This is a genomic window from Klebsiella sp. Shm-1, assembly GCF_040804525.1.
In the GTDB taxonomy this organism is placed as follows: Bacteria; Pseudomonadota; Gammaproteobacteria; order Enterobacterales; family Enterobacteriaceae; genus Klebsiella; species Klebsiella pneumoniae.
This window is the reverse complement of record NZ_CP161823.1, coordinates 3,580,129-3,636,382: the sequence shown is the minus strand read 5'-3', so window position 1 is coordinate 3,636,382 and position 56,254 is coordinate 3,580,129. Positions and strand designations below refer to the sequence as shown.

General features: G+C 57.8%; 54 protein-coding genes, 7 tRNA genes, 1 other RNA gene and 1 pseudogene (2 of these 63 running past the window's edge). 43 read left to right on the top strand and 20 right to left on the bottom strand.

Annotated elements, in window-relative coordinates; genetic code table 11:
• The 3 genes from fldA to ybfF form a co-directional block, all read right to left on the bottom strand.
• A protein-coding gene (gene fldA / locus AB1E37_RS17960) for a flavodoxin FldA (RefSeq protein ID WP_002894765.1) crosses the window boundary here: on the bottom strand, positions 1-298 show its 5' portion. The gene continues 233 nt to the left of window position 1, outside the view; only the first 298 of its 531 coding nucleotides appear in the window; it begins with the start codon at positions 296-298; the stop codon falls past the left edge of the window.
• A gap of 151 nt (positions 299-449) precedes the next feature.
• A complete protein-coding gene (ybfE, locus tag AB1E37_RS17955; RefSeq protein WP_002894767.1) occupies positions 450-743 on the bottom strand; it encodes a LexA regulated protein in 294 nt (97 codons plus the stop codon).
• 133 nt (positions 744-876) lie between these two features.
• Complete coding sequence (ybfF, locus tag AB1E37_RS17950; RefSeq protein ID WP_004223669.1) at positions 877-1,650, bottom strand: esterase; 774 nt, start codon at positions 1,648-1,650, stop codon at positions 877-879.
• Between the two features lie 183 nt (positions 1,651-1,833).
• Here ybfF and seqA point away from each other — a divergent pair, with 183 nt between their 5' ends.
• The 3 genes from seqA to AB1E37_RS17935 are packed head-to-tail and all read left to right on the top strand — an operon-like array spanning position 1,834 to position 4,547.
• Positions 1,834-2,382 carry a replication initiation negative regulator SeqA gene (seqA, locus tag AB1E37_RS17945; protein ID WP_002894771.1) on the top strand — a complete coding sequence of 183 codons (549 nt, stop codon included), beginning with the start codon at positions 1,834-1,836 and terminating at the stop codon, positions 2,380-2,382.
• A gap of 32 nt (positions 2,383-2,414) precedes the next feature.
• Positions 2,415-4,055, top strand: coding sequence for a phosphoglucomutase (alpha-D-glucose-1,6-bisphosphate-dependent) (gene pgm / locus AB1E37_RS17940; RefSeq protein WP_002894773.1), 1,641 nt, complete (start codon positions 2,415-2,417; stop codon positions 4,053-4,055).
• Between the two features lie 54 nt (positions 4,056-4,109).
• Complete coding sequence (locus AB1E37_RS17935; RefSeq protein ID WP_004223677.1) at positions 4,110-4,547, top strand: hypothetical protein; 438 nt, start codon at positions 4,110-4,112, stop codon at positions 4,545-4,547.
• On the opposite strand, the gene kdpE is transcribed toward AB1E37_RS17935, so the two are convergent.
• The 6 genes from kdpE to kdpF are packed head-to-tail and all read right to left on the bottom strand — an operon-like array spanning position 4,529 to position 12,314.
• Positions 4,529-5,206 carry a two-component system response regulator KdpE gene (gene kdpE, locus AB1E37_RS17930; protein WP_004223679.1) on the bottom strand — a complete coding sequence of 226 codons (678 nt, stop codon included), beginning with the start codon at positions 5,204-5,206 and terminating at the stop codon, positions 4,529-4,531. The two genes, AB1E37_RS17935 and kdpE, sit on opposite strands and share 19 nt — an antisense overlap.
• A complete protein-coding gene (kdpD, locus tag AB1E37_RS17925; RefSeq protein ID WP_004223680.1) occupies positions 5,203-7,890 on the bottom strand; it encodes a two-component system sensor histidine kinase KdpD in 2,688 nt (895 codons plus the stop codon). The genes kdpE and kdpD overlap by 4 nt, the downstream gene beginning before the upstream one ends.
• Positions 7,891-8,466, bottom strand: coding sequence for a potassium-transporting ATPase subunit KdpC (gene kdpC, locus AB1E37_RS17920; protein ID WP_004142248.1), 576 nt, complete (start codon positions 8,464-8,466; stop codon positions 7,891-7,893). It lies immediately after the preceding gene.
• Between the two features lie 10 nt (positions 8,467-8,476).
• The gene (kdpB, locus tag AB1E37_RS17915) at positions 8,477-10,525 is read right to left on the bottom strand and encodes a potassium-transporting ATPase subunit KdpB (RefSeq protein ID WP_004147607.1); all 2,049 of its coding nucleotides are present in this window, start codon (positions 10,523-10,525) and stop codon (positions 8,477-8,479) included.
• 20 nt (positions 10,526-10,545) lie between these two features.
• The gene (gene kdpA / locus AB1E37_RS17910; protein WP_032447419.1) at positions 10,546-12,225 is read right to left on the bottom strand and encodes a potassium-transporting ATPase subunit KdpA; all 1,680 of its coding nucleotides are present in this window, start codon (positions 12,223-12,225) and stop codon (positions 10,546-10,548) included.
• Positions 12,225-12,314: a K(+)-transporting ATPase subunit F gene (gene kdpF, locus AB1E37_RS17905; protein ID WP_020323459.1), complete on the bottom strand. Its 90-nt coding sequence runs from the start codon at positions 12,312-12,314 to the stop codon at positions 12,225-12,227. Before kdpF ends, kdpA begins: the two co-directional genes overlap by 1 nt.
• A 306-nt stretch (positions 12,315-12,620) precedes the next feature.
• Between kdpF and AB1E37_RS17900 the strand changes: the two genes are divergently transcribed.
• Both AB1E37_RS17900 and phrB read left to right on the top strand, forming a co-directional pair.
• A complete protein-coding gene (locus AB1E37_RS17900) occupies positions 12,621-12,830 on the top strand; it encodes a DUF2517 family protein (RefSeq protein ID WP_004142243.1) in 210 nt (69 codons plus the stop codon).
• 183 nt (positions 12,831-13,013) lie between these two features.
• Entirely contained in the window at positions 13,014-14,456 is a 1,443-nt protein-coding gene (gene phrB, locus AB1E37_RS17895) for a deoxyribodipyrimidine photo-lyase (RefSeq protein WP_004152225.1), read from the top strand.
• Here phrB and dtpD read toward each other — a convergent pair.
• Positions 14,428-15,670 (bottom strand): annotated as a pseudogene (gene dtpD, locus AB1E37_RS17890) (dipeptide permease DtpD). The gene phrB and the pseudogene dtpD overlap by 29 nt on opposite strands.
• 267 nt (positions 15,671-15,937) lie before the next feature.
• On the opposite strand from dtpD, the gene AB1E37_RS17885 reads away from it, so the two are divergent.
• From AB1E37_RS17885 to nei, 8 genes are all read left to right on the top strand, one after another.
• On the top strand, positions 15,938-16,681 hold the full coding sequence (locus tag AB1E37_RS17885) for a type 2 GTP cyclohydrolase I (RefSeq protein WP_004223686.1): 744 nt from the start codon (positions 15,938-15,940) through the stop codon (positions 16,679-16,681).
• Positions 16,682-16,695: 14 nt separating this feature from the next.
• Positions 16,696-17,352, top strand: a complete 657-nt coding sequence (gene pxpB / locus AB1E37_RS17880; protein ID WP_004176857.1) for a 5-oxoprolinase subunit PxpB — start codon at positions 16,696-16,698, stop codon at positions 17,350-17,352.
• Positions 17,346-18,278, top strand: coding sequence for a 5-oxoprolinase subunit PxpC (gene pxpC, locus AB1E37_RS17875; protein WP_004147614.1), 933 nt, complete (start codon positions 17,346-17,348; stop codon positions 18,276-18,278). The genes pxpB and pxpC overlap by 7 nt, the downstream gene beginning before the upstream one ends.
• Positions 18,268-19,011, top strand: coding sequence for a 5-oxoprolinase subunit PxpA (gene pxpA / locus AB1E37_RS17870; RefSeq protein ID WP_004176856.1), 744 nt, complete (start codon positions 18,268-18,270; stop codon positions 19,009-19,011). Before pxpC ends, pxpA begins: the two co-directional genes overlap by 11 nt.
• An 81-nt stretch (positions 19,012-19,092) precedes the next feature.
• Positions 19,093-19,818, top strand: a complete 726-nt coding sequence (locus tag AB1E37_RS17865; protein WP_002894928.1) for a DUF969 domain-containing protein — start codon at positions 19,093-19,095, stop codon at positions 19,816-19,818.
• Complete coding sequence (locus AB1E37_RS17860) at positions 19,815-20,810, top strand: DUF979 domain-containing protein (RefSeq protein ID WP_004223689.1); 996 nt, start codon at positions 19,815-19,817, stop codon at positions 20,808-20,810. The genes AB1E37_RS17865 and AB1E37_RS17860 overlap by 4 nt, the downstream gene beginning before the upstream one ends.
• Before the next feature lie 9 nt (positions 20,811-20,819).
• Positions 20,820-21,464, top strand: a complete 645-nt coding sequence (gene pcp, locus AB1E37_RS17855) for a pyroglutamyl-peptidase I (RefSeq protein ID WP_004223691.1) — start codon at positions 20,820-20,822, stop codon at positions 21,462-21,464.
• 15 nt (positions 21,465-21,479) lie between these two features.
• Entirely contained in the window at positions 21,480-22,271 is a 792-nt protein-coding gene (gene nei, locus AB1E37_RS17850; protein ID WP_004223693.1) for an endonuclease VIII, read from the top strand.
• 90 nt (positions 22,272-22,361) lie between these two features.
• Here the strand turns inward: nei and gltA are convergent, their stop codons facing one another.
• Positions 22,362-23,645 (bottom strand): citrate synthase, encoded by a 1,284-nt coding sequence (gene gltA, locus AB1E37_RS17845; protein WP_002894943.1) that lies wholly within the window; start codon positions 23,643-23,645, stop codon positions 22,362-22,364.
• A gap of 640 nt (positions 23,646-24,285) precedes the next feature.
• Here gltA and sdhC point away from each other — a divergent pair.
• From sdhC to AB1E37_RS17710, 27 genes are all read left to right on the top strand, one after another.
• On the top strand, positions 24,286-24,690 hold the full coding sequence (gene sdhC / locus AB1E37_RS17840; RefSeq protein ID WP_004142216.1) for a succinate dehydrogenase cytochrome b556 subunit: 405 nt from the start codon (positions 24,286-24,288) through the stop codon (positions 24,688-24,690).
• Positions 24,684-25,031, top strand: coding sequence for a succinate dehydrogenase membrane anchor subunit (gene sdhD, locus AB1E37_RS17835; RefSeq protein ID WP_002894949.1), 348 nt, complete (start codon positions 24,684-24,686; stop codon positions 25,029-25,031). Before sdhC ends, sdhD begins: the two co-directional genes overlap by 7 nt.
• Entirely contained in the window at positions 25,031-26,797 is a 1,767-nt protein-coding gene (gene sdhA / locus AB1E37_RS17830) for a succinate dehydrogenase flavoprotein subunit (RefSeq protein ID WP_004179067.1), read from the top strand. The genes sdhD and sdhA overlap by 1 nt, the downstream gene beginning before the upstream one ends.
• Positions 26,798-26,812: 15 nt before the next feature.
• Entirely contained in the window at positions 26,813-27,529 is a 717-nt protein-coding gene (gene sdhB / locus AB1E37_RS17825; protein WP_002894954.1) for a succinate dehydrogenase iron-sulfur subunit SdhB, read from the top strand.
• Positions 27,530-27,910: 381 nt separating this feature from the next.
• On the top strand, positions 27,911-30,718 hold the full coding sequence (gene sucA, locus AB1E37_RS17820; protein ID WP_004147623.1) for a 2-oxoglutarate dehydrogenase E1 component: 2,808 nt from the start codon (positions 27,911-27,913) through the stop codon (positions 30,716-30,718).
• Between the two features lie 14 nt (positions 30,719-30,732).
• Positions 30,733-31,959 (top strand): 2-oxoglutarate dehydrogenase complex dihydrolipoyllysine-residue succinyltransferase, encoded by a 1,227-nt coding sequence (gene odhB / locus AB1E37_RS17815; protein WP_004142209.1) that lies wholly within the window; start codon positions 30,733-30,735, stop codon positions 31,957-31,959.
• Between the two features lie 103 nt (positions 31,960-32,062).
• Positions 32,063-33,229, top strand: a complete 1,167-nt coding sequence (gene sucC / locus AB1E37_RS17810) for an ADP-forming succinate--CoA ligase subunit beta (protein WP_002895039.1) — start codon at positions 32,063-32,065, stop codon at positions 33,227-33,229.
• Entirely contained in the window at positions 33,229-34,098 is an 870-nt protein-coding gene (gene sucD, locus AB1E37_RS17805; RefSeq protein WP_002895043.1) for a succinate--CoA ligase subunit alpha, read from the top strand. The genes sucC and sucD overlap by 1 nt, the downstream gene beginning before the upstream one ends.
• A gap of 823 nt (positions 34,099-34,921) precedes the next feature.
• Positions 34,922-36,490, top strand: coding sequence for a cytochrome ubiquinol oxidase subunit I (gene cydA / locus AB1E37_RS17800; RefSeq protein WP_002895047.1), 1,569 nt, complete (start codon positions 34,922-34,924; stop codon positions 36,488-36,490).
• 15 nt (positions 36,491-36,505) lie between these two features.
• Entirely contained in the window at positions 36,506-37,645 is a 1,140-nt protein-coding gene (cydB, locus tag AB1E37_RS17795; protein WP_002895049.1) for a cytochrome d ubiquinol oxidase subunit II, read from the top strand.
• 15 nt (positions 37,646-37,660) lie between these two features.
• The gene (gene cydX / locus AB1E37_RS17790; RefSeq protein ID WP_002895051.1) at positions 37,661-37,777 is read left to right on the top strand and encodes a cytochrome bd-I oxidase subunit CydX; all 117 of its coding nucleotides are present in this window, start codon (positions 37,661-37,663) and stop codon (positions 37,775-37,777) included.
• The gene (gene ybgE / locus AB1E37_RS17785) at positions 37,777-38,067 is read left to right on the top strand and encodes a cyd operon protein YbgE (protein ID WP_002895053.1); all 291 of its coding nucleotides are present in this window, start codon (positions 37,777-37,779) and stop codon (positions 38,065-38,067) included. Before cydX ends, ybgE begins: the two co-directional genes overlap by 1 nt.
• 149 nt (positions 38,068-38,216) lie before the next feature.
• Positions 38,217-38,621: a tol-pal system-associated acyl-CoA thioesterase gene (gene ybgC, locus AB1E37_RS17780; protein ID WP_002895056.1), complete on the top strand. Its 405-nt coding sequence runs from the start codon at positions 38,217-38,219 to the stop codon at positions 38,619-38,621.
• Positions 38,618-39,310 carry a Tol-Pal system protein TolQ gene (gene tolQ / locus AB1E37_RS17775; RefSeq protein WP_004152221.1) on the top strand — a complete coding sequence of 231 codons (693 nt, stop codon included), beginning with the start codon at positions 38,618-38,620 and terminating at the stop codon, positions 39,308-39,310. The genes ybgC and tolQ overlap by 4 nt, the downstream gene beginning before the upstream one ends.
• Positions 39,311-39,313: 3 nt before the next feature.
• Entirely contained in the window at positions 39,314-39,742 is a 429-nt protein-coding gene (tolR, locus tag AB1E37_RS17770) for a colicin uptake protein TolR (RefSeq protein ID WP_002895061.1), read from the top strand.
• A gap of 99 nt (positions 39,743-39,841) precedes the next feature.
• The gene (gene tolA, locus AB1E37_RS17765) at positions 39,842-41,167 is read left to right on the top strand and encodes a cell envelope integrity protein TolA (RefSeq protein WP_004179068.1); all 1,326 of its coding nucleotides are present in this window, start codon (positions 39,842-39,844) and stop codon (positions 41,165-41,167) included.
• Between the two features lie 129 nt (positions 41,168-41,296).
• A complete protein-coding gene (tolB, locus tag AB1E37_RS17760; RefSeq protein ID WP_002895066.1) occupies positions 41,297-42,589 on the top strand; it encodes a Tol-Pal system beta propeller repeat protein TolB in 1,293 nt (430 codons plus the stop codon).
• Between the two features lie 34 nt (positions 42,590-42,623).
• Positions 42,624-43,148 carry a peptidoglycan-associated lipoprotein Pal gene (gene pal, locus AB1E37_RS17755; protein ID WP_002895068.1) on the top strand — a complete coding sequence of 175 codons (525 nt, stop codon included), beginning with the start codon at positions 42,624-42,626 and terminating at the stop codon, positions 43,146-43,148.
• Positions 43,149-43,157: 9 nt separating this feature from the next.
• The gene (cpoB, locus tag AB1E37_RS17750; protein ID WP_002895071.1) at positions 43,158-43,952 is read left to right on the top strand and encodes a cell division protein CpoB; all 795 of its coding nucleotides are present in this window, start codon (positions 43,158-43,160) and stop codon (positions 43,950-43,952) included.
• 161 nt (positions 43,953-44,113) lie between these two features.
• Positions 44,114-44,189 (top strand) — tRNA-Lys (locus tag AB1E37_RS17745).
• 125 nt (positions 44,190-44,314) lie between these two features.
• Positions 44,315-44,390, top strand: a tRNA-Val gene (locus tag AB1E37_RS17740).
• A 2-nt stretch (positions 44,391-44,392) separates the two neighbouring features.
• A tRNA-Lys gene (locus AB1E37_RS17735) sits at positions 44,393-44,468 on the top strand.
• Positions 44,469-44,617: 149 nt separating this feature from the next.
• A tRNA-Val gene (locus AB1E37_RS17730) sits at positions 44,618-44,693 on the top strand.
• A gap of 3 nt (positions 44,694-44,696) precedes the next feature.
• Positions 44,697-44,772 (top strand) — tRNA-Lys (locus AB1E37_RS17725).
• Between the two features lie 146 nt (positions 44,773-44,918).
• Positions 44,919-44,994 (top strand) — tRNA-Lys (locus AB1E37_RS17720).
• 133 nt (positions 44,995-45,127) lie between these two features.
• Positions 45,128-45,203, top strand: a tRNA-Lys gene (locus tag AB1E37_RS17715).
• 95 nt (positions 45,204-45,298) lie between these two features.
• A non-coding RNA gene (locus tag AB1E37_RS17710) (RtT sRNA) lies at positions 45,299-45,436 on the top strand.
• Between the two features lie 85 nt (positions 45,437-45,521).
• On the opposite strand, the gene AB1E37_RS17705 is transcribed toward AB1E37_RS17710, so the two are convergent.
• On the bottom strand, positions 45,522-45,671 hold the full coding sequence (locus AB1E37_RS17705; protein WP_032424328.1) for a hypothetical protein: 150 nt from the start codon (positions 45,669-45,671) through the stop codon (positions 45,522-45,524).
• A gap of 69 nt (positions 45,672-45,740) precedes the next feature.
• On the opposite strand from AB1E37_RS17705, the gene nadA reads away from it, so the two are divergent.
• Complete coding sequence (nadA, locus tag AB1E37_RS17700; RefSeq protein ID WP_002895074.1) at positions 45,741-46,784, top strand: quinolinate synthase NadA; 1,044 nt, start codon at positions 45,741-45,743, stop codon at positions 46,782-46,784.
• Between the two features lie 35 nt (positions 46,785-46,819).
• Entirely contained in the window at positions 46,820-47,539 is a 720-nt protein-coding gene (pnuC, locus tag AB1E37_RS17695; RefSeq protein WP_004223702.1) for a nicotinamide riboside transporter PnuC, read from the top strand.
• Here the strand turns inward: pnuC and zitB are convergent.
• On the bottom strand, positions 47,536-48,480 hold the full coding sequence (gene zitB / locus AB1E37_RS17690) for a CDF family zinc transporter ZitB (protein WP_004147641.1): 945 nt from the start codon (positions 48,478-48,480) through the stop codon (positions 47,536-47,538). The genes pnuC and zitB overlap by 4 nt on opposite strands.
• Positions 48,481-48,597: 117 nt before the next feature.
• Positions 48,598-48,963 carry a YbgS-like family protein gene (locus AB1E37_RS17685; protein ID WP_002895084.1) on the bottom strand — a complete coding sequence of 122 codons (366 nt, stop codon included), beginning with the start codon at positions 48,961-48,963 and terminating at the stop codon, positions 48,598-48,600.
• Positions 48,964-49,278: 315 nt separating this feature from the next.
• Here AB1E37_RS17685 and aroG point away from each other — a divergent pair, with 315 nt between their 5' ends.
• Positions 49,279-50,331: a 3-deoxy-7-phosphoheptulonate synthase AroG gene (gene aroG / locus AB1E37_RS17680; protein ID WP_004223705.1), complete on the top strand. Its 1,053-nt coding sequence runs from the start codon at positions 49,279-49,281 to the stop codon at positions 50,329-50,331.
• Positions 50,332-50,404: 73 nt separating this feature from the next.
• Here aroG and gpmA read toward each other — a convergent pair whose 3' ends face one another.
• From gpmA to modF, 6 genes are all read right to left on the bottom strand, one after another.
• Positions 50,405-51,157 (bottom strand): 2,3-diphosphoglycerate-dependent phosphoglycerate mutase, encoded by a 753-nt coding sequence (gene gpmA / locus AB1E37_RS17675; RefSeq protein WP_002895089.1) that lies wholly within the window; start codon positions 51,155-51,157, stop codon positions 50,405-50,407.
• 291 nt (positions 51,158-51,448) lie between these two features.
• On the bottom strand, positions 51,449-52,492 hold the full coding sequence (gene galM, locus AB1E37_RS17670; protein ID WP_004142169.1) for a galactose-1-epimerase: 1,044 nt from the start codon (positions 52,490-52,492) through the stop codon (positions 51,449-51,451).
• Positions 52,486-53,634, bottom strand: a complete 1,149-nt coding sequence (galK, locus tag AB1E37_RS17665; protein ID WP_004179071.1) for a galactokinase — start codon at positions 53,632-53,634, stop codon at positions 52,486-52,488. The genes galM and galK overlap by 7 nt, the downstream gene beginning before the upstream one ends.
• 2 nt (positions 53,635-53,636) lie before the next feature.
• On the bottom strand, positions 53,637-54,683 hold the full coding sequence (gene galT, locus AB1E37_RS17660; RefSeq protein ID WP_004142166.1) for a galactose-1-phosphate uridylyltransferase: 1,047 nt from the start codon (positions 54,681-54,683) through the stop codon (positions 53,637-53,639).
• A 9-nt stretch (positions 54,684-54,692) separates the two neighbouring features.
• Positions 54,693-55,709, bottom strand: coding sequence for a UDP-glucose 4-epimerase GalE (galE, locus tag AB1E37_RS17655; RefSeq protein WP_002895150.1), 1,017 nt, complete (start codon positions 55,707-55,709; stop codon positions 54,693-54,695).
• A 209-nt stretch (positions 55,710-55,918) separates the two neighbouring features.
• A protein-coding gene (gene modF / locus AB1E37_RS17650; protein WP_004223711.1) for a molybdate ABC transporter ATP-binding protein ModF crosses the window boundary here: on the bottom strand, positions 55,919-56,254 show its end. It continues 1,137 nt past the right edge of the window; 336 of the gene's 1,473 nt are visible here — the last part of the coding sequence; its start codon lies beyond the right edge, outside the window; the stop codon is at positions 55,919-55,921.

Genomic DNA, 56,254 nt, shown 5'->3' with positions numbered 1-56,254 from the left:
CGCAGAAGTATTCTGCGTAATCTTCCTGGTCGCCGCAGCCGAACAGCGCCACCAGTTTGCCATTGAAGTCGATCTCTTCCAGCGTCGGGAAGAAGTCATCCCAGTCACACTGCGCTTCACCGTAGTACCAGGTCGGGATACCGAGCAGCAGGATGTCGTGGGCTTCCAGGTCTTCTTTGCTGCTTTTGGCAATGTCGTGAACATCAGCAACATCTTTACCAAGCTGCTTTTGAATCATTTTTGCAATATTTTCGGTGTTGCCGGTGTCGCTGCCAAAAAAGATGCCGATGATTGCCATGAGTAAAATAACCTCTTGAAACTTAAATGATGTGGTAGGGACGCAATGCCCATAGATAACGGCAATCATAGCAGAACAGGCAAGGGCGCGGAAACAGCAATCACGCCCGACTGCACACTCTGCTACATGAATGCGGGTTTTTCGCGGAAAGTTAGACTTTTCCCTGGCTGCGCAGGGCGGTTAACTGGGTCATCAGCATCTCTTCAATGAGATCGCTGCGGCTCATATTACGCGCTTCCGCCAGCTCGTTGAGCGCATCGACCGCATCGGCGTTGAGTTTTAACTCCACGCGCTTCAGCCCGCGAACCTTATCGCGTTTCAGCTGGTTACGTTTGTTGATGCGCAGTTGTTCATCGCGCGACAGCGGATTGGTTTTCGGTCTTCCCGGGCGACGCTCGTTTGCGAACAAATCTAATGTCGTACGGTCCGTTTGTTCTTTTGCCATGATTCTGAGTGACTTCGGGGAAACAAGCTGCCGGGCTCTAGCCGGCGCAGATAGCGCGCCATCATACATCAGGCGAACGGCTGCGCCAACGACCGCGGGCATTCTGCGGCGCGGTCGGGCATATTTTAGCCAATCAGGCGGCGATGCTCGTCAGATAGCGGCGGATGGCGCGTAACACCGCCTCGGGTTTCTCGGCATGGACCCAGTGTCCGGCGCCGGCGATGACGTGGGCCCGGGCCTGCGGGAACTGGGCCAGCAGCGCGTCGCGGTAGGCGTCGGTCACATAGGGCGAGTTGCCGCCGGGAATAAACTGCGTCGGGTGCGGCCAGGCCGGGATGGTTTCCCAGCCGACGATATGCGGATACTGGTCCCACAGCACCGGCACGTTGAAGCGCCAGTCGCCCTCGACGAATGATTTCAGCAGGAACTGAATCACGCCTTCTTCCTGCAGGTGCTCGTGCATCACCTGCGCCGCCTGCTGGCGGGTGCTGGCGGCGGATTCGCTGACGGCGCGGATAGCGGCGAAAATCTCATCATGGCGGCGAACGTGATAATCCACCGGCGCGATATCGATCGCCACCAGACCGCTGATGCGTTCAGGCGCCAGGGCGGTAAGCGCCATTACCGCTTTCCCGCCCATCGAATGGCCGATAAAGGTGGCGCGCTCGATCTGGTGCGCGTCGAGCGTATCAAGCAGATCCTGCGCCATGGCGGGGTAGGTCATCTCTGGCGACCGCGGCGACAAACCGTGGTTGCGCATATCGACCTGCACAATATCATGGTCGGCGATCAGGTCGCGGGCGAGGATGCCCAGGTTGTCCAGGCTGCCAAACAGACCGTGGACCAGCACGATCGGGGAGTGGTTGTGCGGATTCTGTGCAGATTGCGCTCGGCTATTTAATTTCATGGCAAAGTTCTTTTTTTCGCTCCGTCGGGTTAGGGTATTATGTTGGACATTCTGCCATCCGGCTGCAAGACCCAGAAGTTTTCTGAGTTTTACCGCCATCCTGGTTTGACGCTATCCGCGGTTGGGATTTGTACTTATAATCCCAACGATTTGTATTCAGAAAAGATATCGCACTGGATTAAGATGAAAACAATTGAAGTTGATGATGAACTCTATCGCTATATTGCCAGCCACACTCTGCATATCGGCGAGAGCGCATCCGACATTTTACGGCGTATGCTAAAATTTTCCGCCGTTTCCCAACCGGCTACACCGGTCAGCAAAGCCGCGCCGACGCTGGCGCCAGCGCCTGTCGCTGAGGTGAAACCCGCTAACCCGGTGAAAGATAAAGTCCGCGCCATGCGCGAGATGCTGTTATCTGATGAATACGCCGAGCAGAAGCGCGCGGTGAACCGTTTTATGCTGGTGTTGACGACCCTCTACTCCCTGGACAGTAAAGCATTTGCCGAGGCCACCGAGTCTCTGCACGGCCGCACGCGCGTTTACTTCGCGGAAGATGCGCGTACGCTGCTGAAAAGCGGTAATCAGACCAAACCGAAACAGGTTCCTGGTACACCGTGGTGGGTGATCACCAATACCAATACCGGCCGTAAATGCAGCATGATTGAGCACATCATGCAGTCGATGCAGTTCCCTGCGGAGCTGATTGAAAAGGTTTGCGGCACGATCTAGCTTTTTAACATTTGCACCAGAAGGATCAGGCAATGGCAATCGATAAACGTGCGGGGCAGCCTGCGCAACAGAGTGATTTGATTAACGTCGCCCAACTGACTGCTCAGTACTACGTGCTGAAGCCTGAAGTCGGTAATGCGGAGCATGCGGTAAAATTCGGCACCTCTGGCCATCGCGGTAGCGCGGCGCGCCACAACTTCAACGAACCGCATATCCTGGCCATCGCCCAGGCCATTGCGGAAGATCGTGCGAAAAACGGGATCACCGGTCCGTGCTATGTCGGCAAAGATACCCACGCCCTCTCCGAGCCGGCGTTTATTTCGGTGCTGGAAGTGTTAACCGCCAACGGCGTCGACGTGATCGTGCAGGAAAACAACGGCTTCACCCCGACGCCGGCGGTCTCCAACGCGATTCTGGTGCATAACAAAAAAGGCGGTCCGCTGGCGGACGGCATTGTGATCACCCCGTCACACAACCCGCCGGAAGATGGTGGTATCAAGTACAATCCGCCAAACGGCGGCCCGGCTGATACCAACGTCACCAAAGTGGTGGAAAACCGCGCCAACGAACTGCTGGCCGCGGGCCTGCAGGGCGTGAAACGCATTTCTCTGGACGCGGCGCTGGCTTCTGGCCACGTTAAAGAACAGGATCTGGTGCAGCCGTTCATTGAGGGGCTGGCGGATATCGTCGATATGGCCGCAATCCAGAAAGCCGGCCTGACGCTGGGCGTCGATCCGCTGGGCGGGTCCGGTATCGAATATTGGAAACGCATTGGCGAGCACTACAAGCTCAATCTGACCATTGTTAACGATCAGGTGGATCAGACCTTCCGCTTTATGCACCTCGATAAAGACGGCGCCATCCGCATGGATTGCTCCTCAGAGTGTGCGATGGCCGGCCTGCTGGCGCTGCGCGATAAGTTCGATCTGGCGTTTGCTAACGACCCGGATTACGACCGCCACGGGATTGTCACCCCGGCGGGGTTGATGAACCCGAACCACTACCTGGCGGTAGCGATCAACTACCTGTTCCAGCATCGTCCGCAGTGGGGCAAAGAGGTGGCGGTGGGTAAAACGCTGGTCTCCTCCGCGATGATTGACCGCGTGGTGAACGATCTGGGCCGCAAGCTGGTGGAAGTGCCGGTGGGCTTTAAGTGGTTTGTCGACGGCCTGTTCGATGGCAGCTTCGGCTTCGGCGGCGAAGAGAGCGCCGGGGCCTCCTTCCTGCGCTTCGACGGCACGCCGTGGTCCACCGATAAAGACGGCATCATCATGTGCCTGCTGGCGGCGGAAATCACCGCGGTGACCGGGAAAAACCCGCAGGAGCATTACAACGAACTGGCGGAACGCTTCGGTGCGCCGAGCTATAACCGTCTGCAGGCTTCCGCGACCTCCGCGCAGAAAGCGGCGCTGTCCAAGCTCTCTCCGGAAATGGTCAGCGCTGACACCCTGGCGGGGGATCCGATCACTGCCCGTCTGACCGCGGCGCCGGGCAACGGGGCGGCGATTGGCGGCCTCAAGGTGATGACCGACAACGGCTGGTTCGCGGCGCGTCCGTCAGGCACCGAAGACGCCTACAAGATCTACTGCGAAAGCTTCCTCGGCGAAGAGCATCGCAAGCTGATTGAAAAAGAAGCGGTAGAGATTGTCAGCGAAGTGCTGAAGAACGCTTAACAACGCACTACCATCAGGCCCCTTGCGGGCCTGATTTTTTTCGCAAGGATAGCGATGAAAATACAACGGAAGTCCCTGTTTTTGTTCTGGGCGTGGATGGATCTCTTTTTCGTCCTGCAATTCTTATGGTGGAATATTGCCCACCGCCGCCTCCCTTTTTACGACGATCTGCTGGCTTATCTCCAGCTGCTGCACACCTGGGGCTCCGCGGCGGTCTGGCTGTACCCGCTGAATGTTCTGCTGATTATCAGCATCCCGCTATCGATGATCTTTTTTTTCCGCCAGAGCCGCTATGCGCTGTGGCTGGCCTGGGGGCAGGCGCCGCTCAGGCTGCTGTTCATGCAGCCTTCGCTATCGCTGGGCCTGTGGCTGATTCAGGCTGCCGGCATCAGGCATGTAGCGATCCTGGCAGGCTTTCTGCTGCTCTCTGAAGGGCTGAAAATCGCCAGCCTCTGGTACTGCAGAGGCGGGATTCAGGGCATAAAGCGATAGCCAATCCCGGTTTCGGTCAGCAAATGCTGCGGCCGTGCCGGATCGGTCTCCAGCTTTTGTCGCAGATGACCCATATAGATCCGCAGATAGTGGCTGTGCTCCACGGCGTTAGGCCCCCACACCTGATTCAGCAGCTGACGCTGGGTAAGCACTTTGCCGGGATTATTCAACAGCGCCGCCAGCAGGCGAAACTCGATAGGCGTCAGGTGGATCTCTTCGCTGCCGCGCAGGATGCGGCGGGCGGGGATATTGACCTCCAGGTCAGCGAAGCGCACCACCGGCTCATCGGCCTGCGCCGCGCCGTGGCGACGCAGCGCGACGCGCAGGCGGGCCTGCAGCTCGCCGATGCCAAAGGGTTTACTTAAGTAGTCATCGGCGCCGGCATCCAGGGCGGCAATTTTGTCATGCTCTTCGCTACGCGCTGACAGGACGATAATCGGCATCTGGCTCCACTGACGCAGGTCGCGAATAAAATCAATGCCGTCGCCATCCGGCAGGCCGAGATCGAGGATCGCGAGGTCGGGCTTACGGGTGGCGGCTTCAATCTGCCCACGCTGCAGGGTTTCCGCTTCAAATACGCGCATGCCGTCGGCTTCCAGCGCGGTGCGCAGAAAGCGTCGGATAGCGTGTTCGTCTTCGATAATCAGAACGTTAATCACAATTCCTCAGGTAGCTCTTCCAGTTCAGGGGGCGTTTCTCCAGGCAGTGTAACACGGAATGAGGCGCCGCCCTCGGGCCGGTTGCTGGCGGAGATGGTCCCGCCGTGGACGTCGACGATGGCCTGACAGATGGCAAGGCCCAGCCCGACGCCAGGGATCGCCGACTCTTTGTTGCCGCGGGCGAATTTATCAAAGATAGTCTGTTCCTGGCCTGCCGGGATCCCAGGACCGTTATCCCATACTTCCAGCGACAGCTGCCGGGCGTCCGCCTCGGCGCGAATGCCGATGCTCGCCCGGGCGCCGGCATACTTATGGGCATTTTCCAGCAGGTTGATCAGCACCCGCTCGAACAGCGGCCCGTCGACATGCACCAGCTGGAGGGGATCGGGTAAATCCAGCTGAATATGCTGGCCGCCGAGGCTTGGCTCGAGCATGCGCAGCGCGCTGCCGACCACTTCCTCCAGCGTCAGCCACTCCTTATGCAGATTAAAGCCGCCGGACTGGATCCGCGCCATATCCAACAGGTTGTTCACCAGCCGGGTGGTGTTGAGCACATGCTGGCGGATTTCGTTGGCCTGCGGGGCATGTTTTGAACCTTCGCTGGCCAGATCGAGGGTCAGAATTTCCGCCTGGCCAAACAGCACGGTCAGCGGAGTACGCAGATCGTGCGACAGGGCGGCGAGCAGCGAGTTACGCAGGCTTTCCCGCTCGCTGGTCAGACGGGCCTGCTCTTCGCTGGCGGTCAGGGTGAGGCGCTCCAGGGCGCTGGCCACCAGCAGGGTAAAGGTCTCCAGCAGCCGCTGCTGCTCCGGGATCATCAATTGGCGCAGATTCTCCGGTTCCACCACCAGTAGTCCCCAGGTGCGGGCGGCGCTCTTCAGGGGCAAGATCTGATACGGCACGCCGGGCAGGGTATCGGTGCCGGCGCCGGCAGGTTGGCCCTTATCAAAGCTCCAGCGGGCGATGGCATCATCCCACGGGGTCAGCCCTGGCTGGTGGGTTAAGGGCAGCAGTTTTCCCTGGGCGTCCGGGAGCAGCAGCTGGCTGCGGGCCTGAAAGGTGGAGGCGATAAATCGCTCGCTGGTGGTGGCGATATCCTGCTGGCTGCGACCCACCGCCAGCGCTTTAGACATCTCATACAGATGGCGGGTACGGCGTTCACGGTAGCGCGCCACCCGCGCCTGGTAGCGTACGCCGGCGGTGAGGTTGCCGATAAGCAGGCCTACGGTGAGCATCACGCCGAAGGTGAGCAGATACTGGACATCCGACACCGCCAGCGTCCCGCGCGGGGCGACAAAAAAGAGATCGAAGCTGATGACGTTGATCACCGTCGCCAGCACCGACGGCCAGCGGCCATAGACCAGGGCGATGAGCACCACCCCCAGCAGATAGAGCATCACCAGGTTGGCGGCTTCGAAGGCCATCAACCACTGCATGGCCACCAGGGTAATGATGGCGCATAGCGCCACCGCCACCACGCAGCCCTGCAGCTGCAGGCGCCATTTCTCCAGCGCCGGACGGCTGTCGCTGGCGCGTGCGGCAAGGGGGAAGGGTTTCTCATCGAGGGCGATCACCACCAGATCGAGGTCCGGCGCATGGCGAGCCAGACGATCGGCGAAGCCGCTGCGATCCCACCAGCGGCGCTTGCTTTGGCGGCCAATGACGATTTTGCCGAGGTTATGTTCGCGGGCGTAATGGAGGACCGCTTTCTCTTCCGACGGGTCGGAGAGGGTGGCGGTTTCGGCCCCCAGCTCCTGGGCCAGACGCAGCGCGGCGAGAATAGCCCGCCGCCGGCCTTCCGGCAGCCGGTGCAGGGAAGGGGTCTCGACATACACCGCATGCCAGACGCTGCCCAGGCGGGCGGCGAGCCGGGCGGCGGCGCGCACCAGCTTTTCGCTGCCGGTGTTGTGCCCAATACAGAGTAGGATCGCATCGCGGGTGTGCCAGACTTTCTCCTGGCCCTGGCGGTCGCGCCAGGCGCGCATCTGCTCATCGACGCGGTCGGCGGTGCGGCGCAGGGCCAGCTCGCGCAGCGCAATCAGATTGCCCTTGCGGAAAAAGTTTTCGATAGCGCGCTCGGCCTGGCCGCCGATGTAGACTTTGCCCTCATTGAGCCGCTGGCGCAGATCGTCAGGGGGGAGGTCCACCAGCACCACGTCGTCCGCGGCGTCAAAGAAGGGATCGGGAACCGTCTCCCGCACCTGCACGCCGGTGATCCCGCTGACGACGTCATTCAGGCTTTCCAGATGCTGGACGTTAACGGTAGTGAAAACATCTATCCCGGCCTCCAGCAGTTCATCCACATCCTGCCAGCGCTTTGGATGGCGGGAGCCTGGCGCATTGCTGTGCGCCAGCTCATCCACCAGAATCAGCGCCGGACGGCGGGCGAGGGCGGCGTCGAGATCGAACTCATAGACGTACCGCCCGCGATGGGCAAGCCGCCGCGGCGGCAGAGTGCTCAGGCCCTGCAGCATCGCGGCGGTCTCTTTACGGCCGTGGGTCTCCGCCACGCCAATCAGAATATCCAGCCCCTGGGCGCGCAGCCGCTGCGCTTCCGCCAGCATCGCCCAGGTTTTCCCCACCCCGGCGCAGGCGCCAAAGAACACTTTAAGTTTGCCGCGATGCGGGGCGGCGGTGTGCTGCAGCAGGCGGTCAGGGTCCGGGCGCAGCGGCTCGTCACTCATTTACTTATCCTTCAGGGCATCCAGCGCCATATTGAGTTGCAGTATATTGACCACCGGCTGGCCAAGGAAGCTCAGCAGCGGGGTTTGTGTGGCCTGATTCACCAACTGGGTTACCTGCTCAACGCTCAGCTGGCGCGCTTGAGCCACCCGGGGCACCTGCCACAGCGCGGCGGCCGGAGTCAGGTTGTTATCGAGACCGCTCGCCGAGGTGGTGACCAGTTCGACCGGCACCCGCGGGTCGGCGTCCGGGTTGGCGGCGCGCAGGGCCTGCACGCGCTCGCTCACCGCTTTATCCAGCGCCGGGTTGCTGGCGGCGAGGTTGCTGCCGCCAGAGGCCATGGGATTATCCGCCGTCTCCGCGGTGGCCGACGGGCGGCCCTGGAAATAGCCTGCGGCGGTGAAGTTCTGGCCAATCAGCGCCGAGCCGCGCACTTCACCGTTCAGGCGGATCAGCGAGCCGTTGGCCTGTGAGTTAAACCACCATTGTCCCAGGCTGGTGGTAAGCAGAGGATAGACGCCGCCGGTGAGCAGCGTTAACAGAATAAATAGCACAAGTGCCGGACGAATCAATGACATAGTTTGTTCCTCACACCAGACCGCTCAGGGTCAGCAGCAGGTCGATGGCTTTAATACCGATAAAGGGCACCAGCAGACCGCCGAGGCCGTAGATCCACAGGTTGCGGCGCAGCATCGCCGAGGCGGAGAGCGGGCGATAGCTGACGCCTTTCAGGGCCAGCGGGATCAGGAAGACGATGATCAGCGCGTTGAAGATAACGGCGCTGAGGATCGCCGATGAGGGCGAATGCAGGCCCATCACGTTCAGCATGGCCAGCTGAGGATAGACCGCGGCAAACGCCGCCGGAATAATGGCGAAATATTTCGCCACGTCGTTGGCAATACTGAAGGTGGTCAGCGAGCCGCGCGTCATTAACATCTGTTTGCCGATATGGACCACCTCAATCAGCTTGGTGGGGTTGGAATCCAGGTCGACCATGTTGCCCGCTTCCTTCGCCGCCTGGGTGCCGGAGTTCATGGCCACCGCCACGTCGGCCTGAGCCAGCGCGGGCGCGTCGTTGGTGCCGTCGCCGGTCATCGCCACCAGCCGACCTTCCGATTGATACTGGCGGATCAGCGCCAGCTTGGCTTCCGGCGTCGCTTCGGCGAGGAAATCATCGACGCCGGCCTCGGCGGCGATCGCCGCGGCGGTCAGGCGGTTATCGCCGGTGATCATCACCGTTTTAATGCCCATTTTGCGCAGCTGGGCGAAACGTTCTTTGATGCCGCCTTTGACGATATCTTTGAGCGCAATAATCCCCAGCACCTTTTCCCCTTCGGCGACCACCAGCGGCGTGGCCCCCTGGCGGGCGACCTCTTCCACCTGTTTATCGACATCGGCAGGGAAGTGGCCGCCGTTGGCCTCCACGTGGCGGCGAATGGCGTCCACCGACCCTTTGCGGATCATGCGCTGATCGATATTGATGCCGCTCATCCGCGTTTGCGCGGTAAAGGGGACAAAGGTGGCGTGCAGCGACTGCAGATCGCGTTCGCGCAGATTAAAGCGCTGTTTCGCCAGCACCACGATGCTGCGCCCCTCAGGGGTTTCATCCGCCAGCGAGGAGAGCTGGGCGGCGTCGGCGAGGGTTCGCTCTTCCACGCCGCGCGCCGGCAGGAAGGCGGAGGCCTGGCGGTTGCCGAGGGTAATGGTCCCGGTTTTATCCAGCAGCAGGACATCGACGTCGCCAGCGGCTTCCACCGCGCGGCCGCTGGTGGCGATCACGTTGGCGCCGAGCATACGGCTCATCCCGGCGACGCCGATGGCCGACAGCAGCCCGCCGATGGTGGTCGGGATCAGGCACACCAGCAGGGCGACCAGTACGGTAACGCTGACCGCATTGCCGCTCCACGCCGAGAAGGGCCAGATGGTGGCGGTGGCCAGCAGGAACACCAGCGTCAGGGCGATCAGCAGGATCGTCAGGGCGATCTCGTTCGGCGTTTTACGGCGCTGGGCGCCTTCCACCATGGCGATCATCCGGTCGAGGAAGGTTTCTCCCGGGTTCACGCTGCAGCGGATCACCAGCCAGTCGGAGAGAATGCGTGTCCCGCCGGTCACCGAGGCAAAATCGCCACCGGATTCACGGATCACCGGGGCAGACTCGCCGGTAATGGCGCTTTCGTCCACCGAGGCGCCGCCTTCGATGACTTCGCCATCGCAGGGGATAATATCCCCGGCTTCCACCAGCACCACGTCGCCTTTGCGCAGGTCTTCCGCCGGCACGTGGTCGACCGGCGCGTCATGCTGCGGGGCGCGCAGTTTGCGGGCGAAGGCCGTTTTTTTCACCCCTTTCAGGCTGTTGGCCTGGGCTTTGCTGCGGCCTTCCGCCATCGCTTCGGCAAAGTTGGCGAACAGCACGGTAAACCACAGCCAGATACTGACGGCGGCGGTAAAGGTGGCGCTACCGGTCAGGGCGCCGCCAGCCATGGCGATCGCCAGCAGGGTGGTTAACAGACTGCCCACCCAGACGATAAACATCACCGGATTGCGCCATTGCACCATCGGGCTGAGTTTTTTCACGGCATCCAGCAGCGCCTGGCGCACCAGCGTCGGCTCCAGCAGGGCTAATTGTTTGCGACTCATAACAGGGTGCTCCGCATCGCTCAAAGTAAGGAAAAGTGTTCAGCCAGCGGGCCAAGCGCCAGCGCAGGAATAAAGGTCAGGGCGCCCACCAGCAGCACGGTGCCGATCAGTAAACCGATAAACAGGGCGTCGTGAGTGGCCAGGGTGCCGGGGCTGGCCGGTTGAATTTTCTTCGCCACCAGCGAGCCGGCGATGGCCATCACCGGAATGATGACGGCGAAGCGGCCGACCAGCATGCAGAACGCCAGCAGCAGGTTCCAGAACGGCGTCGCCGCACCCAGGCCAGCGAAGGCGCTGCCGTTGTTATTGGCCGCCGAGGTGACGGCGTACAGCACTTCGCTAAAGCCGTGCGGTCCAGGGTTGAACATCCCGGCGCGGCCGGCGTCGGTCATCATCGCCAGCGCCGTGCCGAGCAACACCAGCGTCGGGGTGACCAGAATGGCGAGGGCGATCATTTTCATTTCCCGGACATCGATTTTCTTCCCGAGGTACTCCGGGGTGCGGCCGACCATCAGCCCGGCGATAAATACCGCCAGCATAACGAACAGCAGCATGCCGTACAGGCCCGAGCCGACGCCGCCGAATACCACTTCGCCAATCTGCATCAGCCACATTGGCACCATGCCGCCCAGCGCGGTGAAGGAGTCATGCATGGCATTGACCGCGCCGCAGGAGGCGGCGGTGGTGATCACCGCGAACAGACTGCTGGCGAGAATACCGAAGCGACTCTCTTTTCCTTCCATATTCAGGGTGCTGTCGGCACCCAGCGTCAGCAGATGCGGATTGCCGCGGGTCTCCGCCCACATCACCACGGCGACGCAGAGGATAAAGATCAGCGTCATTGCCCACAGGATGGCGCGTCCCTGACGCCGATCGCTTACCACCTCGCCGAAGGCGAAGCACAGCGCCGCCGGGATCAGGAAGATCGCCAGCATCTGCACGAGATTGGTCAGCGCGGTCGGGTTTTCAAACGGATGGGCGGAGTTGGCATTGAAGAAACCGCCGCCGTTAGTGCCCAGCAGCTTAATCGCTTCCTGTGAGGCGACAGGCCCCATCGGCAGCAGCTGGTGCACCCCTTCGAGGGTGGTAAAGGGCTGGTAGGCCTGCAGATTCTGCGGCACGCCCTGCTGAATAAAGAACAGGGCCACCAGCAGAGAGAGCGGCAGCAGCAGCCACAGGGTAATGCGCGTCAGGTCGACCCAGGCATTGCCGAGGGTCGACATTTTCTGCCGGGCGAAGGCGCGGGTCAGGGCGAAGACCACGGCGATGCCGGTGGCGGCGGAGAGGAAATTCTGCACCGTCAGGCCGACCATCTGGCTGAGATAACTCATGGTGCTTTCGCCGGCGTAAGCCTGCCAGTTGGTATTGCTGACAAAGCTGATCGCGGTATTGAGCGCCAGATCCCATGACAGCCCCGGCAGGTGCTGCGGGTTAAACGGCAGCACGCCCTGGAGCATCAGCAGGGCAAACAGCGCCAGGCCGCCGAGGGCGTTAAACAGCAGGAGCGCCAGCAAATACTGCAGCCAGCCCATCTCTTCGGCGCGGATCCCGGCCACGCGCCACAAGACGCGCTCGACCCCGGCAAGGCCGGGAAGCGGGATATCGTTCACCATTCTCGCCAGACACATCCCCAGCGGGCGCGCCAGCACCAGCAATACCAGCAGATAGCTGGCTAATAATAAAAATCCCTGGGCAGCCATCAGAATGCCTCCGCATGTATCAAGGCATAAACCAGATAAGCCAGTAACAGGAACACCAGCCCAACGCCAGTGAGTACGCCTGCAGTCACAATCCACCTCCGGGTGTGTTTTCGATTTACCTGGAGGATAGAAATTACGGCGCAAAGATTTCGCAAAAATCCGCGGGTGCGGTGTAAAAAAAGTATAAAAATGACAAAGGCACAAATTAACTGATGGTTAGTATTAATTTAACTTTTTCGTAACTAATTTACGTGGCGAATGTAAATTAAGTATAAATACGTGCTTTTTAGTGGTCGGATGAGTAGTAAAATTACAAGCAGAGCGGTATTATTTTGCTCAGACAAACATGATTAATTTTACCGGCGCTGCTTGCCGGCCTGACAAAGGGGAGAGAAATGATGGCGTTGTACAAAGCTTATCCTGCTCATATTATTTTGCTGCGTCGTGCTTTCGCCGTCGTGGCTGGCGTCGCAGCGCTGCCGGTGATGCTGTTCTGGAAAGATCGCGCCCGCTATTACAGCTGGCTGCACCGGGTGTGGTCGAAAACCAGCGAGCAGCCGGTGTGGATGGCGCAGGCGGAGAAAGCCGCTCACGATTTCTATTAATCCTCCTGCTGCGAAGAAAATAACAAGACCGCCGGGTTGCCCCGGCGGTTTTTTTTCGCCGCTTGTCTACACTCGTTTTTATGCGCCGCCTTGGAATTGGCAGGTGCGTATTTTGCCGGAGCGCGCTATTTTTGCCGGCTTAGATCATAAGATGAGTATTGCTGACGGATAATAAGGAGTGATATGGCCACCCATCTGGTCTGGTTACGCACGGATTTACGCATTCACGATAACCTGGCGCTGGCTGCCGCCTGCCGCGATCCGCAGGCGCAGGTGCTGGCGCTGTATATCGCCACCCCGGGGCAGTGGCGTGAACATCACCTGGCGCCACGGCAGGCCGCTTTTATCGCCAGCCATTTACAGAGTCTGCATGCCGCGCTGGCGGAACGGGGCATACCGCTGTGGGTAGAAGAGGCGGACGATTTTACCGCCAGCGTCGAACGGCTGGCCGATTTTTGCCAGCAGCATCAGGTCAGTCACCTGTTCTACAACTATCAGTACGAATTCAATGAACGCCAGCGCGATGCCGCCGTTGAGAACACCTTGTGCGACGTGATTTGCCAGGGCTTTGACGACAGCGTCCTGTTGCCGCCCGGCAGCGTACTGACCGGTGGCGGCGAAATGTATAAAGTCTTCACCCCGTTTAAAAATGCGTTTATTCGCCGTCTGCGGGACGGGCTGCCGGCGTGCGTGGCGGCCCCGAAGCCGCGCCAGGCGCCTGCCCGCCAGGCGCCGCCGCTGCCTGAGCTTAACTACCCGCAAACGCCGTTTGACGGGCTGCTGTTTGCCGCGGATGAAAAAACGGCGCTGGCGCGTCTGCGCGCGTTTTGTCAGCAAGCGGCGGCGGATTACGAGGGGCAGCGCGACTTCCCGGCCGTGGAAGGGACCAGTCGCCTGTCGCCCTGCCTGGCCATCGGCGTGCTGTCCCCCCGCCAGTGCCTGCATCGTCTGCTGACGGAACATCCCGCCGCGCTGGACGGCGGAGCCGGCGCCACCTGGCTTAACGAGCTGATCTGGCGCGAGTTTTACCGCCATCTGATGGTCTACTATCCGAAGCTCTGTAAAGGGCGGCCATTTACTGCCTGGACAGATAAGGTCGCCTGGCGCGCAGAGGAGGCCTCCCTACAGGCCTGGCAGCGCGGGGAGACCGGTTTTCCAATTGTTGATGCCGCCATGCGCCAGCTTAACGCCACCGGCTGGATGCATAACCGGTTGCGCATGATTGTCGCCAGCTTCCTGACCAAAGATTTGCGCCTCGACTGGCGGGCGGGCGAGCGCTATTTCATGAGCCAGCTGATTGATGGCGACCTGGCGGCGAATAACGGCGGCTGGCAGTGGGCGGCTTCAACGGGCACCGACGCCGCGCCCTATTTCCGCATATTTAATCCCACCACCCAGGGCGAAAAGTTTGATAAACAGGGGGTGTTTATACGTCGCTGGCTGCCGGAGCTGGCAAAGGTGCCGGAGAAGGCCCTGCATCAGCCGTGGGCGTGGGCGGATAAACAAGGGATCACGCTGGATTATTCGCGCCCGATAGTTGATCACAAGCAGGCGCGGCAGGAGACGCTGGCGGCCTGGGAGGCCGCCAGAAAAGGAATTACTCCACCGCCAGACGGCGGGTCCTGACTTTCAGCGAATGATACAGCCAGATGACCAGCACCACGCCGACGCAGGCCAGCGCGCCCCAGGTGATCTGGCTGAAGACGGTAATGTAGGCGTCAATGGAGTAGTTCACCGCTCCGGCGGCGTCGAATGACGCCTGCGAGGCCGGCGCTCATCAGGCCCAGACCGAGGGCAAATTTCCCCCAGATGCGCACGGTGCGATTGCCGTTCACGCTCTCTTTCACCAGCCACGCCAGCACCATCCCGCAGAGCATCACCGCGAAGGCGTTGATTGACTGGAACATAGCGGTAGGGACTTCGTAGCTCATGATATGGCGGTTAACGAAGCGGTCAATATACAGGCTGATGGAGCTCCCGCCCTGTTGGGCGAAGGCCCAGAACAGCAGGCTGAAGGCGGTCAGGACGACGATCAGGCGCAGATCCTTGCGCTGTTTATCGGTTTCGGCGCGCAGGTAGATCCGCGCCAGTACCGCGAGGCCAATGGCCGTGGCCACGATCAGGGCATACACCGACCACTCCTGCCAGAACAGTACCGCAATCAGCAGCGGGGCGGTAACCAGCAACACCAGCAGCCAGCCCCAGTTTGGCAGCAGGAAGCGGCGCGCGCACAGCGCCTGGCGGTTGACGCCAGCGGTATGCTGGAAATGACGGTTGCCGCAGAGGAAAATCACCAGCCCCGCGACCATGCCGATGGCCGCCAGGGCAAAGCCCATCGCCCAGCTATACTCCTCCTGTACGTAGCCGCAGGCGATCGGCGCGATAATCGAGCCGATATTGCCGGCGGCATACATCAGCGAAAAGCCGCCATCGCGACGCGGATCGGCGGGTTCGTACAGCTCGCCCAGCAGACAGCTGACGTTGGATTTAAACAACCCGTAGCCGCAGACGATGATCGCCAGCGACAGGTACAGGAAAACCGGAGCGGTTTCGCTGGCCCCGAGCACCAGATGGCCAATGGCCATCAGCAGCGCGCCGAGCATGACCGCCATCCGGTTGCCTAACAGCTTATCGGCCAGATAGCCGCCGAGGATCGGCGTCACATAAACCAGCGAACAGTAGGCGCTGAACAGGGCGTAGGCATGGTTATCGTCATATTTGAGCTGATTGGTGAGATAGAGGATCAGCAGGGCGCGCATGCCGTAAAAGCTAAAGTACTCCCAGATTTGCAGCGCCACGACGTAGTAGATCGCCCGCGGCTGCGATGATGTTGTCTGCATATGAAGTGTGTTTCCTGGCGTAAAGCGAAAGTCGATCGTTCTGCATGAATAGCGATTTATCAGTCATATTCATGGCTTGAGGGGCTTTCTGATTATTTAATATGCTTTATTAGTGCATAAATATACACTAATGCGCGGCGGGATGAATAGACAAATTGCGGGATTCGTTAAAAAGTCATGGTCAGTGACGGTAGCGGACTATCGACGACCCGAATGGATATGGTTATGTTATGCCTTTGTATAACCTGATTATCTGCTGGAGTGGCGATGAAAAATAGCGAACTGGAACAACTGATTAACGACAAGCTCAATAGTGCGGCCATCAGTGACTTCGCCCCTAACGGTCTGCAGGTGGAAGGACGCGAAACGGTGCACAAGATCGTCACCGGAGTGACGGCCTGCCAGGCACTGCTGGATGAGGCCGTCCGTCTGCAGGCGGATGCGGTGATTGTTCATCACGGCTATTTCTGGAAAAACGAATCGCCAGTGATCCGCGGCATGAAGCGCCGTCGCCTGAAAACCCTGCTGGCCAACGATATCAATCTCTACGGTTGGCACCTGCCGCTGGATGCCCATCCGGAGCTGGGCAATAACGCGCAGCTGGCGCATCTGCTGGGGATTAACGTGCTCGGCGAAATCGAACCGCTGGTGCCGTGGGGCGAGCTGTCGATGCCGGTTTCCGGCCTCGAACTGGCCTCGTGGATCGAAGCGCGACTGGGGCGTAAGCCGCTGTGGTGCGGCGATACCGGGCCGGACACCGTCAGCCGCGTCGCCTGGTGTACCGGCGGCGGCCAGAGCTTTATCGACGCCGCGTCGCGCTTTGGCGTGGACGCCTTTATCACCGGCGAAGTGTCGGAACAAACTATTCACTCTGCCCGCGAGCAGGGCCTGCATTTTTATGCCGCCGGCCACCACGCCACCGAGCGGGGCGGCATTCGCGCCCTCAGCGAATGGCTGACGGAAACGACCGATCTGGATGTTACCTTTATTGATATTCCTAACCCTGCCTGACGGGAGAGAAGAAAGTGCAGCGAGCGCGTTGTTATCTGTTAGGTGAAACGGCGGTGGTCCTGGAGCTTGAGCCTCCGGTGACCCTGGAGAGCCAAAAACGTATCTGGGGCCTGACGCAGCGGTTGACCGATCGCGAAGAGGTGGTTGAAGTGATCCCGGGGATGAACAACATCACCGTTGTGCTGCGTCGTCCGCAGGAGATGGCGTGGGAGGCGATTGACAAGCTGCAGCGCTGGTGGGAAGAGAGCGATGCGCTGGAGCCGGAATCCCGTGAGATAAGTATCCCGGTTATCTACGGCGGCGAGGCGGGACCAGATCTTGGCGACGTCGCGCGCCATAGCGGTTTGAGCGAAAAGCAGGTGGTCGAACTGCACTCTTCGGTGGAGTATATGGTGTGGTTTCTGGGTTTCCAGCCGGGGTTTCCGTATTTTGGCGGCCTGCCGGAGCAGCTGGCGATGCCGCGTCGCGCCGAGCCGCGCGTACTGGTACCGGCGGGATCCGTCGGTATCGGCGGATCGCAAACCGGTATTTATCCGCTGGCGACGCCGGGCGGCTGGCAGCTGCTGGGGCGCACGCCGCTGGCATTATTCGATCCAAAACGTGAAGAGCCGGTGCTGCTGCGTTCCGGCGATCGCGTGCGCTTTGTGCCGCAGAAGGAGGGGGTATGTTGAAATTTATCCGCGCCGGCATGTATACCTCGGTACAGGATGGCGGCCGGGAAGGCCAGCGCCAGTGGGGGATTAGCCGCTGCGGCGCGCTGGATAAACCGGCGATGACCATTGCCAATCTGCTGGTGGGCAATGCGCCGGAGGCGGCGGCGCTGGAAATTACGCTGGGTCAGATCGATGTGCAGTTTACCCGCCACTGCTGGTTCGCGTTGACCGGCGCCGCCTGTGAAGCGACGCTCGACGGCGCGCCGGTTTGGTTGGGCTGGCGAATGGAGGCGAAGGCCGGGCAGCGGCTGGTGCTGAAAAATCCTCAGCATGGGATCCGCAGCTATCTGGCGGTCGCGGGCGGTATTGATGTCCCTGAAGTTTTAGGTTCCCGCTCTACCGATCTGAAAGTCGGTATCGGCGGAATCGAAGGGCGCCGGTTGCAGGATGGCGATCAAGTGAAGATTGGGAAATCGTCCCGCCGCTTTAGCGCCTCGCGCGGCGTTAAACAGCTGCCGATAGGCAATATTATTCGCGCGCTGCCGGGGCCGGAGTATCACGAATTCGACAGCGTGTCGCAGGAGTCTTTCTGGCGCTCGCCGTGGAAGCTGAGTCCGCAGAGCAACCGTATGGGCTACCGCCTGCAGGGGCAGCCGCTCAGGCGCACAACCGACCGGGAAATGCTCTCTCATGGCCTGCTGCCCGGCGTGGTACAGGTACCGCATAACGGCCAGCCGATTGTGTTGATGAACGATGCGCAAACCACCGGCGGCTATCCGCGTATAGCCTGCATTATTGAAGCCGATATGTACCAACTGGCGCAAATTCCGCTAGGTCAGCCGATCCATTTCGTCCCCTGTTCGCTGGAGGAAGCGCTAAAAGCGCGCGCCGACCAGCAGCGCTACCTTGAACAACTGGCCTGGAGATTAAGCGATGAAAATTGATTTAAATGCCGACCTCGGCGAAGGCTGCGCCAGCGATAGCGCGCTGCTGCAGCTGGTCTCTTCCGCCAATATCGCCTGCGGCTTTCACGCCGGCGATGCGGTTCTCATGCAGCAATGCGTGCGCGAGGCGCTGAAAAACGGCGTCGCTATTGGCGCACACCCGAGCTTCCCGGACCGGGAAAATTTCGGTCGAACCGCGATGCAGTTACCGCCAGAGACGGTCTACGCCCAGGTGCTGTACCAAATTGGCGCGCTGGCGGCAATCGTACACGCCCAGGGGGGCGAGCTGCGGCACGTCAAACCGCATGGCATGTTGTACAACCAGGCGGCGAAAGAGCCGCCTTTGGCCGACGCTATCGCCCGTGCGGTGCGCGATGCCGACGCCGACCTGGTGCTGGTTGGGCTGGCGGGCAGCGAGCTTATCCGCGCCGGACAGCATTATCAGTTGACGACGCGCCAGGAAGTCTTCGCCGATCGCGGCTATCAGGCCGACGGCAGCCTGGTGCCGCGCAGCCAACCGGGCGCGCTGATTGAGAGCGAAGAGCAGGCGCTGGCGCAAACGCTGGAAATGGTGCAGCACAATCGGGTGCGCAGCCTGAGCGGCGAATGGGCGCATGTTAAGGCGGAAACGGTCTGCCTGCATGGCGATGGCGCTCACGCGCTCGATTTCGCCCGGCGCTTGCGCGCCGCGTTTGCCGGGCGGAATATCGACGTCAGCGCGGACCTCGAGTAATAGTCCGCCTAAGTTATTAATAATAATTAAATCAAATAATTAACAACACTCACAATACTCACAACTGAACAGGACGTTATTATGCAAGAGGCGATATCCCTCTGGCCGCTAATCGGCATTGCCGTGATTGTGGTCGGTTTTGTATTACGCTTTAACCCGGTGCTGGTGGTGATTATCTCCGGGATCGTCACCGGCGTGGCGGCGCATATGCCAATAGCCACTATTCTGGAGAAACTGGGCGAGGGCTTCCTGAATACCCGTAATCTGCCGTTTATTCTGCTGCTGCCGCTGGCGGTGATCGGGCTGCTGGAGCGCCATGGTCTGAAAGAGCGGGCGCAGGCGTGGATCGCGAAGATCCATAGCGCGACCGCCGGACGTCTGCTGATCGTCTATCTGTTTGTGCGCGAAGCCACCGCCGCTCTGGGGTTGACCAGCCTCGGCGGACATCCGCAAATGGTGCGCCCGCTGCTGGCGCCGATGGCGGAGGGGGCGGCGGAAAAGCGCTTTGGCCCGCTGCCGGGCAATGTACGCTACCGCCTGCGCGCGATGTCGGCGGCGACCGATAACGTCGGGCTGTTCTTCGGCGAAGATATTTTTGTCGCCTTCGGCGCGATCATCTTCATGCACAACTTTATGCTGGAGTCGGGTGGGATCCAGACAGAACCGTTGCATATTGCCCTGTGGGGGATCCCGACGGCGATCTGCGCCTTTCTGATCCACGCCGCGCGCCTGTGGCGACTCGATCGCCATCTCCAGCGCGAGCTGGACCGGATAAACGCCGGACAGGCGAAAGGCGGTGCGGCATGAATTTCCAGCAAACCTATTTATACTGGCTGGCCGGCGCGGTACTGCTGGTCGTGGCTATCATGTCCTGGCGCGACAAAAGCAATCCGCGACGTCTGACAACCGGTCTGTTCTGGGGCCTGTACGGGCTGGTGTTCTTGCTCGGCGACTGGACATATCAACTGGTGGGCGATAAGCGTACGGTGAATATCGCTGTCGGCGGGGTGGTGGTCATCCTGGCGCTGATCGCCGGTTTTGGCGGCGTGCGCCTCGGCAGCTACCATCAGCGTACCCAGGAAGAGAAAACCGCCAGCGCGAAACGCCTCGGCAACAAACTTTTCTTTCCGGCGCTGGCGATTCCGGTCGTCACCGTCATTGGCGTACTGCTGTTTAACAATCTTCCCTCATGGCAGGTGGCGCTCTTCGGACCGGGCAACCACGCGACGCTGATTACTCTGTTCTCGATGACTGTCGGTACGCTGATTGGCCTGGCGATGGCGATTCGTATGACGCATGAAACGGTGGCGCAGCCAATGCAGGAAGCGCGCCGTTTGCTTGATTCCGTCGGCTGGGCCTTTATCCTGCCGCAAATCCTCGCGGTGCTGGGGCTGCTGTTTACCGCAGCGGGCGTCGGAACCAGCATTTCATGGCTGACCGAGCACTATCTGGCGGTCGATAACCGCTTTATCGCCGTGGCTGTGTATGCCATCGGCATGGCGGTGCTGACAATGGTGATGGGCAACGCCTTTGCCGCTTTCCCGATTGTGACCGCCGGAGTTGGCATTCCGATTTTAGTCCTGCAGCACGGCGGCAATCCGGCGGTAATGGCGGCGATTGGTATGTTTTCCGGCTACTGCGGCACGCTGATGACGCCGATGGCGGCGAACTTCAATATTGTGCCGGCGGCGCTGCTGGAACTGCCGGATAAAAACGCGGTGATTAAAGCCCAGATACCGACCGGTATCCTGCTGCTTATCGTCAATGTATTCTTACTCTATTTCCTGATGTTCCTGTAAGGAGGGATGATGGCTGGCGTATTGATTACCGGTTTTGAGCCGTTCGGCGGCGAAACGGTTAACCCTTCATGGGAAGTGGTTAAGCAGCTGGATGGCATGATTATTCGCGGACAGCAGGTGGTGGCTAAACAGTTACCCTGCGTATTCGGCGAAGCGCTGACGGTGCTGAAGGCGGCGCTGGAAACCTATCAACCGCGGCTGACGATTGCCGTCGGACAGGCCGGCGGCCGTGTCGATATTACCGTCGAACGTGTAGCAATCAATGTCGATGATGCGCGGATCCCCGACAATAAAGGCCAGCAACCGATCGATGAGCCGATCGTCGCTAATGGCCCTGCGGCCTGCTTCAGTACGCTACCGATCAAAGCGATCGTTAGCGCGCTGCGCCAGCAGGGGATCCCGGCCTCGGTGTCGCAAACCGCGGGCACCTTCGTCTGCAATCACGTGATGTATGGTTTGCTGCATCAGCTGCAGGGAAAAAGCGGGCAGAAGGGCGGTTTTATCCATATTCCGTATCTGCCTGAACAGGCGGCGGCCCACCCCGGCGAGGCGAGTATGTCGGTCGCGACGGTACGCGAGGCGCTGGAAACGGCGATTGCCGTCGCCCTTGAACAGGATGACGATGTCAAAATTGGCGGCGGCGCCACCCATTAACAGAAGGATGACAGTATGCCGGAAGGTCCGGAGATCCGCCGTGCGGCGGATAAACTGGAGGCGGCAATCAAAGGCGAACCCTTAACCAACGTCTGGTTCGCCTTTCCTCAGTTGCAACCCTATCAAACTCAGCTAACTGGTCAGCGGGTGACCCATATCGCCACCCGCGGCAAGGCCCTGTTAACCCACTTCTCCGGCGGATTGACCCTGTATAGCCATAACCAGCTGTACGGCGTCTGGCGTGTGGTGGATGCCGGCGTTGAGCCGCAATCGAACCGCGTACTGCGCGTCAGGCTGCAGACCGCCAGCAAGGCGATTTTGCTCTACAGCGCGTCGGACATTGATATCCTCACGGCGGAGCAGGTTGCCAACCATCCGTTCTTGCTGCGCGTCGGACCGGACGTGCTGGACATGACGTTAACCGCGGAGCAGGTGAAAGCGCGGCTGCTGTCGGCCAAATTCCGCAATCGTCAGTTTTCCGGCCTGCTGCTGGATCAGGCTTTTCTTGCCGGGCTCGGAAACTATCTGCGGGTGGAAATTCTCTGGCAGGTGGGATTAAGCGGGAAGCGTAAAGCCGCTGAACTGAGCGACAGTCAGCTGGATGCGCTGGCGCACGCGCTGCTCGATATCCCGCGGCTGTCCTATCGTACTCGCGGTCTGGTGGATGACAACAAGCATCATGGCGCGCTGTTTCGCTTTAAGGTCTTCCATCGCGATGGGGAAAGGTGCGAACGCTGTGGGGGAATCATTGAGAAGACGACGCTCTCCTCGCGTCCATTTTACTGGTGTCCAGGATGCCAGCATTAAGCCGGCTGGTGGGCGATTTCAGCATGAAGCGCGTTATCAGGCATAAAAAAACGCGCCAGCAGGCGCGTTTTTATGATCCGGACAGTGAGATTAACGCTTAATGTCGGACTGGAAATCGCGTTTGGCGTAGCCGGTATACAGCTGACGCGGACGGGCGATCTTCATGCCATCGCTGTGCATTTCGTTCCAGTGCGCAATCCAGCCCACGGTACGCGCCATGGCGAAGATAACGGTAAACATTGAGGACGGAATACCCATCGCTTTCAGGATGATACCGGAGTAGAAGTCGACGTTCGGATACAGTTTCTTCTCGATGAAGTACGGGTCGTTCAGCGCGATATGCTCCAGCTCCATGGCCACCTGCAGCAGGTCGTCTTTGGTGCCCAGCTCTTTCAGCACTTCATGGCAGGTTTCACGCATCACGGTGGCGCGCGGATCGTAGTTTTTGTAAACACGATGGCCGAAGCCCATCAGGCGGAAAGAGTCATTCTTGTCTTTCGCACGACGAACAAATTCCGGAATGTGCTCAACGGAGCTGATCTCTTCCAGCATTTTCAGCGCCGCTTCGTTGGCGCCACCGTGTGCCGGTCCCCACAGGGAGGCGATGCCCGCAGCGATACAGGCGAACGGGTTAGCGCCGGAGGAGCCCGCGGTACGTACCGTGGAGGTCGACGCGTTCTGCTCGTGATCGGCGTGCAGGATCAGAATACGATCCATCGCGCGCTCCAGCACCGGATTGACTTCATACTCTTCGCACGGTGTCGCAAACATCATGCGCAGGAAGTTGCCGGCGTAGGAGAGGTCGTTGCGCGGATAAACAAACGGCTGGCCGATAGAATATTTGTAACACATGGCTGCCATGGTTGGCATTTTGGACAGCAGACGGTAGGCGGCAATCTCGCGGTGACGCGGGTTATTCACGTCGAGGGAATCATGATAGAACGCCGCCAGCGCGCCAGTGATCCCGCACATCACCGCCATCGGGTGGGAATCGCGACGGAACGCGTGGAACAGACGGGTGATCTGCTCATGAATCATGGTGTGGCGGGTGACGGTAGTTTTGAATTCGTCATATTCGGCCTGAGTCGGCTTTTCGCCGTACAGCAGGATATAACAGACTTCAAGATAATTAGATTCGGTCGCTAACTGGTCGATCGGGAAGCCGCGGTGCAGCAGGATCCCCTCGTCACCATCGATAAACGTAATTTTAGATTCACAAGAAGCCGTTGATGTGAAACCTGGGTCAAAGGTAAATACGCCTTTTGAACCAAGACTACGAATATCAATAACATCCTGACCGAGCGTGCCTTTTAGCACATCCAGTTCAATAGCAGTGTCACCACCCAGGGTGATTTTTGCTTTAGCATCAGACATTTATGGTCTCCTTAGCGCCTTTATTGCTTAAGACTGCCGGGTGGTGGATTTGCTTTCGGCCCGCGCCTGCATACGTTACCAGTTTGTTATGTTGCACACAGCTCTGCGTCAGCGAAAAGGGCAGGGTACAGAGCAACGGCGCTTGATGGCACGTCCTTCAGGGCTGCGGTGAAACAACAGCAAATCAGCGTTTTAGCAGTCCGAATATTAAAACCTATATACCACTAATAACTGTCCTGATTACATCGGTCAATACTGACACACTGTTACATAACTTATTCTCAGGTGAAAGAGTGACCCCATAACTTTTGAGCATTATTGCATTTAACTGGTAATGGTTGTAACAAGAATGTTTAATATTTGTCAAATCAGGTGATTAAAAATTAAAAAAATGTTGGTATCGTGACCTTGATCACTGTTCCGGAGAAAACCCAACAAACTATATGTAGGTTAATTGTAATGATTTTGTGAACGGCCTATACTGCGGCCAGGTCTCCGGAACACCCTGCAATCCCGAGCCACCCAGCGTTGTTTAGTGATGTTTTAATGCCTGAAAAGACGTTTTAACATGACTTCTGGTTATAGAAAGGACGCTGTCTGACCCGCAAGCAGACCGGAGGAAGGAAACAATAAGAACAGCATGTGGGCGTTATTCATGGTAAGAAATGTAAAAAAACAAAGACCTGTCAATCTGGATCTACAAACGATACGGTTCCCAATCACGGCGATAGCGTCCATTCTCCATCGCGTTTCCGGTGTCATCACCTTCGTGGCGGTCGGAATTCTGCTTTGGCTGCTGGGCACCAGCCTTTCCTCCCCAGAAGGTTTTCTGACGGCGGCCTCCATCATGGATAGCTTCTTTGTGAAGTTCATCATGTGGGGCATTCTCACCGCGCTGGCCTATCACGTCGTTGTCGGTATTCGCCATCTGATGATGGACTTTGGCTACCTTGACGAAACCCTCGAAGCAGGGAAACGTTCCGCCAAAATTTCTTTTGTTATTACTGTCGTGCTTTCACTTCTCGCAGGAGTCCTCGTATGGTAAGCAACGCCTCAGCACTGGGACGCAACGGCGTACATGACTTTATCCTGGTCCGTGCTACCGCCATCGTTCTGACCCTCTACATCATCTACATGGTTGGCTTCTTCGCCACCACCGGTGAAATCTCATGGGAAGTGTGGACCGGATTCTTTGCCTCCGGCTTCACTAAAGTCTTCACTCTGCTGGCTCTCGTTTCCATTCTCATCCATGCCTGGATCGGGATGTGGCAGGTGTTAACAGACTACGTTAAACCACTGGCTCTGCGCCTGGTTCTGCAACTGGCTATCGTTGTGGCGCTGGTGGCTTACGTTCTTTATGGATTTGTTGTGGTGTGGGGTGTGTAATGAAATTGCCAGTCAGAGAGTTTGATGCTGTTGTCATCGGTGCCGGCGGCGCAGGTATGCGCGCGGCGCTGCAAATTTCCCAGAGCGGACAGACCTGTGCACTGCTCTCCAAAGTGTTCCCTACCCGTTCCCATACCGTATCCGCGCAGGGTGGCATCACCGTCGCGCTCGGTAACTCCCATGAAGATAACTGGGAATGGCATATGTACGACACTGTAAAAGGGTCGGACTATATCGGCGACCAGGACGCCATCGAATACATGTGTAAGACCGGCCCGGAAGCGATTCTTGAGCTGGAGCACATGGGACTGCCGTTCTCTCGTCTTGACGATGGCCGTATTTATCAGCGCCCGTTTGGCGGCCAGTCGAAGAACTTCGGCGGCGAACAGGCGGCGCGTACCGCGGCGGCGGCTGACCGTACCGGTCACGCCCTGCTGCACACTCTGTATCAGCAGAACCTGAAAAACCACACCACTATCTTCTCCGAATGGTACGCCCTCGATCTGGTGAAAAACCAGGACGGCGCGGTAGTCGGTTGTACCGCCCTGTGCATCGAGACCGGCGAAGTGGTCTACTTTAAAGCCCGCGCCACCGTGCTGGCGACCGGCGGCGCAGGCCGTATCTATCAGTCCACCACCAACGCCCACATCAATACGGGTGACGGCGTCGGGATGGCCATCCGCGCCGGCGTGCCGGTGCAGGATATGGAAATGTGGCAGTTCCACCCGACCGGTATCGCCGGGGCTGGAGTTCTGGTTACCGAAGGTTGCCGCGGCGAAGGCGGTTACCTGCTGAACAAACACGGCGAACGCTTTATGGAGCGTTATGCCCCGAACGCTAAAGACCTTGCGGGCCGTGACGTGGTGGCGCGTTCCATCATGATCGAAATCCGCGAAGGCCGCGGTTGCGACGGTCCGTGGGGCCCGCACGCGAAACTGAAACTGGATCACCTCGGTAAAGAGGTTCTGGAATCTCGTCTGCCGGGTATCCTTGAACTTTCCCGTACCTTTGCCCACGTCGATCCGGTGAAAGAGCCGATCCCGGTTATCCCAACCTGTCACTACATGATGGGCGGTATCCCGACCAAAGTCACCGGCCAGGCGTTGACCGTGAATGAGAAGGGCGAAGACGTGGTGATCCCGGGCCTGTTCGCGGTAGGCGAAATCGCCTGCGTATCGGTCCACGGCGCCAACCGTCTGGGCGGCAACTCGCTGCTCGACCTGGTGGTCTTCGGCCGCGCGGCGGGCCTGCATCTGCAGGAATCCATTGCCGAGCAGGGCACGCTGCGCGACGCTAGCGAATCCGATATCGAAGGCTCGCTGGATCGCCTCAACCGCTGGAACAACACCCGCTCTGGTGAAGATCCGGTGGCGATTCGTAAAGCGCTGCAGGAATGTATGCAGCATAACTTCTCGGTGTTCCGCGAAGGCGATGCGATGCACAAAGGTCTGGAGCAACTGAAAGTGATCCGCGAGCGCCTGAAAAACGCCCGTCTCGACGATACCTCCAGCGAGTTCAACACCCAGCGCGTTGAGTGCCTGGAGCTGGATAACCTGATGGAAACCGCCTACGCGACCGCCGTATCCGCTAACTTCCGTACCGAGAGCCGTGGCGCCCACAGCCGCTTCGACTTCCCGGATCGTGATGATGAAAACTGGCTGTGCCATTCCCTGTACCTGCCAGAGTCGGAATCCATGACGCGTCGTAGCGTCAATATGGAACCGAAACTGCGTCCGGCATTCCCGCCGAAGATTCGTACTTACTAATGCGGAGACAGGAAAATGAAACTCGAGTTTTCAATTTATCGCTATAACCCGGATGTTGACGACGCTCCGCACATGCAGGATTACACCCTTGAAGCGGAAGAAGGTCGCGACATGATGCTGCTGGATGCGCTGATCCAGCTGAAAGAAAAAGATCCGTCGCTGTCGTTCCGCCGCTCCTGCCGTGAAGGGGTCTGCGGGTCCGATGGTCTGAACATGAACGGGAAAAACGGTTTGGCGTGCATCACGCCAATCTCCGCGCTGAATCAGCCGGGCAAGAAGATTGTTATCCGTCCGCTGCCAGGATTACCGGTTATCCGTGATTTGGTGGTGGACATGGGGCAATTCTATGCACAATATGAGAAGATTAAGCCTTACTTGTTGAATAATGGGCAAAATCCTCCGGCTCGTGAGCATCTGCAGATGCCTGAGCAGCGTGAGAAACTCGACGGGCTGTACGAGTGTATTCTGTGCGCCTGCTGTTCGACCTCGTGCCCGTCGTTCTGGTGGAACCCGGACAAGTTCATCGGCCCGGCTGGCCTGCTGGCCGCGTATCGCTTCCTGATCGACAGTCGCGATACCGAAACCAGCGAGCGCCTGGACGGCCTGAGCGATGCTTTCAGCGTATTCCGCTGTCACAGCATTATGAACTGCGTCAGTGTGTGTCCGAAGGGGCTGAACCCGACGCGCGCCATCGGCCATATTAAGTCGATGCTGCTGCAGCGCAGCGCGTAAGCAACACGGTCTGTCCCGGATGGCGCTAGCGCTTATCCGGGCTACCAAAGCAGTAGCCCCGGCAAGCGTTAGCGCCGCCGGGGGATATAGCAGGAAATCTTTAAAAACCGCCACAAGATGTACCAGTAATCGAGGCGTTCAGTGCGAGGTAAGGCGGCAACTGAGCGCATCCCCGGGAGCATAGTGAACTATGTGACCGGGGTAAGCGAAGGCAGCCAACGCAACCGCAGCCTGAACGCTGAAGATTAATGGCAGTTTTTAAAGGTTCCTTAGCGGATAGAAACCACAACTCGTCCGCAACAAGTGAACCCCGGCACGTGCACTCGGTGTGCGTGGTAGTTTCTACGGCGAAATAAGCATATGAATGCTTAAGGGATCACGATGCAGAACGGCGCAATGAAAGCCTGGCTGGACTCTTCTTACCTCTCTGGTTCGAACCAGAGCTGGATAGAACAGCTCTATGAAGACTTCTTAACCGATCCTGACTCTGTTGACGCCAACTGGCGTTCAATGTTCCAGCAGTTACCTGGCACCGGAGTTAAACCGGATCAATTTCATTCCAAAACGCGTGATTATTTCCGTCGACTGGCGAAGGATGCCTCACGTTACACTTCTTCGATTTCCGACCCAGACACCAATGTGAAGCAGGTTAAAGTCCTGCAGCTCATCAACGCATACCGTTTCCGTGGCCACCAGCATGCGAATCTCGATCCGCTGGGGCTGTGGAAGCAAGAGAGAGTGGCGGATCTCGATCCGGCCTACCACGATCTGACCGAGGCCGATTTCCAGGAAAGCTATAACGTAGGTTCATTTGCCATCGGTAAAGACACGATGAAGCTGGGCGAGCTGATTGCCGCCCTCAAGCAAACCTACTGCGGCTCCATCGGCGCGGAATACATGCATATCACCTCTACCGAAGAAAAACGCTGGATCCAGCAGCGCATTGAATCGGTAGCTGGCAAAGCGAGCTTTACCGCGGAAGAGAAAAAACGCTTCCTCAGCGAACTGACCGCCGCGGAAGGTCTGGAGCGCTACCTCGGCGCCAAATTCCCGGGGGCGAAGCGCTTCTCGCTGGAGGGTGGCGACGCCCTGATCCCGATGCTCAAAGAGATGATCCGCCATGCAGGCAAAAGCGGCACCCGCGAAGTGGTGCTGGGCATGGCGCACCGCGGCCGTCTGAACGTGCTGGTCAACGTGCTGGGTAAAAAACCGCAGGACCTGTTCGACGAGTTCGCGGGCAAACATAAAGAACACCTCGGCACCGGCGACGTGAAGTACCACATGGGCTTCTCTTCCGATATGGAAACCGAAGGCGGTCTGGTGCACCTGGCGCTGGCGTTTAACCCGTCGCACCTCGAGATCGTCAGCCCGGTGGTTATCGGTTCCGTACGCGCCCGTCTGGATCGTCTGGACGAGCCAAGCAGCAACAAAGTTCTGCCTATTACCATCCACGGCGACGCCGCCGTCACCGGCCAGGGCGTGGTTCAGGAAACTCTGAACATGTCCAAAGCCCGCGGTTACGAAGTGGGCGGTACCGTGCGCATCGTTATCAACAACCAGGTGGGCTTCACGACCTCTAACCCGCTGGATGCGCGCTCAACGCCGTACTGCACCGACATCGGTAAAATGGTGCAGGCGCCGATTTTCCACGTCAATGCGGACGATCCGGAAGCGGTCGCCTTCGTCACCCGTCTGGCGCTTGATTTCCGCAATACCTTTAAACGCGATGTCTTCATTGACCTGGTGTGCTACCGCCGTCACGGCCACAACGAAGCCGATGAGCCGAGCGCAACCCAGCCGCTGATGTATCAGAAGATCAAAAAGCATCCGACTCCGCGCAAAATCTATGCTGACAAGCTGGAGCAGGAGAAGGTGGCGACTCTGGAAGATGCGACCGAGCAGGTTAACCTCTATCGCGATGCGCTGGATGCCGGCGAATGCGTGGTGCAGGAATGGCGTCCGATGAATATGCATTCCTTTACCTGGTCGCCGTACCTCAACCACGAGTGGGACGAGAGCTATCCGGATAAAGTTGAGCCGAAACGTCTGCAGGAGTTGGCCAAACGCATCAGCACGGTACCGGAAGGTATCGAAATGCAGTCCCGCGTGGCGAAAATTTACGCCGACCGCCAGGCGATGGCGGCAGGCGAGAAGCTGTTTGACTGGGGCGGCGCCGAAAATCTGGCCTACGCCACGCTGGTTGACGAAGGTATTCCGGTTCGTCTGTCCGGCGAAGACTCCGGCCGCGGCACCTTCTTCCACCGTCATGCGGTGATCCATAACCAGACCAATGGTTCAACCTACACGCCGCTGCAGCATGTCCATAACGGCCAGGGCCAGTTCCGCGTTTGGGACTCGGTACTGTCTGAAGAAGCGGTGCTGGCGTTCGAATATGGTTACGCCACCGCCGAGCCGCGCACTCTGACCATCTGGGAAGCGCAGTTTGGCGACTTCGCCAACGGTGCGCAGGTGGTGATCGACCAGTTCATCTCCTCCGGTGAGCAGAAGTGGGGAAGGATGTGCGGCCTGGTGATGCTCCTGCCGCACGGTTACGAAGGCCAGGGCCCGGAGCACTCCTCCGCGCGTCTGGAGCGTTATCTGCAGCTGTGCGCTGAACAAAACATGCAGGTCTGCGTGCCGTCCACGCCGGCACAGGTTTATCACATGCTGCGTCGCCAGGCGCTGCGCGGTATGCGTCGTCCGCTGGTGGTGATGTCGCCGAAGTCGCTGCTGCGTCATCCGCTGGCGGTCTCCAGCATGGATGAGCTGGCGAACGGCACTTTCCTGCCGGCTATTGGTGAAATCGATCAACTTGATCCGCAGGCTGTGAAGCGCGTTGTGCTGTGCTCTGGTAAGGTTTACTACGACCTGCTGGAACAGCGCCGCAAAAACGAGCAAAAAGATGTCGCTATCGTTCGTATCGAGCAGCTCTATCCGTTCCCGCATCAGGCGGTGCAGGAAGCGCTGAAAGCGTATGCGCACGTGCATGATTTTGTCTGGTGCCAGGAAGAGCCGCTCAACCAGGGCGCATGGTACTGCAGCCAGCATCACTTCCGTGAAGTGATTCCGTTTGGGGCCTCTCTGCGTTATGCAGGCCGCCCGGCCTCCGCCTCTCCGGCGGTAGGGTATATGTCCGTTCACCAGAAACAGCAACAAGATCTGGTCAATGACGCGCTGAACGTCGATTAATTAAAGGATACACAATGAGTAGCGTAGATATTCTGGTTCCCGACCTGCCTGAGTCCGTAGCTGACGCAACCGTCGCCACCTGGCACAAAAAACCGGGCGACGCGGTCGTCCGTGACGAAGTTCTGGTCGAAATCGAAACTGACAAAGTGGTACTGGAAGTACCGGCATCAGCGGACGGCATTCTGGATGCAGTGCTGGAAGACGAGGGCGCCACCGTCCTGTCTCGCCAGATCCTTGGCCGCCTGCGCGAAGGCAACAGCGCAGGTAAAGAAAGCAGCGAGAAAGCCGATGCGAAAGCGTCCACTCCGGCGCAGCGTCAGCAGGCCTCTCTGGAAGAGCAGAACAACGACGCGCTGAGCCCGGCGATCCGTCGTCTGCTGGCTGAACACAACCTTGACCCAGCGGCCATCAAAGGCACTGGCGTCGGCGGCCGTCTGACCCGCGAAGACGTTGAGAAACATCTGGCGAAAGCCCCGGCGCCGGCAGAAGCCAAAGCGCCAGCCGCCGCCCCGGCAGCCGCGCCGGCGCCGCAGCTGGGCCACCGTTCGGAAAAACGCGTCCCGATGACCCGCCTGCGTAAACGCGTAGCCGAACGTCTGCTGGAAGCGAAAAACTCTACCGCCATGCTGACGACCTTTAACGAAGTCAACATGAAGCCCATCATGGATCTGCGTAAGCAGTACGGTGAGGCGTTCGAAAAACGTCATGGCATCCGCCTGGGCTTTATGTCCTTCTACGTGAAAGCGGTAGTGGAAGCGCTGAAACGCTATCCGGAAGTGAACGCTTCCATCGATGGCGACGACGTGGTGTACCACAACTACTTCGACGTCAGCATGGCCGTATCCACTCCGCGCGGTCTGGTCACCCCGGTTCTGCGTGACGTCGACCTGCTGGGCATGGCGGATATCGAAAAGAATATCAAAGAGCTGGCAGTGAAAGGCCGCGACGGCAAGCTGACCGTAGACGACCTGACCGGCGGTAACTTCACTATTACCAACGGCGGCGTCTTCGGCTCCCTGATGTCCACGCCGATCATCAACCCACCGCAGAGCGCTATTCTGGGTATGCATGCCATTAAAGACCGTCCGATGGCGGTCAATGGCAAGGTAGAGATCCTGCCGATGATGTACCTGGCGCTCTCCTATGACCACCGTCTGATCGACGGACGTGAATCGGTAGGCTTCCTGGTGGCGATTAAAGAGCTGCTGGAAGATCCGACCCGTCTGCTGCTGGACGTGTAGTCAGCAAGCGTATTACCTACCGTAGGCCGGATAACACGCGTTAGCGCCGTTATCAGGCCTACAGGTTTAAAGATAATTACACCCTGAAGGATGGACTGAACACATGAACTTACATGAATATCAGGCAAAACAACTTTTTGCCCGCTATGGCTTACCGGCGCCGGTGGGTTATGCCTGTACTACTCCGCGTGAAGCAGAAGAAGCCGCTTCAAAAATCGGCGCGGGTCCGTGGGTAGTGAAATGTCAGGTTCACGCTGGTGGCCGCGGCAAAGCGGGCGGTGTGAAAGTAGTTAAGAGCAAAGAAGAGATCCGCGCATTTGCCGAGCACTGGCTGGGCAAACGTCTGGTGACCTATCAAACAGATGCGAACGGCCAGCCGGTTAACCAGATCCTGGTTGAAGCGGCGACCGATATTGACAAAGAGCTGTACCTGGGCGCGGTTGTTGACCGTAGCTCCCGTCGCGTGGTGTTCATGGCGTCTACCGAAGGCGGCGTGGAAATCGAGAAAGTGGCGGAAGAGACCCCGCACCTGATCCACAAGATCGCCATCGATCCGCTGGCGGGCCCGATGCCTTACCAGGGTCGTGAACTGGCGTTCAAACTGGGTCTGGAAGGTAAACAAGTTCAGCAGTTCACCAAGATTTTCATGGGTCTGGCGACCATTTTCCTTGAGCGCGACCTGGCGCTGATCGAGATCAACCCGCTGGTGATCACCAAGCAGGGCGACCTGATCTGCCTCGACGGCAAACTGGGCGCTGACGGCAACGCGCTGTTCCGCCAGCCGGATCTGCGCGAAATGCGCGATCAGTCTCAGGAAGACCCACGTGAAGCGCAGGCGGCGCAGTGGGAACTGAACTACGTCGCGCTGGACGGCAACATCGGCTGCATGGTTAACGGCGCAGGCCTGGCGATGGGTACCATGGACATCGTTAAGCTGCACGGCGGCGAACCGGCTAACTTCCTCGACGTAGGCGGCGGCGCGACCAAAGAGCGCGTGACCGAAGCGTTCAAAATCATCCTCTCTGACGACAACGTTAAAGCGGTGCTGGTTAACATCTTCGGCGGCATCGTGCGTTGCGACCTGATCGCTGACGGCATCATCGGCGCGGTAGCGGAAGTAGGGGTTAACGTTCCGGTTGTGGTTCGTCTGGAAGGTAACAACGCCGAACTGGGCGCGAAAAAACTGGCTGACAGCGGCCTGAATATTATTGCAGCGAAAAGTCTGACGGACGCAGCACAGCAGGTTGTTGCCGCAGTGGAGGGGAAATAATGTCAGTTTTAATCAATAAAGATACCAAGGTTATCTGCCAGGGCTTCACCGGTAGCCAGGGGACCTTCCACTCTGAACAAGCGATCGCTTACGGTACGCAAATGGTTGGCGGCGTGACGCCAGGCAAAGGCGGCACCACTCACCTGGGCCTGCCGGTGTTCAACACCGTGCGCGAAGCCGTTGAAGCGACCGGCGCGACCGCGACCGTGATCTACGTTCCGGCGCCGTTCTGCAAAGATTCCATCCTGGAAGCGATCGACGCGGGCATTAAGCTTATCATCACCATCACCGAAGGTATCCCAACGCTGGATATGCTGACCGTGAAGGTGAAGCTGGACGAAGCGGGCGTGCGTATGATCGGCCCGAACTGCCCGGGCGTTATCACTCCGGGCGAGTGCAAAATCGGCATCATGCCGGGTCACATTCACAAGCCGGGTAAAGTGGGCATCGTTTCCCGTTCCGGCACCCTGACCTATGAAGCGGTTAAGCAGACCACCGACTACGGCTTCGGCCAGTCTACCTGCGTCGGTATCGGCGGCGACCCGATCCCGGGCTCCAACTTCATCGATATCCTGAAGATGTTCGAGGAAGATCCGCAGACCGAAGCGATCGTCATGATCGGTGAGATCGGCGGCAGCGCGGAAGAAGAAGCGGCTGCTTATATTAAAGATCATGTCACTAAGCCGGTTGTCGGCTACATCGCGGGTGTTACCGCGCCGAAAGGCAAGCGTATGGGCCACGCGGGCGCTATCATCGCCGGCGGTAAAGGTACAGCGGATGAGAAATTCGCAGCGCTGGAAGCGGCGGGTGTGAAAACTGTTCGCAGCCTGGCCGACATCGGCGAAGCGCTGAAAGCTATTATCAAGTAAACCCTCTCTGCTTGTCCGCAAGCAGAAATCTGTCCGATTTCGACATGGTTGGCCACCGTCAGGTGGCCTTTTTTGTGACCGTTATCCCGTCTCGTCAGAACCGCAGCGCCAACAACGAATTGATTTTCTGCGAAAAGCCCTATCTATCATATTGATTTAATTTATTATTTAATAAGTATTTTCTATGCGCTGTAGTGACTAAAAAAATATACCCCGGCTGTACCGTAGGGAAACAAAAGCGGCAGCGAAAAAGCGTGGGGCAGGGGATAAGGAAGCAGATAAAATACTGTGAGCGGTCTAACATTATTCGGAACAGTTCCTTTTTTTGTTTTTTTCCACGACGTTAAATAATATTACCTATGATTCTCATATCTCTCTTTTTAGTAACTGGAAAAGCCATAATTTAAACACTTAATTAACATTAAGTTCACCAATATTCTTTATTGGGCTAAATAATTAACACATAGAGTAAAAATTGATTTATATCAATACTTAATCCTTGGAAAAATCCCTCAAAAAACGTTAAATTGTCTCAAGTCAAATTGGCTGAATTCAGCCATCTTCACTATATATTGATCACCGTCGAAAAATGTAAAACTGGAACAATAAAAACATATTTATTGTAAGGTTATTGCGGCGTAATATATTGGGGAATCAATTGGGTTTTTCGTTAACGTATTTGTAACCTTACCCTGGCATGGTTTTACCTTCGATTGAAACCTGCTGTGGACGGGCGACAAATAAATTTGTATTGGGGCATGCGTATGAGCCAGAGCTTCTCGGTTCATTTTCGGAGTCTTCATGCGATGAGCAAGGAGTCATGATGTTAGATATAGTCGAACTGTCGCGCTTACAGTTTGCCTTGACCGCGATGTACCACTTCCTGTTTGTGCCGCTAACGCTCGGTATGGCGTTCCTGCTGGCCATCATGGAAACGGTCTACGTCCTTTCCGGCAAACAGATTTATAAAGATATGACCAAATTCTGGGGCAAGTTGTTTGGTATCAACTTCGCGCTGGGTGTGGCGACCGGTCTGACCATGGAGTTCCAGTTCGGGACTAACTGGTCGTATTACTCACACTACGTGGGCGATATCTTTGGTGCGCCGCTGGCCATTGAAGGTCTGATGGCCTTCTTCCTCGAATCCACCTTTGTAGGTCTGTTCTTCTTCGGTTGGGATCGTCTGGGCAAAGTTCAGCACATGGCCGTCACCTGGCTGGTTGCGCTGGGTTCCAACCTCTCCGCGCTGTGGATCCTTGTCGCCAACGGCTGGATGCAGAACCCTATCGCATCGGACTTCAACTTCGAAACCATGCGTATGGAGATGGTCAGCTTCTCTGAACTGGTGCTCAACCCGGTCGCCCAGGTGAAATTCGTTCACACTGTGGCGTCGGGCTATGTCACCGGCGCGATGTTCATCCTGGCGATTAGCTCCTGGTACATGCTAAAAGGTCGCGACTTCGCCTTTGCCAAGCGCTCCTTTGCCATCGCAGCCAGCTTCGGTATGGCGGCGATCCTCTCCGTTATTGTGCTGGGTGACGAATCCGGTTACGAAATGGGTGACGTGCAGAAAACCAAACTGGCGGCTATCGAAGCAGAGTGGGAAACCCAGCCTGCGCCGGCGGCCTTCACCCTGTTTGGTATTCCCGATCAGAATGCGCAGACCAACCACTTTGCGATCCAGATCCCCTACGCGCTGGGCATCATTGCTACCCGCTCGGTGGACAAGCCGGTTATCGGCCTCAAGGATCTGATGGTTCAGCACGAAGAGCGTATCCGTAACGGCATGAAAGCCTACGCGCTGCTGGAACAGCTGCGCGCCGGTTCAACCGATCAGGCCGTGCGTGACCAGTTCAATAACGTGAAGAAGGACCTCGGTTATGGCCTGCTGTTGAAGCGCTATACCCCGAACGTCGCTGACGCCACGGAAGAGCAGATCGCCAAAGCGACCAAAGATTCCATTCCAAGCGTCGCACCGCTGTACTTCGCCTTCCGTATCATGGTGGCGTGCGGCATCCTGATGCTGCTGATTATAGGCGCCTCCTTCTGGAGCGTGATCCGTAACCGCATCGGCGAGAAAAAATGGCTGCTGCGCGCCGCATTCTACGGCCTGCCGCTGCCGTGGATTGCCGTGGAGTCGGGCTGGTTTGTTGCCGAATACGGCCGTCAGCCGTGGGCGATTGGTGAGGTCCTGCCGACGGCGGTGGCTAACTCATCATTAACCGCGGGCGATCTGATCTTCTCAATGTTGCTGATCTGCGGTCTGTACACGCTGTTCCTGGTGGCTGAACTGTTCCTGATGTTCAAGTTTGCCCGCAAAGGACCTAGCAGCCTGAAAACCGGCCGCTATCACTTTGAACAGTCCTCTGCGGCTATTCAGTCGGCACGCTAAGACAGGAGTCGTCAAATGATCGATTATGAAGTATTGCGTTTTATCTGGTGGCTGCTGATTGGCATTCTGCTGATTGGTTTTGCCGTCGCCGACGGGTTCGACATGGGGGTGGGCATGCTCACCCGCTTCCTCGGCCGCAACGACACCGAGCGTCGGATTATGATCAACGCCATCGCCCCGCACTGGGACGGTAACCAGGTGTGGCTGATCACCGCCGGCGGCGCGCTGTTCGCTGCCTGGCCGATGGTTTACGCCGCGGCGTTCTCTGGCTTCTATGTGGCGATGATTCTGGTGCTGGCCTCGCTGTTCTTCCGTCCGGTCGGTTTTGACTACCGTTCCAAGATCGAGGACACCCGCTGGCGCAACATGTGGGACTGGGGCATCTTCATCGGTAGCTTCGTGCCGCCGCTGGTGATTGGCGTGGCCTTTGGCAACCTACTGCAGGGCGTGCCGTTCCACGTCGATGAATACCTGCGTCTGTTCTATACCGGTAACTTCTTCCAGTTGCTGAACCCGTTTGGTCTGCTGGCCGGTATCGTCAGCGTGGCGATGATCCTGACTCAGGGCGCCACCTACCTGCAGATGCGTACCGTAGGCGAACTGCACCTGCGTACTCGCACCGTTTCCATGGTGGCGGCGCTGGTGACGCTGGTCTGCTTCGCGCTGGCGGGCGTGTGGGTCTACTACGGCATCGACGGCTATGTGGTGAAATCGGTGATTGACCATACCGGCCCGTCTAACCCGCTGACCAAGGAAGTGGTGCGGGAAGCTGGCGCGTGGATGGTGAACTTTAACAATATGCCAGCGCTGTGGGCGGTGCCTGCCCTGGGCGTGGTGTTGCCGCTGCTGACCGTCGTTTCGACCAAAGCGGATAAAGGTGCCTGGGCATTCCTGTTCTCCTCGCTGACCCTGGCCTGCATCATTCTGACTGCCGGTATCGCGATGTTCCCGTTCATCATGCCGTCCAGCACCATGCTGAACGCCAGCCTGACGATGTGGGACGCGACCTCCAGTCAGCGGACGCTGAACCTGATGACCTACGTGGCGATTGTTTTCGTGCCGATCATTCTGGCCTACACCAGCTGGTGTTACTGGAAGATGTTTGGCCGCATCACGCGCGAAGACATCGAAAAGAATACCCACTCGCTGTACTAAGGTAAGGAGCTATATATGTGGTACTTCGCATGGATTTTGGGAACGCTTCTTGCCTGTGCTTTTGGGGTCATTACCGCGCTGGCGCTTGAGCACGTGGAAGCCACCAAAGCCGGGAAGAAAGAAGAAATCTGATGAAATTTATCGCTACTCTGTACGCGATAATGGACAAGCGCCCGCTCCGGGCGCTTTCCTTATTGATGGCGCTGCTGCTGGCTGGCTGCATTTTCTGGGATCCGTCGCGCTTTGCGGCGAAGACCAGCGAGCTGGAAATCTGGCATGGTTTCTTGCTGATGTGGGCGGTTTGCAGCGGCGTTATTCACGGCGTGGGCTTTCGCCCGCGTGCCGTTCACTGGCAGGGGATTTTTTGTCCGCTTATCGCTGATATCGTGCTCGCTTTAGGTCTCTTCTTTTTCTTCTTTTGAATAAGAGATCTCTGTTAATGCTATGGGCTTGCATAAGCCCATAAAAATTTACGCCCCGTTTACTTTCCCCCATTCCAAACCACCTTTCCCGCGCGTATAGTAGCGAAGTTTGAAAGCTCTAACCTTTTTTTGCATTACCGGGATGTAAAGTGAATACAACGCTGTTTCGATGGCCGGTTCGGGTCTACTACGAAGATACCGATGCCGGTGGTGTGGTTTACCACGCCAGTTACGTCGCTTTTTATGAAAGAGCACGCACAGAGATGCTGCGCCACCATCACTTTAGTCAACAGGTGCTGTTGGCTGAACGCGTTGCCTTCGTGGTTCGCAAAATGACGCTGGAGTATTTTGCCCCCGCCAGACTCGACGACATGCTCGAAGTCCAGACGGAAATTACCTCGATGCGCGGCACCTCTTTGGTTTTCACGCAGCGAATCGTCAACGCCGAGAATACAGTGTTAAACGAAGCTGAGGTTCTCATTGTGTGCGTTGATCCACTCTTAATGAAGCCACGTGCGCTTCCCAAGTCTATTGTCGCGGAGTTTAAGCAGTGACTGACATGAATATCCTTGATTTGTTCCTGAAGGCGAGCCTTCTGGTAAAACTTATCATGTTGATTTTGATTGGTTTTTCTATCGCTTCCTGGGCTATCATTATTCAGAGAACGCGTATCCTTAACTCGGCCGCGCGTGAAGCTGAAGCGTTCGAGGACAAATTCTGGTCCGGGATCGAGCTCTCTCGTCTGTACCAGGAGAGCCAGGGGCGTCGCGATAACCTGACCGGTTCGGAACAAATCTTCTACAGCGGTTTCAAAGAGTTTGCACGCCTGCATCGGGCTAACAGCCATGCGCCGGAAGCGATTGTCGAAGGGGCATCGCGCGCGATGCGTATTTCGATGAACCGCGAACTGGAAACGCTGGAGACCCATATTCCGTTCCTCGGCACCGTAGGCTCGATCAGCCCGTATATCGGTCTGTTCGGTACCGTCTGGGGGATTATGCACGCCTTTATCGCCCTTGGCGCGGTGAAGCAGGCCACCCTGCAGATGGTGGCGCCAGGTATCGCCGAAGCGCTGATCGCCACCGCGATTGGTCTGTTCGCCGCGATCCCGGCGGTCATGGCGTATAACCGCCTGAACCAGCGCGTGAACAAGCTTGAACTGAATTACGACAACTTTATGGAAGAGTTCACCGCTATTCTGCACCGTCAGGCCTTTACCACCAGCGAAAGCAATAAGGGGTAAGCCATGGCCAGAGCACGTGGACGCGGACGTCGCGAACTGAAGTCCGAGATCAACATCGTTCCGCTGCTGGATGTCCTGCTGGTGCTGCTGCTGATCTTTATGGCAACGGCGCCGATCATTACGCAGAGCGTGGAAGTCGATCTGCCGGACGCCACGGAATCGCAAGCGGTGAAAAGCAATGACGATCCGCCGGTGATTGTGGAAGTCTCCGGGGTAGGGCAGTACAGCGTGAAGGTGGGGCAGGAGACGCTGTCCCAGCTGCCGCCGGAGCAGGTAATTGCCGAAGCGAAGCGTCGTCTTGAAGCCAATGAAAAAACGGTATTCCTGATCGGCGGTGCGAAAGACGTCCCTTACGATGAAATTATTAAAGCGCTGAACCTGTTGCATAGTGCAGGGGTTAAATCGGTCGGCTTGATGACCAAACCTATTTAATCGCTTCAGGTAGGTGCGTCCGCGCGGCGTCCGGTGGCGGGTATCGCTCGCCGTCGGTGCGCATCGCGGATACAGGCGAACAGTTTTTGGGAACCGATAGTGTCAAAGGCAACCGAACAAAACGACAAGCTTAAACGAGCGATCATCATTTCAGTCGCGCTGCACATCATTCTGATCGCGCTGCTGATCTGGAGTTCGTTTGACGAGCATCTGGATGCCTCTGCCGGCGGCGGCGGCGGATCGTCGATTGATGCCGTCATGGTCGATCCGGGGGCGGTGGTAAATAACTATAACCGTCAGCAACAGCAGCAGGCCAGCGCACGTCGCGCCGCTGAACAGCGTGAAAAACAGGCGCAGCAGCAGGCGGAAGAGTTACGTGAGAAACAGGCGGCGGAACAGGAACGGCTGAAACAGCTCGAACAGGAGCGGCTGCAGGCGCAGGAAGCGGCGAAAGAAGCGAAGGAGCAGCAGAAGCAGGCTGAAGAAGCGGCTGCCAAGGCCGCCGCGGCGGCAAAAGCCAAAGCGGACGCACAGGCAAAAGAAGCGCAGGAAGCCGCTGCCAAAGCGGCCGCCGAGGCGAAAGCGAAGGCGGATGCCCAGGCGAAAGCGGCAGAACAGGCGGCGGCCAAGGCGGCTGCTGACGCGAAGAAGCAGGCCGAAGCCGCTGCAGCGAAAGCCGCTGCCGAGGCGAAGAAACAGGCGGAAGCTGAAGCGGCGAAAGCTGCGGCCGAGGCGCAGAAGAAAGCGGAAGCGGCGGCTGCGAAGAAAGCGCAACAGGAAGCGGAGAAAAAAGCCCAGCAGGAAGCGGCTAAGCAGGCGGCAGCTGAAAAAGCGGCTGCCGAAAAAGCCGCTGAGAAAGCCGCCGCGCAAAAAGCGGCCGCTGAGAAGGCCGCCGCCGAGAAAGCCGCAGCCGCTGAAAAAGCGGCGGCAGCGAAAGCGGCTGCAGCAGAGAAGGCTGCAGCTGATAAAGCGGCCAAGGCGGCAGCAGCAAAAGCCGCGGCGGCGAAGAAAGCGGCGGCTGCGAAAGAAGCGGACGGCGTTGACAACCTGCTCGGCGATCTGAGTTCTGGTAAGAATGCGCCTAAAACAGGCGGTGGGGCCAAAGGAAACAATGCCTCCGCTGCCGGGAGTGGTAATACTAAAAACAGTGCCTCAGGGGCTGATATCAACAACTATGCCGGACAGATAAAATCGGCGATTGAAAGTAAGTTTTATGACGCATCGTCCTATGCGGGCAAAACATGTACCTTGCGTATCAAACTTGCTCCTGACGGTCTGTTGTTAAATATACAGTCCGAAGGTGGTGATCCTGCTCTGTGCCAGGCCGCTCTTGCCGCAGCCCGACAGGCTAAGTTTCCGAAACCACCTAGCCAGGCAGTATATGAAGTCTTCAAAAATGCGCCACTGGACTTCAAACCTCAGTGACATTTTTCCCCGTGCAAACGGGGAAAAACAATCTATGGTAGTCACAGGGTTTTGGTAGTTTTGTATATTTGAGTTTGTTAACATTCTGCTAAATTATCGTGGGCTTTCCGCCCGGATAAGGGAGATATGATGAAGCAGGCATTACGAGTAGCATTTGGTTTTTTAATGCTGTGGGCGGCGGTGCTGCACGCAGAAGTACGTATCGAGATCACCCAGGGGGTGGACTCGGCGCGCCCTATCGGCGTGGTACCGTTCCAGTGGGCCGGCCAGGGCGCTGCGCCGGAAGATGTCGGTGGTATCGTGGCAGCTGACCTGCGCAACAGCGGTAAATTCAATCCGCTGGATCGCTCTCGTCTGCCGCAGCAGCCGACCAGTGCCCAGGAAGTGCAGCCTGCTGCCTGGTCTGCGCTGGGTATTGACGCCGTAGTCGTCGGCCAGGTCACGCAAAATCCGGATGGTTCTTATCAGGTTGCGTATCAACTGGTGGACACCGGCGGAGCGCCGGGCACAACGCTGGCGCAAGGTTCTTTTAAAGTCACTAAGCAGTACCTGCGCTATGCGGCGCACGCGGCCAGCGACGCGGTATTTGAGAAGCTGACCGGCATCAAGGGCGCCTTCCGTACCCGTATCGCCTACGTGGTGCAGAAAAACGGCGGCCAGTACCCTTACGAACTGCGCGTGTCCGACTACGATGGTTACAACCAGTTCCTGGTTCACCGTTCCTCCCAGCCGCTGATGTCCCCGGCCTGGTCTCCGGACGGTTCTAAACTGGCCTACGTTACCTTTGAAAGCGGTCGTTCTGCGCTGGTGGTTCAGACCCTGGCGAACGCCTCTGTGCGTCAGATCGCCTCCTTCCCGCAGCACAACGGCGCCCCGGCGTTCTCACCGGATGGTTCTAAACTGGCGTTCGCGCTGTCGAAAACCGGTAGCCTGAACCTGTACGTAATGGATCTGGGATCCGGTCAGATTCGTCAGGTGACCAACGGTCGCAGCAACAACACCGAACCAAGCTGGTTCCCGGACAGCCAGAATCTGGCTTTCACCTCTGACCAGGCAGGTCGTCCGCAGGTATATAAAGTCAACATTAATGGCGGCACGCCGCAGCGTATCACCTGGGAAGGTTCTCAGAACCAGGACGCCGACGTGAGCGCGGATGGTAAAACCATGGTAATGGTCAGCTCGGCCGGCGGTCAGCAGCACATTGCCAAACAAGATCTGGAAACGGGTGGTGTACAGGTTCTGTCATCAACGTTTTTAGACGAAACGCCAAGTCTGGCACCTAACGGCACTATGGTAATCTACAGCTCTTCTCAGGGGATGGGATCCGTGCTGAATCTGGTTTCTACAGATGGGCGTTTCAAAGCGCGTCTTCCGGCAACTGATGGACAGGTAAAATCGCCTGCCTGGTCGCCGTATCTGTGATAATAAATAATTGATTATTAAAGGAATCAAAGAAATGCAACTGAACAAAGTGCTGAAAGGGCTGATGATCGCTCTGCCGGTTATGGCAATCGCGGCATGTTCTTCTAACAAGAACGCCAGCAACGACCAGAGCGGTGAAGGCATGCTGGGTGCCGGCACTGGTATGGACGCTAACGGTAACGGCGGCAACATGTCTTCTGAAGAGCAAGCTCGTCTGCAGATGCAGCAGCTGCAGCAGAACAACATCGTTTACTTCGATCTCGACAAGTACGATATCCGTTCTGACTTCGCTGCTATGCTGGACGCGCACGCTAACTTCCTGCGCAGCAACCCGTCCTACAAAGTGACTGTAGAAGGTCACGCGGATGAGCGCGGTACGCCGGAATACAACATCGCTCTGGGTGAGCGTCGTGCTAACGCCGTTAAGATGTATCTGCAGGGCAAAGGTGTTTCTGCCGATCAGATCTCCATCGTTTCTTACGGTAAAGAAAAACCAGCAGTACTGGGTCATGACGAAGCGGCATATGCCAAAAACCGTCGCGCCGTACTGGTTTACTAAGAGAATTGCATGAGCAGTAACTTCAGACATCATTTATTGAGTCTGTCGTTACTGGTTGGCATAGCGGCCCCCTGGGCCGCTTTTGCTCAGGCGCCAATCAGTAGTGTCGGCTCAGGCTCGGTCGAAGACCGCGTCACTCAACTCGAGCGTATTTCCAATGCTCACAGCCAGCTTTTAACCCAACTCCAGCAACAACTCTCTGATAACCAGACTGACATTGATTCTCTCCGCGGGCAGATCCAGGAGAACCAGTACCAGCTGAATCAGATCGTTGAGCGCCAGAAACAGATTCTGCTGCAGATAGATAGTCTGAGCAGCGGTGGCGGCGCAGCATCAGGTGCGCAGGCTCCGTCGTCTTCTGGCGATCAGAGCGCGGCTGCCACCAGCGCAGCGCCAGCGGCCACCTCAGGCGCCCCGGCGATGACCGGCGATGCGAACACCGATTATAATGCCGCTATTGCCCTGGTGAAGGATGCCTCACGCCAGGATGACGCGATGGTGGCGTTTCAAAACTTCGTCAAAAAGTACCCGGATTCAACCTACCAGCCAAACGCTAACTACTGGCTCGGGCAGTTGAACTACAATAAGGGGAGAAAAGACGACGCGGCGTTTTACTTTGCCTCGGTGGTGAAGAACTACCCGAAATCGCCAAAAGCGCCTGACGCGATGTTTAAAGTCGGCGTGATCATGCAGGACAAAGGTGATACCGCGAAAGCGAAAGCGGTTTACCAGCAGGTGATCAACAAATTCCCCGGCACCGACGGTGCGAAACAAGCGCAAAAACGACTTAATGCTCTTGGTTGATTACGGCATGACCAGAAATCGCGTTATTTCTGGTCTTGTCGCCTGAATCGCCAGCAGTTAAGTGATCTTTATCGAAATTTTAGTTGCGCTGAATTCTGAAATCAGTAATATATGCCGCCGTTGCCAAGGGATATCAAACAAGCCCAAAGCAATGCCAGAGTGGGTCGTTAGCTCAGTTGGTAGAGCAGTTGACTTTTAATCAATTGGTCGCAGGTTCGAATCCTGCACGACCCACCAATCGTTCTGGTGGAACGCGATAGTAAAACGTGAAGGATAACGTTGCGTCAGCAACGGCCCGTAGGGCGAGGCGAAGCCGAGTCATCCTGCACGACCCACCGCTTAGTAGTATCCAGCGTAGTATCGGGTGATTAGCTCAGCTGGGAGAGCACCTCCCTTACAAGGAGGGGGTCGGCGGTTCGATCCCGTCATCACCCACCACCGGGTCGTTAGCTCAGTTGGTAGAGCAGTTGACTTTTAATCAATTGGTCGCAGGTTCGAATCCTGCACGACCCACCATCTTTAACATCGAACGTCGGTGTTAAACGTGAAGGATAACGTTGCTTCAGCTACGGCCCGAAGGGCGAGCGAAGCGAGTCATCCTGCACTCCAATCATTTTTATGATGGGGTAGGTGGACGCAGTATCGGTAGTATCAAGCGCAGTTTCGGGTGATTAGCTCAGCTGGGAGAGCACCTCCCTTACAAGGAGGGGGTCGGCGGTTCGATCCCGTCATCACCCACCACTCGGGTCGTTAGCTCAGTTGGTAGAGCAGTTGACTTTTAATCAATTGGTCGCAGGTTCGAATCCTGCACGACCCACCAATTTCAGCATTTAACTCAGATGCTGAACGTGAAGGATAACGTTGCGTCAGCAACGGCCCGAAGGGCGAGGCAAAGCCGAGTCATCCTGCACGACCTACCAATTTCTGAATTGGTGTCGAGTGAAATTATTCAGGTAGTACCAGAGCGGGTCGTTAGCTCAGTTGGTAGAGCAGTTGACTTTTAATCAATTGGTCGCAGGTTCGAATCCTGCACGACCCACCAATTTCAGCATTTAACTCAGATGCTGAACGTGAAGGATAACGTTGCGACAGCAACGGCCCGAAGGGCGAGGCGAAGTCGAGTCATCCTGCACGACCCACCATCCTGAATGATGGCAGCAGTAAAATCCCGCAAGGGGTCGTTAGCTCAGTTGGTAGAGCAGTTGACTTTTAATCAATTGGTCGCAGGTTCGAATCCTGCACGACCCACCAATGTAAAAAGGCGCCCTAAAGGCGCCTTTTTGCTATGCGCAGAACTCAACGATTCGACAAAATTGTCGGGAACAATTTTGAACAACGCGGCAGCGTTGGCCCGCAGGGCGAGTCTCAGGATGAGACGAGTTTCTCTGCAGCAGGTTCGAGTCGAACGCAGTGAGACAACGGAGCCGCTTGCGGCGACGGCCCGCAGGGCGAGGCGAAGCCGAGTCATCCTGCACGACCCACCAATGTAAAAAGGCGCCTTTTTGCTATCTGCATTTTCCCTGCCACTCATCAATGTTAATACTTTCTTAATTCATCATTTTCCCACGGTCACGCTGCGCTTATCGTGCCTGCACAGGATACGAACCGGTCGTTCGGGCAGATGCGCAGCACCGTCCCCGGGAAAAGGGTCTGATGTACAAAATTCATCACGACTTTTAGCTCGTAATCGGCTATCTTGTTTAGCATATAAAACACCATGACCGTGTTAAGCCGCCGAAAGGCCATACTGACGGTTGTAGAGTTAAGCCAGTAAAACGAGATTGCATGATGAGCGTAATGTTTGATCCTGAAACGGCGATTTATCCTTTCCCTGCTAAACCGCAGCCGCTGACCGTCGACGAAAAGCAGTTTTACCGCGAAAAAATCAAGCGCCTGCTGCGCGAGCGCGATGCCGTGATGGTGGCGCATTACTACACCGATCCTGAAATTCAACAGCTGGCGGAAGAGACGGGCGGCTGTATCGCCGACTCGCTGGAGATGGCGCGCTTTGGCGCCCGCCATTCGGCCTCCACGCTGCTGGTCGCCGGGGTGCGTTTTATGGGGGAAACCGCCAAAATCCTCAGCCCGGAAAAGACCATTTTGATGCCGACCCTGAACGCCGAGTGTTCATTGGATCTGGGCTGTCCGATTGAGGAATTCAACGCCTTTTGCGACGCCCATCCTGACCGCACCGTAGTGGTCTATGCCAATACGTCCGCCGCGGTGAAGGCCCGCGCGGACTGGGTGGTGACCTCCAGCATCGCCGTGGAACTCATTGACCATCTGGATAGTCTTGGTCAAAAGATCCTCTGGGCGCCGGACCGCCACCTTGGGCGCTACGTTCAGCGTCAGACCGGCGCAGACGTGCTGTGCTGGCAGGGGGCGTGCATCGTGCACGACGAGTTTAAAACCCAGGCGTTGATGCGGATGAAGGCTCTGCATCCCGAAGCCGCCGTGCTGGTCCATCCCGAGTCGCCGCAGGCGATCGTTGAGATGGCCGATGCCGTAGGCTCCACCAGCCAGCTGATTGCGGCGGCGAAAAGCCTGCCCCAGCGCCAGCTGATCGTGGCCACCGATCGCGGTATTTTCTATAAAATGCAGCAGGCGGTGCCGGAGAAAACGCTGCTGGAAGCGCCCACCGCCGGCGAAGGGGCGACCTGCCGCAGCTGCGCGCATTGTCCGTGGATGGCGATGAATGGCCTGAAAGCCATTGCCGAGGGGCTCGAGCAGGGCGGCGCTGAACATGAAATCCATGTCGACGAAGCGCTGCGAACCGGCGCATTAATTCCCCTTAACCGGATGCTGGATTTTGCGGCTACACTACGGGGATAACCTATTGTCGCGTCGCCAGACGCTGAGGGGAGGAAATGGATTTTTTTAGCACGCAGAATATTTTAGTACATATACCCATCGGCGCTGGGGGGTACGATCTCTCCTGGATAGAGGCCGTGGGGACGATTGCCGGGCTGTTGTGTATCTGGCTGGCGAGCCTGGAGAAGATCAGTAACTATGCTTTCGGGCTGGTCAACGTCACGCTGTTCGCCATCATCTTCTTTCAGATCCAGCTGTACGCCAGCCTGCTGCTGCAGCTGTTCTTTTTTGCCGCTAACGTTTACGGCTGGTATGCATGGTCGCGACAAAGCAGCAACCATGAGGCTGAGCTGCAGATCCGCTGGCTGCCGCGCAGCAAAGCGCTGGGCTGGCTGGCGGCCTGCGTGGTAGCGATCGGCTTGCTGACCCTGTTTATCAACCCGTTCTTTGCTTTCCTGACGCGGATCGCGGTCAGCCTGATGCAAGCGCTCGGTTTGCAGGTCACTATGCCGGAACTGCAGCCGGATGCTTTCCCGTTCTGGGACTCCTGCATGACGGTGCTGTCGGTGGTGGCGATGATCTTAATGACCCGCAAGTATGTTGAAAACTGGCTGCTGTGGGTGATCGTCAACGTGATAAGCGTGGTGATTTTTGCCCGTCAGGGCGTCTATGCCATGTCGCTGGAATACCTCTTGCTGACGTTCATTGCGTTGAACGGCAGCCGGATGTGGATAAACAGCGCGCGTGGGCGAGGTTCTCACGCGTTTTCTGGCTAATGGTGGTGGTGATGATCGTGCCCGGCGTGCATCGTGTTGAGATGGCACTCCGGGCCGCTGCAGGGCTGGTACTCCATCTGCACCGTGGCATGCGCAATTTCATATTTATGTTCCAGGAAATGCAGGATGCGGTTGAGTAACGCGTCATGATCGTGCGGTGGAACGACCTGTACATGGAGCGTCATCACCGGTTTTTCCCCCACCAGCCAGACGTGGACGTGGTGAACATCGCGTACCTCCGGGATAGAGCGACGGATATCCCGCTGCAGGGCCGCCACATCCAGCGAACGCGGCGCGCCTTCCAGCAATTCATTCAGACTCTCTTTCAGTAATCGCCAGGCACTACGTAATACCAGGCAGGAAACCAGCACGGAAAGAATCGGGTCGACAGGCGTCCAGCCGGTGGTGAGGATCACCACGGCCGCCACGATCGCGCCGACCGAGCCCAGCAGGTCGCCAAGCACGTGTAGCGCTGCGGCGCGTACGTTAAGATTCCGCTCCTCGCTACCCCGATGTAGGATCCAAAACGCCAGCACGTTGGCCAGCAGACCGGCGACTGCAATGACCATCATCGTCACGCCGGCTACCGGCTGCGGATGCTGGAAGCGCTGAATCGCCTCCCAGACAATCAGCATGGTGATCACCACCAGAGCAATAGCATTGAGAAACGCCGCCAGGGTGGTTAAACGCAACCAGCCAAAGGTATGGCGGGCATTTGGTGGGCGGCTGGCGAAGCGAACCGCCAGCAGCGCAAACAGCAGAGCGGCGGAGTCGGTGAGCATATGGCCGGCATCCGCCAGCAGGGCCAGCGAGCCGGAGATCGCGCCGCCGACGGCTTCAATCAGCATAAAGCCGGCGGTGACGATAAACGCCCATAGCAGCCGGCGGGCGTTGCTGTTATCCGGAGCCTGGACAGAGGAGTGCGAATGCGAGTGCGCCATAGTGTCGTCCCTTAATAGTTATCATTATTACGCTATGACATCATAAACAGAGAGCGATAAAAAACGAAGAAAAGGCGAGACCGGCTCGCCTTTTCTTCGATCTGCCCACCTCATGTGTTACTGGGTGGTGCCGTCGGTTTTGCTGTTGTCTTGGGTCGTATTGCCGCCGTTGTCCAGTTTTTTACCGGTGTCCGGACAGCGGCCGTCTTTACACATCGAGTTTTTATGTACCTCATCGCTCGACATATTATCCTGGGTCATCGTCGAGCCCGTGGTGCCCCCAGAGCCAGAGTTGATCTGACTATTGTCCACGTTGTTCGGCGCCACGTTCTCACGGGCATCCGGCGCCACCTGACCGGCATCCGCGGAAGAGTTGGCCTGGCCATTATTGGACTGGGCGCCGGTATCTGCCGCCAGGGCAGCGCCGCTGGCAAGACCTAAAGTGGCGGTGAGCAAAAGGGTCGTCAGTTTTTTCATGTTCATCGGATACTCCTGTTGGGTCGGGAAGCGGCAAATACGCCTCCAGCGGTGAGTGTGCCAGGGATCTGACTCGCTATGGTTTAAGACTCCGCAGACGATCGCAGTGTCACTATATAATCCTGAAACGTAAGGCTTAATTAGCTTTAACAGTTAAATATTGTAGTTCATGAGCCTGGTTTCGCTACTTTATGGCGTATTTTTGCCTATTTCCAGGATTATTCCATCACTACTGTAAAATCACGTTTACACTATTTCAGCGAAGAGATAGATTGGAGGGATTGCATTTCATTGAATAAGTATGGCAACGCTGGAAAGAAGATGAATTATCAGAACGACGATTTACGCATTAAAGAGATCAACGAATTATTACCTCCCGTTGCGCTCCTGGAAAAATTCCCTGCTACCGAAAATGCTGCAAACACCGTTGCACATGCTCGCAAAGCGATCCATCAGATCCTCAAAGGCGACGATGACCGTCTGCTGGTGGTGATTGGGCCTTGTTCTATTCACGACCCGGCGGCGGCGAAAGAGTACGCTTCCCGCCTGTTGCCCCTGCGCGAGGTGCTGAAGGGCGAGCTCGAGATCGTCATGCGGGTCTATTTTGAAAAACCGCGCACCACCGTCGGCTGGAAAGGGCTCATCAACGATCCCCATATGGATAACAGCTTCCGCATCAACGACGGGTTGCGCATCGCGCGCAAACTGCTGCTGGACATTAACGACAGCGGCCTGCCGGCGGCGGGGGAATTCCTCGATATGATCACCCCGCAGTATGTCGCCGATCTGATGAGCTGGGGCGCCATTGGCGCGCGAACCACCGAATCCCAGGTGCACCGTGAGCTCGCCTCCGGACTCTCCTGCCCGGTGGGCTTTAAAAACGGTACCGATGGCACCATCAAGGTGGCTATCGATGCGATCAACGCCGCTGGCGCACCGCACTGTTTCCTGTCGGTCACCAAGTGGGGCCACTCCGCCATCGTGAATACCAGCGGTAACGGCGACTGCCATATTATTCTGCGCGGCGGCAAAGAGCCGAACTACAGCGCGAAGCACGTGGCGGAAGTGAAAATCGGTCTGGCGAAAGCGGGTCTTCCGGCCCAGGTAATGATTGATTTCAGCCATGCCAACTCCAGCAAGCAGTTCAAGAAGCAGATGGAAGTGGGTGCCGACGTATGCCAGCAAATCGCCGGCGGCGAGCGCGCCATTATGGGCGTGATGATTGAAAGCCATCTGGTGGAAGGCAACCAGAGCCTCGAGAGCGGTGAACCGCTGACCTACGGCAAGAGCGTCACCGACGCCTGCATCGGCTGGGAGGATACCGAAACGATCCTGCGTCAGCTGGCGGAAGCGGTGAAAACCCGCCGCGGCTAAGCTACTCCGCGCTAGCGCAGGTCATAAAAAAAGCGTGGAGATTTCCACGCTTTTTTGTTCTCACCAGGAGAAATTACTTCGCTTTACCCTGGTTGGCGACGGCAGCAGCTTTCGCCGCGATCTCTTCCGCGTTGCCCAGATAGTAATGTTTGATCGGCTTGAAGTTTTCATCGAACTCATATACCAGCGGTACGCCGGTCGGGATGTTCAGTTCGAGGATCTCGTCTTCGCCCATGTTGTCGAGGTATTTCACCAGCGCGCGCAGGGAGTTACCGTGAGCGGCGATGATCACGCGCTCACCGCTTTTCAGGCGCGGCAGAATGGTTTCGTTCCAGTAAGGCACGACGCGGTCGATGGTCAGCGCCAGGCTTTCAGTGGTCGGCAGTTCGGCGTCGGTCAGTTTTGCATAGCGCGGATCGTGGCCCGGGTAGCGCTCGTCGTCTTTGGTCAGCTCCGGCGGAGTGACAGCGAAGCCGCGACGCCACTGTTTAACCTGCTCGTCACCATATTTCTCAGCGGTTTCCGCTTTGTTCAGGCCCTGCAGCGCGCCGTAATGACGTTCGTTCAGCTTCCAGGATTTCTCAACCGGCAGCCAGGCCTGATCCAGTTCGTCCAGCACGTTCCACAGGGTGTGGATGGCACGTTTCAGCACGGAGGTATAAGCAAAATCAAAGCTGAAGCCTTCAGCCTTCAGCAGCTTACCCGCTGCTTTCGCTTCGCTAACGCCTTTCTCGGACAGATCCACGTCGTACCAACCGGTGAAGCGGTTTTCGTTGTTCCACTGGCTTTCGCCATGACGAACCAGTACCAGCTTAGTTACAGCCATTCTCTCACTCCTCTCTACACGCCATCCCTCGCGCCGCGAACGGTACGCTGAATGTGATGGTGTATGTGTTATTGATTGATAACTATTCTCATTATATTGCCGTGATTTGGCGCACGGCAATGCTTATCCCTAACCATAGCGAAAATAGTGGCGCAGTGTAAGGTGCTTGTAATACACAGGTTATTTTTTTGTCCTTTGGTGACGGAAAATAGAGCAGGTTGCTGAAAAAAGAGGCGGCAGAGAGGAGGGCGGGGACGAAAAGCAGCGCCCCCTGATGGAGGGCGCTGGCGATTATCGGGCGATAAACTGATATTCCGTCAGGCTGACGTACTCCTGGCCCGGACGTAATACACAGTCCGGCTGCGGCCATTGCGGATGGTTCGGCGAATCCGGCAGGAATTCGCTCTCCAGCGCCAGCCCCTGCCAGTCGGCGTAGGGCTCCGTCGTCTGCGACGGGGTGCCGCCGAGATAGTTGCCGGAGTAAAACTGCAGCGCCGGAGCGGAGGTATAGACCGTCATCTGCAGCTTGCCATCCTGCGACCAGACCTGTGCCGCAGGCTGGCTGGCGTCGCCTTTGGCATCCAGCAGGAAGGCATGATCGTATCCCTTCACCTTTTGCTGATCGGCATCCGCGAGGAAGTCGGCGGCGATGGTTTTCGGCTGGCGGAAATCAAAGCTGGTGTTAGCAACATCTTTCAGTTCGCCACCCGGGATACCGTCGCTTTCCACCGGCAGATACCTCTGGGCGAGGATCTGGAGCTGATGCTGGCGCACATCGCCCTGCTCACCGTCGAGGTTGAAATAGACGTGATTGGTCATATTCACCGGGCAGGGTTGGTCCACGGTGGCGCGATAGGTAATCGCGATGCGGTTATCGTCGGTCAGACGATAGTGCGCGGTGGCCTGCAGGGTGCCCGGAAAGCCTTGATCGCCATCGGGCGAGGTCAGGGCGAACAGCACTTCCTGCTCGTCGGCGCGGACAATGCGCCAGCGGCGCTTATCAAATCCTTCCGGGCCGCCGTGGAGCTGGTGACCCGCGTCGTTTGACGGCGTGACGTTGACGACCTGGCCGTCAAGCGGGAAGCGGCTGTGGCCGATACGGTTGGCGTAGCGGCCTACCGAGGCGCCAAGAAATGCGGCCTGGCGAGCATAGTCTTCCAGCTTTGCGCAGCCCAGCAGCGGTCGGCGCAGGCTGCCATCGGCCAGCGGCACCTCGGCGCTGAGCAGCGTCGCGCCCCAGTCCGCCACGGTGACGGTCATCCCCGACTTATTGCGCAGGGTCACCTGCTGCCATGGCTGACCGTCCGGGGCCAGCGCGGTGGTTTGCGTTAGCATTGGCCAGCCCCCTGTGACGGTTTGCAGACATAGAATGTCTCTTTAATACCGGTTTTCGCTTCATACTCGTTGGCAACGGCCTGCTGAACGGTATCGACCAGATCTTCCGGGATTAACGCTACCACGCAGCCGCCAAAGCCGCCGCCGGTCATGCGCACGCCGCCCTTATCGCCGATCGCGGCCTTAACGATCTCCACCAGGGTGTCGATCTGCGGGACGGTGATCTCGAAATCATCACGCATCGAGGCGTGGGACTCTGCCATCAGCTCACCCATCCGCTTCAGGTCGCCTTTTTCGAGGGCGCTGGCGGCTTCCACAGTGCGGGCATTCTCCGTCAGCACGTGGCGTACGCGCTTCGCGACGACCGGATCCAGCTCATGGGCGACGGCGTTAAATTGCTCAAGGGTGACATCGCGCAGGGCGGGCTGCTGGAAGAAGCGCGCGCCGGTTTCGCACTGTTCACGACGGGTGTTGTACTCGCTGCCGACGAGGGTACGCTTAAAGTTGCTGTTGATGATCACCACCGCCACGCCTTTCGGCATCGAGACGGCTTTGGTGCCCAGCGAACGGCAGTCGATCAGCAGCGCGTGGTCTTTTTTGCCCAGCGCTGAAATCAGCTGATCCATGATGCCGCAGTTGCAGCCGACGAACTGGTTTTCCGCCTCCTGGCCGTTGAGGGCGATTTGCGCGCCATCCAGCGGCAGATGATACAGCTGTTGGAACACGGTGCCGACGGCGACTTCCAGCGAGGCTGAGGAGCTTAACCCCGCACCCTGCGGTACATTACCGCTGATCACCAGATCCGCGCCGCCAAAGTGGCTGTTACGCTGCTGCAGATGCTTTACCACGCCGCGGACATAGTTCGACCACTGCTGGGTGTCGTGGCTGATAATCGGCGCGTCGAGAGAGAACTCATCGGTCTGATTGTCGTAATCGGCGGCAATCACCCGCACCGTACGATCGTCGCGCGGCGCACAGCTGATCACCGTCTGGTAGTCGATAGCGCAGGGGAGCACAAAACCGTCGTTGTAATCGGTATGCTCGCCGATCAGGTTGACGCGGCCTGGCGCTTGAATGACATGGCTGGCCGGGTAGCCGAAGGCGTCAGCGAACAGGGTTTGGGTTTTCTCTTTCAGACTCATCATTACACTCCGGATTCACGAAAATGGACGTCGCTGACGGCGCGCAGTCGTTCGGCAGCTTGCTCGGCGGTCAGATCGCGCTGAGTTTCGGCCAGCATTTCATAACCAACCATAAACTTGCGGACCGTCGCGGAGCGCAGCAGCGGCGGATAAAAGTGGGCATGAAGCTGCCAGTGGTTATGGTCTTCGTCGTTAAACGGCGCGCCGTGCCAGCCCATGGAGTAGGGGAATGAGCACTGGAACAGGTTGTCGTAACGGCTGGTCAGCTTTTTCAACGCCAGCGCCAGATCGCTGCGCTGGGCGTCGGTGAGATCGGTTATGCGCTGCACGTGCGCTTTCGGCAACAGCAGCGTTTCGAACGGCCAGGCGGCCCAGTAGGGCACCACCGCCAGCCAGTGCTCGGTGTCCACCACCGTGCGGCTGCCGTCGGCCAGTTCGCGCTGCACATAGTCCAGCAGCATCGGCTGGCCCTGTGCGGCGTAATACTCTTTCTGCAGACGGTCTTCCCGTTCCGCTTCATTAGGCAGGAAACTGTTGGCCCACACCTGACCATGCGGGTGAGGGTTGGAGCAGCCCATCGCTGCCCCTTTGTTTTCAAAAACCTGCACCCACGGGTAGCTTTTCCCGAGGTCCGCGGTCTGTTCCTGCCACGTTTTAACCACGTCTTCCAGCGCTCCAAGGCTCAGTTCCGGCAGCGTTTTGCTGTGGTCTGGCGAGAAGCAGATCACCCGACTGGTGCCGCGGGCGCTCTGGCAGCGCATCAGCGGATCGTCACTCTCCGGTGCGTCCGGGGTGTCGGTCATCAGGGCCGCAAAGTCGTTGGTAAATACGTAGGTACCGGTGTAATTCGGGTTGGTGTCGCCGGTCACCCGGGTGTTGCCCGGGCACAGGAAACAGTCCGGATCGTGGGCCGGCAAGGTCTGTTTTGCCGGCGTTTCCTGCGCCCCCTGCCAGGGGCGCTTGGCGCGATGCGGAGAAACCAGAATCCACTGTCCGGTTAACGGGTTATAACGACGATGTGGATGGTCAACGGGGTTAAATACGCTCATGAAGGTTCCTTAGTCTGGATAACCCTGCGGATGACGGGACTGCCAGTGCCAGGTGTCCTGCGCCATTTCGTCCAGGTTGCGCGTTACGCGCCAGTTCAGCTCGCGGTCGGCCTTGGCAGCATCCGCCCAGTAGGCCGGGAGGTCGCCATCGCGGCGCGGCGCGAAATGGTAGTTAATGGGTTTGCCGCAGGCCTTGCTGAAAGCATTGACTACGTCGAGCACGCTGCTGCCGACGCCGGCGCCAAGGTTGTAGATATGCACCCCGGCTTTGTCAGCCAGTTTTTCCATGGCCGCGACGTGGCCATCGGCGAGGTCCATCACATGGATGTAATCGCGCACGCCGGTACCATCTTCGGTCGGATAGTCGTTACCAAAAATGGCCAGCGATTCGCGACGGCCAACGGCGACCTGGGCGATGTAGGGCATCAGGTTGTTCGGGATCCCCTGCGGGTCTTCCCCCATGTCGCCCGACGGGTGGGCGCCGACCGGGTTGAAGTAGCGCAGCAGGGCAATGCTCCACTCCGGCTGGGCTTTCTGCAGGTCGGTCAGGATCTGCTCTACCATCAGCTTGCTTTTGCCGTAAGGGCTTTGCGGGGTGCCGGTCGGGAAGCTTTCGACATACGGGATTTTCGGCTGATCGCCGTAGACGGTAGCGGAGGAGCTAAAGATAAAGTTCTTCACGCCAGCGGCGCGCATGGCAGAGACTAATTTCAGTGTGCCGGTGACGTTATTGTCGTAATATTCCAGCGGCTTGGCGACGGACTCCCCGACGGCTTTCAGCCCGGCGAAGTGGATCACTGCCTCAATGGCGTGATCGTGGAGGATCTCCGTCATCAGCGCTTCGTTACGAATATCGCCTTCAATAAAGGTGGCTTCTTTGCCGCCGAGACGTTCAATCACCGGCAGTACGCTGCGCTTGCTGTTGCAGAGATTGTCGAGGATCACCACCTCGTGTCCCTGCTGCAGCAGTTGAACGCAGGTATGACTTCCAATGTAACCGCTACCACCTGTAACCAGAACTTTCATGATTCGCTCCATTCGGCTTATCGTTTGTGAGGAAGATAGCATATCAAAGAAGTGAAAAGTGTGACATAGCACAAGTTAGTGGAATCGTTTACACTCAAGGGCGAAATGATATCATTGAATATATTTTGCTTTAAAAACATGTCATTATATTATTTTGGCGCTATTTTTCTGAAAAATACCAGGGATCTTTCGATCCCCGGCAGGGGGCGTCAGGCCACGGGGCCGAGTTGATAAGTGTAACCGTCTCCACTGGGAACGAACGCCAGGCGATGGGTAATACAGTCCGGGGCATCTTCCGCATGGTGCGAGACAAACAGCAGCTGTGTGGCCCCTTCGCCAATCAACACGTCGACAAAGCGGCGCACCAGCTGGCGGTTGAGGGGGTCCAGCCCCTGCAGCGGTTCATCGAGGATCAGCAGGGTTGGATGCTTCACCAGCGCGCGGACGATAAGCGCCAGCCGCTGCTGGCCCCACGACAGACTGTGAAACGGCGCGTCGGCGGTGCGCTTATCGATGCCGAGAATATCCAGCCATTGCTGCACCAG

Excerpts from the sequence above, each read along its gene's own strand:
- ybfE (WP_002894767.1), bottom strand. The coding sequence starts at position 743 with ATGGCAAAAGAACAAACGGACCGTACGACATTAGATTTGTTCGCAAAC.
- ybfF (WP_004223669.1), bottom strand. The coding sequence starts at position 1,650 with ATGAAATTAAATAGCCGAGCGCAATCTGCACAGAATCCGCACAACCAC.
- seqA (WP_002894771.1), top strand. The coding sequence starts at position 1,834 with ATGAAAACAATTGAAGTTGATGATGAACTCTATCGCTATATTGCCAGC.
- pgm (WP_002894773.1), top strand. The coding sequence starts at position 2,415 with ATGGCAATCGATAAACGTGCGGGGCAGCCTGCGCAACAGAGTGATTTG.
- AB1E37_RS17935 (WP_004223677.1), top strand. The coding sequence starts at position 4,110 with ATGAAAATACAACGGAAGTCCCTGTTTTTGTTCTGGGCGTGGATGGAT.
- kdpD (WP_004223680.1), bottom strand. The coding sequence starts at position 7,890 with ATGAGTGACGAGCCGCTGCGCCCGGACCCTGACCGCCTGCTGCAGCAC.
- kdpC (WP_004142248.1), bottom strand. The coding sequence starts at position 8,466 with ATGTCATTGATTCGTCCGGCACTTGTGCTATTTATTCTGTTAACGCTG.
- kdpB (WP_004147607.1), bottom strand. The coding sequence starts at position 10,525 with ATGAGTCGCAAACAATTAGCCCTGCTGGAGCCGACGCTGGTGCGCCAG.
- kdpA (WP_032447419.1), bottom strand. The coding sequence starts at position 12,225 with ATGGCTGCCCAGGGATTTTTATTATTAGCCAGCTATCTGCTGGTATTG.
- AB1E37_RS17900 (WP_004142243.1), top strand. The coding sequence starts at position 12,621 with ATGATGGCGTTGTACAAAGCTTATCCTGCTCATATTATTTTGCTGCGT.
- phrB (WP_004152225.1), top strand. The coding sequence starts at position 13,014 with ATGGCCACCCATCTGGTCTGGTTACGCACGGATTTACGCATTCACGAT.
- AB1E37_RS17885 (WP_004223686.1), top strand. The coding sequence starts at position 15,938 with ATGAAAAATAGCGAACTGGAACAACTGATTAACGACAAGCTCAATAGT.
- pxpC (WP_004147614.1), top strand. The coding sequence starts at position 17,346 with ATGTTGAAATTTATCCGCGCCGGCATGTATACCTCGGTACAGGATGGC.
- pxpA (WP_004176856.1), top strand. The coding sequence starts at position 18,268 with ATGAAAATTGATTTAAATGCCGACCTCGGCGAAGGCTGCGCCAGCGAT.
- AB1E37_RS17865 (WP_002894928.1), top strand. The coding sequence starts at position 19,093 with ATGCAAGAGGCGATATCCCTCTGGCCGCTAATCGGCATTGCCGTGATT.
- AB1E37_RS17860 (WP_004223689.1), top strand. The coding sequence starts at position 19,815 with ATGAATTTCCAGCAAACCTATTTATACTGGCTGGCCGGCGCGGTACTG.
- pcp (WP_004223691.1), top strand. The coding sequence starts at position 20,820 with ATGGCTGGCGTATTGATTACCGGTTTTGAGCCGTTCGGCGGCGAAACG.
- nei (WP_004223693.1), top strand. The coding sequence starts at position 21,480 with ATGCCGGAAGGTCCGGAGATCCGCCGTGCGGCGGATAAACTGGAGGCG.
- gltA (WP_002894943.1), bottom strand. The coding sequence starts at position 23,645 with ATGTCTGATGCTAAAGCAAAAATCACCCTGGGTGGTGACACTGCTATT.
- sdhC (WP_004142216.1), top strand. The coding sequence starts at position 24,286 with ATGTGGGCGTTATTCATGGTAAGAAATGTAAAAAAACAAAGACCTGTC.
- sdhD (WP_002894949.1), top strand. The coding sequence starts at position 24,684 with ATGGTAAGCAACGCCTCAGCACTGGGACGCAACGGCGTACATGACTTT.
- sdhA (WP_004179067.1), top strand. The coding sequence starts at position 25,031 with ATGAAATTGCCAGTCAGAGAGTTTGATGCTGTTGTCATCGGTGCCGGC.
- sdhB (WP_002894954.1), top strand. The coding sequence starts at position 26,813 with ATGAAACTCGAGTTTTCAATTTATCGCTATAACCCGGATGTTGACGAC.
- sucA (WP_004147623.1), top strand. The coding sequence starts at position 27,911 with ATGCAGAACGGCGCAATGAAAGCCTGGCTGGACTCTTCTTACCTCTCT.
- odhB (WP_004142209.1), top strand. The coding sequence starts at position 30,733 with ATGAGTAGCGTAGATATTCTGGTTCCCGACCTGCCTGAGTCCGTAGCT.
- sucC (WP_002895039.1), top strand. The coding sequence starts at position 32,063 with ATGAACTTACATGAATATCAGGCAAAACAACTTTTTGCCCGCTATGGC.
- sucD (WP_002895043.1), top strand. The coding sequence starts at position 33,229 with ATGTCAGTTTTAATCAATAAAGATACCAAGGTTATCTGCCAGGGCTTC.
- cydA (WP_002895047.1), top strand. The coding sequence starts at position 34,922 with ATGTTAGATATAGTCGAACTGTCGCGCTTACAGTTTGCCTTGACCGCG.
- cydB (WP_002895049.1), top strand. The coding sequence starts at position 36,506 with ATGATCGATTATGAAGTATTGCGTTTTATCTGGTGGCTGCTGATTGGC.
- cydX (WP_002895051.1), top strand. The coding sequence starts at position 37,661 with ATGTGGTACTTCGCATGGATTTTGGGAACGCTTCTTGCCTGTGCTTTT.
- ybgE (WP_002895053.1), top strand. The coding sequence starts at position 37,777 with ATGAAATTTATCGCTACTCTGTACGCGATAATGGACAAGCGCCCGCTC.
- tolR (WP_002895061.1), top strand. The coding sequence starts at position 39,314 with ATGGCCAGAGCACGTGGACGCGGACGTCGCGAACTGAAGTCCGAGATC.
- tolB (WP_002895066.1), top strand. The coding sequence starts at position 41,297 with ATGAAGCAGGCATTACGAGTAGCATTTGGTTTTTTAATGCTGTGGGCG.
- pal (WP_002895068.1), top strand. The coding sequence starts at position 42,624 with ATGCAACTGAACAAAGTGCTGAAAGGGCTGATGATCGCTCTGCCGGTT.
- cpoB (WP_002895071.1), top strand. The coding sequence starts at position 43,158 with ATGAGCAGTAACTTCAGACATCATTTATTGAGTCTGTCGTTACTGGTT.
- AB1E37_RS17705 (WP_032424328.1), bottom strand. The coding sequence starts at position 45,671 with ATGGTGTTTTATATGCTAAACAAGATAGCCGATTACGAGCTAAAAGTC.
- nadA (WP_002895074.1), top strand. The coding sequence starts at position 45,741 with ATGAGCGTAATGTTTGATCCTGAAACGGCGATTTATCCTTTCCCTGCT.
- pnuC (WP_004223702.1), top strand. The coding sequence starts at position 46,820 with ATGGATTTTTTTAGCACGCAGAATATTTTAGTACATATACCCATCGGC.
- zitB (WP_004147641.1), bottom strand. The coding sequence starts at position 48,480 with ATGGCGCACTCGCATTCGCACTCCTCTGTCCAGGCTCCGGATAACAGC.
- AB1E37_RS17685 (WP_002895084.1), bottom strand. The coding sequence starts at position 48,963 with ATGAACATGAAAAAACTGACGACCCTTTTGCTCACCGCCACTTTAGGT.
- aroG (WP_004223705.1), top strand. The coding sequence starts at position 49,279 with ATGAATTATCAGAACGACGATTTACGCATTAAAGAGATCAACGAATTA.
- gpmA (WP_002895089.1), bottom strand. The coding sequence starts at position 51,157 with ATGGCTGTAACTAAGCTGGTACTGGTTCGTCATGGCGAAAGCCAGTGG.
- galM (WP_004142169.1), bottom strand. The coding sequence starts at position 52,492 with ATGCTAACGCAAACCACCGCGCTGGCCCCGGACGGTCAGCCATGGCAG.
- galK (WP_004179071.1), bottom strand. The coding sequence starts at position 53,634 with ATGAGTCTGAAAGAGAAAACCCAAACCCTGTTCGCTGACGCCTTCGGC.
- galT (WP_004142166.1), bottom strand. The coding sequence starts at position 54,683 with ATGAGCGTATTTAACCCCGTTGACCATCCACATCGTCGTTATAACCCG.
- galE (WP_002895150.1), bottom strand. The coding sequence starts at position 55,709 with ATGAAAGTTCTGGTTACAGGTGGTAGCGGTTACATTGGAAGTCATACC.